The sequence below is a fragment of the Dyadobacter sp. HNCC25DJ183 genome (assembly GCF_056895175.1).
In genome coordinates, this window is record NZ_JBXHAP010000001.1 from 115,344 (window position 1) to 173,014 (window position 57,671).

General features: G+C 45.6%; 44 protein-coding genes and 1 tRNA gene (2 of these 45 cut by a window edge). 9 read left to right on the forward strand and 36 right to left on the reverse strand.

What is annotated here, in order from left to right; genetic code table 11:
• From AC1XTG_RS00450 to AC1XTG_RS00505, 12 genes are all read right to left on the reverse strand, one after another.
• Positions 1-430 carry the 5' portion of a glycosyltransferase family 2 protein gene (locus AC1XTG_RS00450; protein WP_484840590.1) on the reverse strand. 536 nt of this gene lie to the left of the window's left edge, so 430 of the gene's 966 nt are visible here — the first part of the coding sequence; it begins with the start codon at positions 428-430; its stop codon lies beyond the left edge, outside the window.
• A 20-nt stretch (positions 431-450) separates the two neighbouring features.
• Complete coding sequence (locus tag AC1XTG_RS00455; RefSeq protein ID WP_484840591.1) at positions 451-1,398, reverse strand: glycosyltransferase family 2 protein; 948 nt, start codon at positions 1,396-1,398, stop codon at positions 451-453.
• A 427-nt stretch (positions 1,399-1,825) separates the two neighbouring features.
• Positions 1,826-2,695 (reverse strand): hydroxypyruvate isomerase family protein, encoded by an 870-nt coding sequence (locus AC1XTG_RS00460; protein WP_484840592.1) that lies wholly within the window; start codon positions 2,693-2,695, stop codon positions 1,826-1,828.
• Between the two features lie 19 nt (positions 2,696-2,714).
• Complete coding sequence (locus tag AC1XTG_RS00465; protein ID WP_056288191.1) at positions 2,715-3,611, reverse strand: hydroxypyruvate isomerase family protein; 897 nt, start codon at positions 3,609-3,611, stop codon at positions 2,715-2,717.
• Between the two features lie 140 nt (positions 3,612-3,751).
• The gene (locus AC1XTG_RS00470; protein ID WP_056288188.1) at positions 3,752-6,448 is read right to left on the reverse strand and encodes a c-type cytochrome; all 2,697 of its coding nucleotides are present in this window, start codon (positions 6,446-6,448) and stop codon (positions 3,752-3,754) included.
• A gap of 424 nt (positions 6,449-6,872) precedes the next feature.
• Complete coding sequence (locus AC1XTG_RS00475; protein ID WP_484840593.1) at positions 6,873-8,381, reverse strand: RagB/SusD family nutrient uptake outer membrane protein; 1,509 nt, start codon at positions 8,379-8,381, stop codon at positions 6,873-6,875.
• 37 nt (positions 8,382-8,418) lie between these two features.
• Positions 8,419-11,661 carry a SusC/RagA family TonB-linked outer membrane protein gene (locus AC1XTG_RS00480; protein WP_484840594.1) on the reverse strand — a complete coding sequence of 1,081 codons (3,243 nt, stop codon included), beginning with the start codon at positions 11,659-11,661 and terminating at the stop codon, positions 8,419-8,421.
• A gap of 541 nt (positions 11,662-12,202) precedes the next feature.
• Positions 12,203-12,850, reverse strand: coding sequence for a class I SAM-dependent methyltransferase (locus tag AC1XTG_RS00485; RefSeq protein ID WP_484840595.1), 648 nt, complete (start codon positions 12,848-12,850; stop codon positions 12,203-12,205).
• Between the two features lie 252 nt (positions 12,851-13,102).
• Positions 13,103-14,524, reverse strand: coding sequence for a DUF1501 domain-containing protein (locus AC1XTG_RS00490; RefSeq protein WP_056288655.1), 1,422 nt, complete (start codon positions 14,522-14,524; stop codon positions 13,103-13,105).
• Between the two features lie 173 nt (positions 14,525-14,697).
• The gene (locus AC1XTG_RS00495) at positions 14,698-16,995 is read right to left on the reverse strand and encodes a DUF1549 domain-containing protein (RefSeq protein ID WP_484841098.1); all 2,298 of its coding nucleotides are present in this window, start codon (positions 16,993-16,995) and stop codon (positions 14,698-14,700) included.
• 317 nt (positions 16,996-17,312) lie between these two features.
• The gene (locus AC1XTG_RS00500) at positions 17,313-18,821 is read right to left on the reverse strand and encodes a RagB/SusD family nutrient uptake outer membrane protein (protein ID WP_484840596.1); all 1,509 of its coding nucleotides are present in this window, start codon (positions 18,819-18,821) and stop codon (positions 17,313-17,315) included.
• Positions 18,822-18,832: 11 nt separating this feature from the next.
• Positions 18,833-21,994 (reverse strand): SusC/RagA family TonB-linked outer membrane protein, encoded by a 3,162-nt coding sequence (locus AC1XTG_RS00505; protein ID WP_157474829.1) that lies wholly within the window; start codon positions 21,992-21,994, stop codon positions 18,833-18,835.
• A gap of 461 nt (positions 21,995-22,455) precedes the next feature.
• On the opposite strand from AC1XTG_RS00505, the gene AC1XTG_RS00510 reads away from it, so the two are divergent.
• Complete coding sequence (locus tag AC1XTG_RS00510) at positions 22,456-24,363, forward strand: T9SS type B sorting domain-containing protein (RefSeq protein WP_484840597.1); 1,908 nt, start codon at positions 22,456-22,458, stop codon at positions 24,361-24,363.
• Positions 24,364-24,378: 15 nt separating this feature from the next.
• Here AC1XTG_RS00510 and AC1XTG_RS00515 read toward each other — a convergent pair whose 3' ends face one another.
• Together AC1XTG_RS00515 and AC1XTG_RS00520 are read right to left on the reverse strand one after the other, a co-directional pair.
• A complete protein-coding gene (locus AC1XTG_RS00515; RefSeq protein WP_484840598.1) occupies positions 24,379-24,762 on the reverse strand; it encodes a helix-turn-helix transcriptional regulator in 384 nt (127 codons plus the stop codon).
• Positions 24,763-24,993: 231 nt separating this feature from the next.
• Entirely contained in the window at positions 24,994-25,809 is an 816-nt protein-coding gene (locus AC1XTG_RS00520) for a 2,3,4,5-tetrahydropyridine-2,6-dicarboxylate N-succinyltransferase (RefSeq protein ID WP_056288164.1), read from the reverse strand.
• A gap of 401 nt (positions 25,810-26,210) precedes the next feature.
• Here AC1XTG_RS00520 and gap point away from each other — a divergent pair, with 401 nt between their 5' ends.
• Positions 26,211-27,224, forward strand: a complete 1,014-nt coding sequence (gap, locus tag AC1XTG_RS00525; protein ID WP_056288161.1) for a type I glyceraldehyde-3-phosphate dehydrogenase — start codon at positions 26,211-26,213, stop codon at positions 27,222-27,224.
• A 52-nt stretch (positions 27,225-27,276) separates the two neighbouring features.
• Here gap and trmB read toward each other — a convergent pair whose 3' ends face one another.
• The 7 genes from trmB to AC1XTG_RS00560 all read right to left on the reverse strand — a co-directional run bounded on the left by trmB (position 27,277) and on the right by AC1XTG_RS00560 (position 36,497).
• The gene (gene trmB, locus AC1XTG_RS00530) at positions 27,277-27,939 is read right to left on the reverse strand and encodes a tRNA (guanosine(46)-N7)-methyltransferase TrmB (protein WP_484840599.1); all 663 of its coding nucleotides are present in this window, start codon (positions 27,937-27,939) and stop codon (positions 27,277-27,279) included.
• Positions 27,940-27,949: 10 nt separating this feature from the next.
• The gene (locus AC1XTG_RS00535; RefSeq protein WP_484840600.1) at positions 27,950-29,245 is read right to left on the reverse strand and encodes a bifunctional folylpolyglutamate synthase/dihydrofolate synthase; all 1,296 of its coding nucleotides are present in this window, start codon (positions 29,243-29,245) and stop codon (positions 27,950-27,952) included.
• A gap of 6 nt (positions 29,246-29,251) precedes the next feature.
• Entirely contained in the window at positions 29,252-30,178 is a 927-nt protein-coding gene (locus tag AC1XTG_RS00540; protein ID WP_484840601.1) for a hypothetical protein, read from the reverse strand.
• An 86-nt stretch (positions 30,179-30,264) separates the two neighbouring features.
• Positions 30,265-31,332, reverse strand: a complete 1,068-nt coding sequence (locus AC1XTG_RS00545; RefSeq protein WP_484840602.1) for an HU domain-containing protein — start codon at positions 31,330-31,332, stop codon at positions 30,265-30,267.
• A gap of 30 nt (positions 31,333-31,362) precedes the next feature.
• Positions 31,363-33,033, reverse strand: a complete 1,671-nt coding sequence (locus tag AC1XTG_RS00550; protein ID WP_056288143.1) for a TonB-dependent receptor — start codon at positions 33,031-33,033, stop codon at positions 31,363-31,365.
• Positions 33,034-33,066: 33 nt separating this feature from the next.
• The gene (locus AC1XTG_RS00555) at positions 33,067-36,132 is read right to left on the reverse strand and encodes a tetratricopeptide repeat protein (RefSeq protein WP_484840603.1); all 3,066 of its coding nucleotides are present in this window, start codon (positions 36,130-36,132) and stop codon (positions 33,067-33,069) included.
• Between the two features lie 113 nt (positions 36,133-36,245).
• Entirely contained in the window at positions 36,246-36,497 is a 252-nt protein-coding gene (locus AC1XTG_RS00560) for a hypothetical protein (protein WP_484840604.1), read from the reverse strand.
• Here AC1XTG_RS00560 and AC1XTG_RS00565 point away from each other — a divergent pair, their 5' ends adjacent.
• Complete coding sequence (locus tag AC1XTG_RS00565) at positions 36,498-37,556, forward strand: tetratricopeptide repeat protein (protein WP_484840605.1); 1,059 nt, start codon at positions 36,498-36,500, stop codon at positions 37,554-37,556.
• A 2-nt stretch (positions 37,557-37,558) separates the two neighbouring features.
• On the opposite strand, the gene menD is transcribed toward AC1XTG_RS00565, so the two are convergent.
• The 6 genes from menD to AC1XTG_RS00595 all read right to left on the reverse strand — a co-directional run bounded on the left by menD (position 37,559) and on the right by AC1XTG_RS00595 (position 44,784).
• Entirely contained in the window at positions 37,559-39,268 is a 1,710-nt protein-coding gene (gene menD, locus AC1XTG_RS00570) for a 2-succinyl-5-enolpyruvyl-6-hydroxy-3-cyclohexene-1-carboxylic-acid synthase (RefSeq protein WP_484840606.1), read from the reverse strand.
• Between the two features lie 67 nt (positions 39,269-39,335).
• Complete coding sequence (locus tag AC1XTG_RS00575) at positions 39,336-40,199, reverse strand: sigma-70 family RNA polymerase sigma factor (RefSeq protein WP_015810559.1); 864 nt, start codon at positions 40,197-40,199, stop codon at positions 39,336-39,338.
• A gap of 66 nt (positions 40,200-40,265) precedes the next feature.
• Positions 40,266-42,407, reverse strand: coding sequence for a polyribonucleotide nucleotidyltransferase (gene pnp, locus AC1XTG_RS00580; protein ID WP_056288126.1), 2,142 nt, complete (start codon positions 42,405-42,407; stop codon positions 40,266-40,268).
• Positions 42,408-42,517: 110 nt separating this feature from the next.
• Complete coding sequence (gene rpsO, locus AC1XTG_RS00585; protein WP_031527901.1) at positions 42,518-42,793, reverse strand: 30S ribosomal protein S15; 276 nt, start codon at positions 42,791-42,793, stop codon at positions 42,518-42,520.
• Positions 42,794-42,898: 105 nt separating this feature from the next.
• Positions 42,899-44,392: an LptF/LptG family permease gene (locus AC1XTG_RS00590; protein WP_484840607.1), complete on the reverse strand. Its 1,494-nt coding sequence runs from the start codon at positions 44,390-44,392 to the stop codon at positions 42,899-42,901.
• Positions 44,392-44,784: an START-like domain-containing protein gene (locus AC1XTG_RS00595; RefSeq protein ID WP_031527903.1), complete on the reverse strand. Its 393-nt coding sequence runs from the start codon at positions 44,782-44,784 to the stop codon at positions 44,392-44,394. The genes AC1XTG_RS00590 and AC1XTG_RS00595 overlap by 1 nt, the downstream gene beginning before the upstream one ends.
• Before the next feature lie 199 nt (positions 44,785-44,983).
• Here AC1XTG_RS00595 and AC1XTG_RS00600 point away from each other — a divergent pair.
• From AC1XTG_RS00600 to AC1XTG_RS00615, 4 genes are all read left to right on the forward strand, one after another.
• Positions 44,984-45,057: transfer RNA gene (locus AC1XTG_RS00600), tRNA-Met, on the forward strand.
• A gap of 131 nt (positions 45,058-45,188) precedes the next feature.
• Positions 45,189-46,967: an ABC transporter ATP-binding protein gene (locus AC1XTG_RS00605; protein WP_484840608.1), complete on the forward strand. Its 1,779-nt coding sequence runs from the start codon at positions 45,189-45,191 to the stop codon at positions 46,965-46,967.
• 88 nt (positions 46,968-47,055) lie between these two features.
• Positions 47,056-47,757, forward strand: coding sequence for a 2OG-Fe(II) oxygenase (locus tag AC1XTG_RS00610; RefSeq protein WP_484840609.1), 702 nt, complete (start codon positions 47,056-47,058; stop codon positions 47,755-47,757).
• Between the two features lie 146 nt (positions 47,758-47,903).
• Entirely contained in the window at positions 47,904-48,017 is a 114-nt protein-coding gene (locus AC1XTG_RS00615) for an Ada metal-binding domain-containing protein (RefSeq protein WP_484840610.1), read from the forward strand.
• A 2-nt stretch (positions 48,018-48,019) separates the two neighbouring features.
• On the opposite strand, the gene AC1XTG_RS00620 is transcribed toward AC1XTG_RS00615, so the two are convergent.
• From AC1XTG_RS00620 to AC1XTG_RS00630, 3 genes are all read right to left on the reverse strand, one after another.
• Positions 48,020-48,925 (reverse strand): DNA-3-methyladenine glycosylase family protein, encoded by a 906-nt coding sequence (locus AC1XTG_RS00620; RefSeq protein ID WP_484840611.1) that lies wholly within the window; start codon positions 48,923-48,925, stop codon positions 48,020-48,022.
• 54 nt (positions 48,926-48,979) lie between these two features.
• Positions 48,980-49,999: a DNA polymerase III subunit delta gene (holA, locus tag AC1XTG_RS00625; protein ID WP_484840612.1), complete on the reverse strand. Its 1,020-nt coding sequence runs from the start codon at positions 49,997-49,999 to the stop codon at positions 48,980-48,982.
• Between the two features lie 61 nt (positions 50,000-50,060).
• Positions 50,061-50,666 carry an acyl carrier protein phosphodiesterase gene (locus tag AC1XTG_RS00630; RefSeq protein ID WP_484840613.1) on the reverse strand — a complete coding sequence of 202 codons (606 nt, stop codon included), beginning with the start codon at positions 50,664-50,666 and terminating at the stop codon, positions 50,061-50,063.
• Positions 50,667-50,762: 96 nt separating this feature from the next.
• On the opposite strand from AC1XTG_RS00630, the gene AC1XTG_RS00635 reads away from it, so the two are divergent.
• Positions 50,763-51,278, forward strand: a complete 516-nt coding sequence (locus AC1XTG_RS00635) for an FKBP-type peptidyl-prolyl cis-trans isomerase (RefSeq protein ID WP_484840614.1) — start codon at positions 50,763-50,765, stop codon at positions 51,276-51,278.
• Positions 51,279-51,376: 98 nt separating this feature from the next.
• On the opposite strand, the gene AC1XTG_RS00640 is transcribed toward AC1XTG_RS00635, so the two are convergent.
• Positions 51,377-51,853 carry a deoxycytidylate deaminase gene (locus tag AC1XTG_RS00640; protein ID WP_484840615.1) on the reverse strand — a complete coding sequence of 159 codons (477 nt, stop codon included), beginning with the start codon at positions 51,851-51,853 and terminating at the stop codon, positions 51,377-51,379.
• Between the two features lie 66 nt (positions 51,854-51,919).
• Between AC1XTG_RS00640 and AC1XTG_RS00645 the strand changes: the two genes are divergently transcribed.
• A complete protein-coding gene (locus AC1XTG_RS00645; protein ID WP_484840616.1) occupies positions 51,920-53,005 on the forward strand; it encodes a DUF922 domain-containing protein in 1,086 nt (361 codons plus the stop codon).
• Positions 53,006-53,022: 17 nt separating this feature from the next.
• Here the strand turns inward: AC1XTG_RS00645 and AC1XTG_RS00650 are convergent, their stop codons facing one another.
• The 5 genes from AC1XTG_RS00650 to AC1XTG_RS00670 form a co-directional block, all read right to left on the reverse strand.
• Positions 53,023-54,084: a hypothetical protein gene (locus tag AC1XTG_RS00650; RefSeq protein ID WP_484840617.1), complete on the reverse strand. Its 1,062-nt coding sequence runs from the start codon at positions 54,082-54,084 to the stop codon at positions 53,023-53,025.
• A gap of 19 nt (positions 54,085-54,103) precedes the next feature.
• The gene (locus AC1XTG_RS00655) at positions 54,104-54,844 is read right to left on the reverse strand and encodes a hypothetical protein (protein ID WP_484840618.1); all 741 of its coding nucleotides are present in this window, start codon (positions 54,842-54,844) and stop codon (positions 54,104-54,106) included.
• Positions 54,822-55,376 carry an RNA polymerase sigma factor gene (locus tag AC1XTG_RS00660; protein WP_484840619.1) on the reverse strand — a complete coding sequence of 185 codons (555 nt, stop codon included), beginning with the start codon at positions 55,374-55,376 and terminating at the stop codon, positions 54,822-54,824. Before AC1XTG_RS00660 ends, AC1XTG_RS00655 begins: the two co-directional genes overlap by 23 nt.
• A 144-nt stretch (positions 55,377-55,520) precedes the next feature.
• Complete coding sequence (locus AC1XTG_RS00665; protein ID WP_484840620.1) at positions 55,521-57,299, reverse strand: ComEC/Rec2 family competence protein; 1,779 nt, start codon at positions 57,297-57,299, stop codon at positions 55,521-55,523.
• Positions 57,300-57,301: 2 nt separating this feature from the next.
• Positions 57,302-57,671, reverse strand: partial view of a M43 family zinc metalloprotease gene (locus AC1XTG_RS00670; RefSeq protein ID WP_484840621.1) — the final stretch only. 917 nt of this gene lie beyond the right edge of the window; only the last 370 of its 1,287 coding nucleotides appear in the window; its start codon lies beyond the right edge, outside the window; its stop codon occupies positions 57,302-57,304.

Sequence of the window (57,671 nt, forward strand, 5' to 3'; positions counted from 1 at the left end):
GATCTCCGTTATACAGATTAATCACATCTGACATTTTCCTGTTAAGAGATGCTCCGCTTTCATCTATGAAACTGGAATCATGGTATACAAGTTGGTGACTTCCAATCTCTTCAACCAGTCGTCGCAACTTCTCCGGATGCCAGATATCATCCTGATCTGACAATGCGATGTATGAACCATTGCAAAGTTGAAGAGCCTTTTCGAAATTCTTGCTGTAACCTACATTGACCTCATTTTTGTACAGGTGAAGGAATGGATATCGTTGCTGATACTCAAGCAGAATATTCCATGACGCATCCGTGCTATTATCATCTACCGCGATGATTTCCTTGTTTTCATAGCTTTGATGGATCAATGAATTCAGTTGTTCTCTCAAAAACTTTTCCCCGTTGTACACACAAAGTGCAATTGAGATCAGCGGTTCATCCATGTGATGCCTGTTTTGAAATCCTAGATGATGCATGTAACACGGATAAGCCCCTTAGCCTTTAAACCCCAACTTTTCTTGATTATGAAGAACAATTTGCTGATACTGCTTTTTTTAAGAATATACAACAGGCTTGATCTGTTCTTCCAAATCGTATAAGCATAGGAAAAGTGGAAAAATGAGTTGTTTCTACAGAGGCTTTTTCGATGTAAAAATTTTACGAAACTTTGCGAAGACGATTCGATCAGTGAGCAGGCTTCAAGCCAGTTACTCTCTATCTGAATCTTGTCTTTGATGATCCGGGGACCTGCACGTCTCATTGGCGAGGCAAGTAAGTTTGTGCAGTTGTGATCATGTATCCGATATTGAACAAGACTTTCGCTGACGAAATCGATTGATCCAACGCAGCATGCAACGTAGGCAAGCCACTGGTCATAATGGAATTCGCTCGAGAAGGGTAGTGCGTAATTCAAAAGCGACCGCCGCATCAATATCGTGTGGCCGGAAACACAATTCATGAAAAGAAACGTTTCCGGCGTTGAACCCTTGTAGAAGTTAAATTTGCCTGACATTCTGCGGTCCATTGCTTTACCACTGCTGTCAATTAAATCTGAATCGCAATAGATAAGTGTATGATTTTGAATGGCTTGTAGTTGAACTCTCAGTTTTTCTTTACTCCAGATATCGTCCTGGTCGCATATCGCGATGAACTGGCCGGCGCAAAGCTTCAGAGCTTTTTCAAAGTTCTTGTTATAGCCTAATCTTGATTCGTTGGAATGTATCCGGATGAATGGATACTCAGCAGCGTAAGTCAGGAGAATGTCAAAAGTAAGATCTGTGGAACAATCGTCAACGACAACGATTTCTAGATTATTGTATGATTGCGTGACGAGTGAGTCTAATTGTTTCTTCAAAAATCGCTGCCCGTTATAAGTACAGAGAGCAACAGAAATAAGAGGTGTGTTATTCATAATATGAAAATTGTGCAGGAGCAATTTTCATATTATCATCAGTATCAGCAGCAATTGATTAGCGTGGGGTACTTGTAGATACTTAAGTGGTTATACTAGTAGAGTTAGGAGACAGTAAAATAGCTATTTAACATAATATAAATTATACAACTTTCGTTTACTGAAATTGCGGCGACTATACATTCAATACTTTTATAACATTCATACAGCTTCTGCGTGACAGTCTCTTAAAACTGCTACCTGGGCAGCTCCATTACCTATTCAGAAGCGCCTGAGATTTGATTAATCCTGCCCGATATTCAGGAGCGAAAGCTCTGATCAATTCTCAGGCGCTGTAAGCTTGCTTTATTCACCGCTAACTGACTGCATTTCAAATGTATTACAGTCGGTTATTGGCTTGTTTGAAATTCTTCCCGGAATTTGAAAATCAAGCGATGTCGCAGATCTCAACACATTGTTTCAGGGATGCCAGCGGCTCGCGCTTTGGTATAAACTCCTGAGCCACAAAGCCTTTGTAGCCAGTATCTACAATTGCCTTCATAATGGCAGGATAATAAAGTTCCTGACCTTCGTCAATCTCGTTCCGTCCGGGAACTCCGCCTGTGTGGTAGTGACCAATGTATTTGTGATACTTGTTAATCGTAGCGATTACGTCGCCTTCCATAATAGACATATGATAAATGTCATAAAGCAACTTGAACCGCTCGGAACCAACCATTTCACAAAGACCAGCTCCCCAGGCTGTGTGGTCGCACATATAATCCCTGTGGTTCACCTTGCTGTTGAGCAACTCCATGATCATCGTGATGCCATACTTTTCAGCCGACGGCATTAACCTTCTTAGTCCGATGGCGCAGTTCCTCATTCCGTCAATGTCCGACATTCCGCGACGGTTTCCTGAAAAGCAGATGACGGTTGAATATCCTGCTTCCTTTAATTTTGGAAAAAGATCCTCATAACTCTTCACCAGCTCGTCGTGCAATGCCAGATCGTTAAATCCTTTTTCGATTCCCATTCCTGCGCCGTTCGGCAGTGCGCAGGTAAGTCCGTACTTTTTCAGGGTTGGCCAGTCTTCGGGACCTAATAGCTCAATGGAAGTAATTCCGATCTTTTTGCATTCCTGCGCAAACGTGTCCAGTGGAATTTTACCATAACACCATTTACAAACAGAATGATTGATTTTACCTTTCAGCTTTGGACCGAGTACTTTTTCGGTAGCTGCAAAAACATCAGATATGGAAAGTACACCGGCAGTACTGGCGGCGATATTTTTTAATGCGTTGCGTCGGCTCGACATAATTGTAAGTTTTGAAGTATCAGGCAATGTCACAGATTGTAACTCCTTGTTTTAGCGAAGCGATATCATTGTTGCGGCTCGGAACAAACTCCTGTCCCACAAATCCTTTGTAACCGGTTTCAACAATTGCTTTCATGATCGTCGGATAATAAAGCTCCTGCGTTTCATCAATTTCATGTCTACCCGGAACACCGCCCGTGTGGTAATGCGCAATATACTTGTGATACTTTCGGATGGTCGCGATTACGTCGCCTTCCTGAATTTGCATGTGGTAAATGTCGTAAAGCAGCTTGAATTTTTCCGAGCCAACCATATCGCAGAGGCCTGCCCCCCACTCTGTCCGGTCGCACATGTAGTCCCGGTGGTTTACCTTGCTATTCAACAGCTCCATCACCAGTGTCACATTATGTTTTTCGCAGAGCGGTATCAACCTTTTAATTCCGACTGCACAGTTCCGCATTCCATCCACATCCGACATGCCACGCCGGTTTCCAGAAAAGCAAATGATCTTGTCATACCCTGCCGCCTGAACTTTCGGAATTACATCCTCAAACCCTTTCACCAGTTCGTCATGGTTGGCGGGATCATTGAAACCCTTATCGATACTCCGGGTCAGGCCCTCGCCCCAGGGAAGCGCGCAGGTCAGTCCGTGTTTTTTGATAACCGGCCATTCTTCTGGTCCGAGCAGTTCGATGGAGGTAATGCCAATTTTCTTGCATTCCTGTGCGAATGTTTCAAGCGGAATTTTACTGTAACACCATTTGCAAACCGAGTGGTTGATCTTTCCATTCAGCTGAGGGCCAAGTGCATTTTGTGAATCTGCAAATGCTTTTGATAATGAGGCTGTAAATGGCACGATCCCCGCTCCCATTGCGAGGTTTTTTAAGACCTTCCTTCTACCTGAAATTCTTGTCATTATGAAGCTTAAATAATTGAATTTGCCTAAAAAAAGTAGTGATGCCGCCGGTATTGTCAGCCTTTAAAGCCGGACAATACAACACGCGACACCACTATCTTAAGCTTAATAAATTATATTCTACTCAAAAAAACGTTGATCTACTTTCCACCTTTTGCTGCCCCTGATTCAGTGTAAATCGGGTTGTTTTTGTTACCTCCCGACATCAGATATGCAACCAGATCGCGCAGCTCATTCGGGTTCAAACCATTGATCAAACCTGGCAGCATTACGGAAACAGTTGACAATTTAGAGGAAGCGACTTCCTTTTTGCTCAGTTTTCGTACTGTTTTGGAGTCAAACGGGTTTTGTGCGATGTAATAAAAATTGGCATCTTCATTGATCTGCCGTCCCACTATCGACTCGCCGTTTTTCATTGTATAAGCAATCGAGCCGAACTGATCAGAAATGGTTTTATTCGGATCAATGATCGATTCGAGCATGTCTTTCACTGAAAAACGGGTTCCTAATTGTGTTAAGTCCGGGCCCACATCAGAACCTTCACCCTGGATAACGTGGCAACGATTACATAGCACAGCAGAGAAAATCATTTTTCCTTTCTCAAAATCACGGTTAGCAAGACTATCCTGAACCAATGCAACTGCTTCTTCGACTTTCCATCCACGGCCTGGACCTTTCGGAGTGTACAGTTTTACAAGATCGTTTCCGGTACCTGTAAGCAGCTCGGCACCAGATAGTTTGTTGTACTTAGCTACTTGATCCTGCGGTACATTCTTTAAAGCAAGCTGACGCGCTTTGTCAATAAATCCAATATAACTACGACCGCCCTGGTAGCTGAATGCCTTTTTGAACCAGGTGAAATATTGCTCTCTCAAAGCAGGAGTCCAGCCAGTTTTAGCACTACTCAGCATAATTGCGTAGAATGTCTGCTGCTGTGGCGGCATTTTTTCAAGCAAACTTGCCAAGTCAAGACCGTACTGCGGATTTCTCAGGATCAGGTCAGCTGACGCTGTCACCATTTCGTTGTCCTTATCATCAAACTTCTCGTTTTTCTCGATCAGCGCCAGTGTCTTTTCAACCACTTTCGGTGCTTCGAGTGTCACAAGGATCTTGCTCAAAAAGCGATTTTGAAGCGCATTGGTTGATGGATATTTCGGGTTCAAATAAGCAATTACCGCTTGCTTTGTAGTTGCATCCGGCTGACCGGTACGGTACAGCGTTACTTCCACAGCGCGCAGCAATGCTTGCTTTTGCAGATCGTCGAGCTTCGCATAGTCGATCTTCGTCAAACCTTTGAGGATCGGCCCTCCTACTTTGGTCGAGTCACCTTCCCGTGCCAGTGCAATGGACGCGTAAATTAATGTCTGAGGATCTTTCTCTGCATAAACTTTATTCTCCCACTCTGCAACAGGCTGATGTTCAATAGCTAACCGCGCAGCGAATCTCAGGAAGCGATCAGGGCTTTTCAGGTAAGGCCAGGCAGTAGCGACTGCTTTCGGGTCTTTTTTCGCGTGGAATTTTTCCAACTCCGTGCGTTGCTTGTGCTCCGCTGTCAGTGTTGGTTTAACTGTGTTTGAACCTGCCGGGATGTTTTTGTAGTCACCATAGTAAACGCGATACAGATCTGATTCCAGACGACGGCCGCCGGTAAGAAAGTACAATGCGCCATCAGGGCCGATAGCTCCATCCGTCAAGGGAAGCGGCGCGCCTGACAAAAACTCTTCGTGATCAGCCGAGTATGTGGATCCGTTGGGTTTCAAATGCAGGCCATGCACGATCCCGAAACTCCAGTCGAATGCCAGCAGCGTGTTTTTGTATTTAGCAGGAAAGCGGGCGTCACTCAGGTAGATCAGGTTGGTTGGCGATCCTTGTCCGATATTCATGATCGGTGAAAGGAAGTCAGCAAATGAAGGCGATGTGTTGGCTGATCCCGTTCTCCAACCGTAGTCGCCGCCACTTGTAGCATGACAAACGCGTGTCGGGCGGTACCAGGGAGTTCCGAAATCCCATTCCATATCTGAGTCATAAATGAACAGGTCGCCCGCTTCGTTGAATGCGATATCGTAAGAGTTACGGTATCCTGCACTTACCAGTTCCCAGTTTTTTCCTTCCGGATCAGTATGTGCGATCCAGCCGCCCGGCGCGTGCCTGTCAGCTGCATGTCCGCGTGGATCTTTGATGAATGGAAAAAGGTTATCATTCTTCCAGTTGGGCATCAAGCGATAGCTGTCCATTTTCGGCAGGTCGGTGAAGTTACCTGCTACTACATAAAGCGATTGTTTGTCCGGTGAAAGCACAATGCTGTGCGGCCCGTGTTCACCTTCGCCCTTCAAGGCTTTCAGCAATGTGATCTTGTCATATTGATCATTGTTGTCTGTATCCTGTAAACGATACAATCCGCTACCCTTTGGAAATCTCGGGTTTTCGCGGTTATTGATCATGACATACAAGCTGTTGAAAGCATATAGCAAACCGTGCGCGTAGCCCATTGCCACTTTCGCAGTATCGCCTTCTACTTTCAGAGTCTCTACTGTTGGTTTTTCAGTAGAACCAATCGGAGGCAGTACCAGCCGGAACAGTCCGCCATATTGATCTGAGGTGATCATGCGACCTTTGTTATCAAAGGTCATTGAAACCCACGAGCCATTTTGTTCCTCGGAAGGACTATACAAATGTTCCGCTTTAAAACCTTCGGGTAATTTGATCTTGTCAACTTTCGAGCCTGGCGGACGGTGTTTAGCGGTTCGGTTACTTAGCATCACTCCACAGAAAACACATACAGCAACCAATACCGTAAGTGTCATTGGGAGTTTTAACCATTGTTTTTTCGTGTACATTTTACAGCTCAGCGTTAATAATTATAATTTGAAGAAAAGGTGATTCTCAGAAATTAGCTTGTCTGCATTGTTACTATGCCTCCATGCAGGAGTTAATCTTTCATTATTAGGATCTTAGTCTAACTGACTAAAACATAAATTATTCTGATTATAACAATATTAAAGCTAATGTTTCACGAGACCATCCTGTTGTGTCGGGGGAAGCGATTAGGGAATTTTCAATTTTGAATGAGTGAATGAGTGAATGAGTGAATTTGGTTTTGCATGGCTTGGATTAAGTAGCCGGGGTCTTTTTGAATGAAAAAAGTACAGCTGGCCGGAGCTGCTGCACTTTTTTCGCTGAATAACTAAGAATTTAAAGAACAAACTACTCCCACTTCACTCCACTCCTCCAATGCATATTCTCTCATTCAGTCATTCAACATCAAAAGTAAGGCGTCAACGCGGACTCCACGGCTGGAAGGCCATAGTAATCGTCGAGTACCGTAAATGCATTTGGCGGCGGAACTGCGCCTTTGGGGAAGTAGTAGGCTGCTGGATTTGCTTTTACTTTCGCTCCGTAAGCACCGATAATTTCCTTCACGCGTCCTGTTCTGGTCAGGTCAAACCAGCGTTTGTTTTCGAAAGCCAGTTCTACGCGCCTTTCTTTAAATATAGCTTCGCGCATTGTCGCTTGTGACGTAGCTGTCGTGTTGGCAAGACCTGCGCGCTTGCGTACCTGGTTGAGGTAAGTTGCCGCTTCGGCCGGTTTGCCTTGCTCATTCAGCGATTCGGCGAGGAACAGCAGCACTTCCGAATACCGGTACACAGGCCAGTTTTGACCCGTATTGTTATGAAGTGAATGCGTTTTTGCATACTTCTTAATATAGGGATAAACCTTGTTTTCAACCTGGCTCGAACTCAGCGTCACATATCCGATTGATGCTTCCTTGCGCAAGTCGCCCGGCTCGTAAGCAGCGATCAGGTCGGGCGTGGGAATGTTGTTACTCTCCTGAGAAGTTCCCTGCGGATTAGAAGTACCGGTAATCGGCGCGATTTCAGTGGCTGTAATTGGTGACGGAAGAAAACGGTAAATCTGATTTCCATTATAGCCAGCGGATCCTTCCATGTACTGGATTTCAAAAACCGACTCCTGGTTATTCTTGTTTCCCGTTGTAGTCGAGAATGCATTCGCATAGTCCGGCATCAATGCATAGCCGTCATTTGCAATTACATCCTTCATCAGCGGTTCCACTTTCGCCCACGATTTCTGGGTCAAATAAAGGTTTGCCAGCAGTGTTTTGGCAGCGCCGGAAGTAGCACGGCCAGCTTCTTGCTTGGCTTTGTTTGGCAAAAGAGTACTGGCTTCAATAGCATCTTTTTCAATCTGCGCATACACTTCTTCGGCAGTTGAAAGTGGTAATGCGGCATCCTCCCTGCTTGTTACCGGTTCAAGATGCAATGGCACTTTTCCGAACAACCGGATCAGATCGAAGTAAGCAAATGCACGCAGGAACAGCGCCTGACCTTTGAGGTTCTTTTTGGCTGTTGCATCAAAATCCACGCCATCTATCAGAACAAGAATCTGGTTAGCGCGTGAAATGATCTGGTAATTCAGCCTGTATTGAACGAGCACATTGTCATTCGCAGTAACGCCGCCAGCTGTTGGGATTGCAAAGTCAGCCACGTTCTCAGTCGCGTCTACTGCGCCGTAAAGTACATTCCTTGCATAATAAGTGTTGTCCGAATGCATTTCTTCTAACACCCAGGCACGCTCGTTATACATTTGCCGGAAAGGCACATAAGCCGAATTGACAGCCTGCTCAAAGTCGTTTTGCGTCTTGAAGAAGACGCCGGAACTTAATGCAGTTTCAGGTATTACACTTAGGAAGTTATCGCCGCAGCTGCTCAGGATACTCGCCAGAAACAAGGCTGCTATATATCTTATTTTCATTTCTTTTCAGATTAAAATGGATCTGTAACTGATCTTACTAAAAGTTAAGGTTCACTCCCAGTGTCCAGGTACGTGGTACAGGATAGTTTGAGAAGTCGACACCCTGGCTCAGGTTACCGCCGTCACTTTGTCCGTCTGGCTGTGCGCTCGTTTCCGGGTTAGGTCCACCCCAATATTTCGTGAAAACATACACCTGCTGAATCGAAGCGTACAAGCGGGCTGATTTGAAGAATTTGTTTACAGCGCCGATATTGTAGCCTACTGTCACGTTCTTGATCGTGAAGTAAGATGCGTTAGCCAGGAAGTGAGAACTGTTCCAGTCACGCTCAATCCCGGTGAAGTTTCCACCATTGTTAGTCGCGCCAAACCTGCCATCTCCTTTTGAAATCACAGTTGTAGCTATACCCACTCCTTTTTCGTTGGTTACATTCTTCACACGGAAGCGGTCTTTTACACCGGCAACCATGTTGAAAACGCCGTCGAGGTTGGCAGTACTGTACATGTGACGTACCCAAAGCTGGTTACCCTGCGATCCTGAACCAACAACGGAAAGATCCCAGTTTTTGTAGCTCAGGTTGTTGGTAATACCATAAGTGAACTTTGGAAAAGGACTTCCGATGATGGTACGGTCGTCGGCATCGCCACCGTAAGTGATTACACCGTCGCCATTCACATCACGTAATTTGATCGTTCCGATTGCGGAGCGGCCAGGTATCACGGGTGAGTTTGCAAGATCTTCGGCACTCTCGTAAAAGCCTTCTTTCACCATTCCATAAAACTGGCCGAATGGTTGACCGACTTGCGTAATGTGGAAAGTACCATACACGCGGTCGATACCCGGGGCAAGTTCAAGGACTTTGTTGCGGTTAAATGAAATGTTTGCATTGGTAGTCCATTTCAACCGACCGTCGAGGTTGCGGGAAGTGATCGAAAATTCATGTCCCCAAAATTTGATCTCACCAATGTTATCATTGTAGTTGGTAAAGCCTGACTCCTGAGGAACCTGAACCGCATAAAGCAGATTGGTAGTACGCTTGGTGTAAAAATCATAAATGAACTGGATCCTGTCGTTGAACAAACCCAGATCAAGACCCGTATCAAATTGCTTTGTAGTTTCCCAGCCCAGGTTTGGGTTTGCAAGGGAAGTAACGTTCGCGCCAGGGCCCACTTTATCTCCAAACACAGCATTATTCGGACTGATGAGCGCGTACTGCGTGTAGTTACCAATGTTGTTGTTCCCGATCACACCATAACTCGCACGCAGTTTGGCAAATGAAACGCGGCTGATGGACTGCATAAAGTTTTCGTCAGATACAACCCAGCCCGCAGATACAGACGGGAATGTTCCCCAGCGGTTTTCAGAACCGAAACGTGAAGATCCGTCAGCGCGGACAGCCGCAGTAAACAGGTACTTGCCTTTGTAGTTGTACGTCAGACGTGAAATGTAAGATAGCAGTGACCATTCATTTACACCATTGAAGGTATTGGAGCCCGAGATACCATTGACATTGAAGGTCCCGCCCCTGTCGATGTTCAATGCACCCTGGATTGTGGGCAGCCTGTCTTCGGTATAAGTATTGGTAGTAATCCGGTCAAATTCCTGGCGGAACTTCTGTTGTGTAAAACCACCCAGGAGTTCAAAATTGTGCTTCTCTCCAAAGCTGTGGTTGTAAGTGGCAAGGTTCTCGTTCAGCCAGGAGAAATTCTGATAGTTCTGGCGAATGGAAGAAGCAGTTGTCGGGATAGGTACGTTGATGGCGCTCGTAGCCGTCGACGGGTTGAAGAAGAAGAACTTGTTGCTCTCCATTTCAATGTTCAACGTCGATTTAAGCGTCAGTCCTCTGATCGGCTGATATTGAAGGAAACTGTTTCCGAGCAGTTTCGTGATTTTCGTTTCATTGGTCAGCTCTTCTGCTGCGCGCACCCAGTTTGGATAAGCGTAAATGTTCCCGGTGTTATCAGGGAAACGGTTGAATTTCGTCAAATCTCCGTTCGCGTCCCGGATCGGCATTACCGGCCAGGTATGCAGTGCATTGAAGAGGATACCTGTACCGCGGTCACCATCTGTTCTTGGTGTATTATCGTAAACATACTGCGGCGCGATATTGAAGCCGATCTTCACCTTGCTGGAAATGTCGTATTCGGTATTCATCCGCAGGGAAAAACGCTTGTAATTGTTATTGATAACAACCCCTTCCTGGTTGAAAATACCCGCAACGAGTGAGGTACGCATATTTTCCTTGTTCGAGCTCACGGTAAGGTTGTAGCTCTGGATCGGTGCTGTACGCAGCAATGCATCGTACCAGTCATTATTCTGATTGGCAAATTGCTCGGGTTTGTCAAATGGAGCCGGAACTGTTCTGTTCTCATCTTCAAAGAGTTCTTTCTTGAATTGTGCAAATTCCTGCGCGGTCAGCATTTCAATGCGCCCTTTTTGCGGTACCTTCTGGAAACCGTAAAATGCATTGAATCCTACACTGGTCTGTCCGGGTTTGCCTCTTTTTGTCGTGATCAGCACCACGCCGTTTGCTGCCCTGGAACCGTAAAGGGAGGTCGAGGCAGCATCTTTCAGTATTGTAATATCGTCAATCTCGTCCGGGTTCATTTGTGCGATTGTTCCGGTGATCGGGAAGCCGTCGACAACATATAGCGGATCACTACCTGCTGTTACAGAAACCTGCCCGCGTATACGGACGGACATCCCCTGCCCCGGCTTACCCGTAGTCTGGTTGATCTGCACACCGGCAAGTCTTCCCTGCAATTTCTGGGTTACCTGCGAAACCGGAATATCTTTCAGCTCTTCGCTTTTGACAGTTTGCACAGCACCGGTGATCTCTTTTTTCAGCTGGCTACCGTAGCCTACAACCACTACTTCCGAAAGTGCTTTCGAGTCGGAGAGCAGTTTAATGTCAACTGTATTGTTGCTGCCGACAGCGACTTCCTGAGACACAAAACCAACGGAAGAAAAGACCAGAGTTCCGCCCTGATCTGGTACGTTAATCGAATAAGCACCTTCCGCATCGGAAACTGTCCCAATGGTAGTTCCTTTGAGAAGGATACTTACACCGGGCACACTTGCACCACTTTCATCGGTTACTTTGCCCTTGATATTCTTGTCGATCGCAACTCTACCGCTTTCGGTATATGCATTCGGGATCGCGTAGTTGTTACCGGCGTACGCATTCAGTCCACAAGCTGCGCCAATGAGCACCTGGCTCAATGAGAGTTTAATGAACGAATTCAATCCGGAACAATAGGGAAATTGTCGAAATTGATTCATAGGATTTAGCATTAATGTTTTTTGTCGAGGTTTTCCCCCTGAGGGGACTTTTGGAGTTGAGAATTACTTTACTGGCTGACTTTTGGCATACGATCCGGGTTTAAGTGAATAATGATCATGGGTTAGGAATAGTCAGTAACTAATTGAAATACTTGTATTTAATCTTATTTAAATCATATTGAATTTCGGGTGTACCAATTGCCTCATAATGAGTCAAGTACACAAAAGATGAAGAGAGTTGGTAGTTTTAAATAGGAATACTCTAAGAACAAACTGGCTTGCGTAGTATGAAAAGCCAATCTTTAATTCTCAAAGTAATATTTCTGCAATAGTAGAATGATTACCAGTATCGACTGTCCTGCTCTGTCTGGTTTTAAGGAATATTTAATTTTCCTTGTTTTTGCAGGATGAAATGGTGAAGGACTTACTGTATTTAGATGTTAGCAAAGAAGGAGAAAGTACTCCCTACGCAGTGTAGGGAGTGACGTATATTGCTACTTTAACTTTGAATTGCAGGGAATGTTCGGGTTTGATTGAGTGCTCAGGCAAGCCCGAGTTTCTTTTTGCAAACCTTTGTAAATAAGCGAAGAGCAAAATAAAAGCCCGCCGTTTTGCCGTTAATCATGTCCGACTTTGCCTTTAGTAATTCCGGATGAACCATATCGTACAACTTTTGCTGGCGCAAAGTGATATCGACGGACTTGTCTTTTGTAAATACGAGTATGTTTTGTTTATACCACCAAAAAATGTCCGGATTGTTCCAGAAGTACGGCCTCAGAATATCGTGACAAGTATACCCGTGTTGTTCAAACTTCTGTATCCAATAAGTTGGCCATTGCTCGTTGATGTGATTTTGCCCACCCTGGCCGGGAATGGCAGCCGAGAAAACAACATTGTCACTTAATGAAACTATGTTTTCGATAAACCGGTCTGCGCTTGCAGGTGAAAGGTGTTCTGCGACCTCCAAGCTTATTGCAAGATCAAACCTGTCTTTAACATCCAGAATCCGCTCTTGTAGATCCGTTTCTTTGAATTCATCTTCCTTAAGATACTTTTTGAGGAGGGTTTTATCAACCCAAGGTCCATCCATTCCAAGAACCCGGCCAACGCCCTGTTCCTTGAAGCAGTAAAGGAAAGTCCCCAATCCGCACCCGAAATCCACCACACTTTTTGGCTGGAATATTTGCACCAGTATCGGTGTGATCTCCTTTGGTGACTTCAAATTGTAAAGTTCTTCTGAATGAAAAAACGTGGTTTGGGTCATATACAACTCCGTTGACATTGATGATTGAGCATTGTCGCTCCTGCCAAAAAAATGATCTTAACCATTGAATATCTAATTATTTCTCAACTAGTTATTAAGCGGCTTTGCGCGGTGATTATAAGGCTTATGCAAGATCAGATCGAGTCAATTTACCAAAACAAAACGAAGAATGACCTATCAACTCAGCAATTCCATTACAGCCTTCCCTTTTCCGTCTGGCGTTGTATAGAATGGGCGCTTTTCAACTTCATACTGAGTGTCTTCCGCAATGCCGAGTGCGTGGTAGATCGTCTGGTGCACGCCATCAATTTTGATTGGGTTTTCGATGGTTTTGCAGGGACGTTCGTCTGCGGTTTTTCCATAAACAAACCCTTTTTTGATACCCCCTCCGAACATCAGCATGGAACAACCATCGGTGAAATGCCGGTGCATTCCGTAAAATTTTAGGTCGGAAAGAATGTCGGGCTGGGCCACTTGTTCCAGTACCTTGGCATCAGGCCTGCCTTCTACCATCATATCCCGGCTGAATTCACTTGCCAAAACGACCATCGTACGATCCAGCAGGCCTTTTTCATCCAGGTCTTTGATGAGCTGCGCCACAGGTCCGTCGATCTGTTTTTTCATTTCTTCCAGGCGGGTATGTCCGTTTTCATGAGTATCCCAGCCTTTAAACGGCTCATATTCCGTGGTGACACTAATGAAGCGGGCACCTTGTTCCGTGAGCCGGCGCGCGAGCAGACAACCAAGTCCGAATTTGCCTGTATTATAAATGTCGTAGCTCTTTTTAGGTTCGGTACTCAGGTCAAATGCTTTCGACTCGGGTGAATTCAGCAATGCATAAGCCTGCTCCATAGACCGTTTGAGGGATTCACGCTGATAGTCGCTGCCAAACTCTCCGACGGGACTATTGTTGATCAGTTCATTGTAAAGCTGGTTTCTACGCTCAAATCTTTTTGCATCCATTCCAACCGGCGGACGAACACTTTCAAGTCCCTGGCTCGGATCAGGAATAAAGAACGGACCAAATTCATTTCCCAAGAATCCGGCAGTATGGAAAGCTTTCAGCTCTTCGGCTTCACCCACCGTGAATCGCTGACCGATATCCACGAATGCAGGAATAACAGGATTTTTCGGTCCGAGCTCTTTGGCGATCCAGGAACCAATATGCGGCGCAGCGACTGTTTGCGGCGGCTCATAGCAGGTATGCCAGTGGTACTGGTGGCGCGAATGCAGAATGTGCCCCATGTCGGCTGCCACATAAGACCGGATCAGCGTGCCTTTGTCCATTACATTTCCGATCGATTGTAGACCTTCGGAAAAGTGAATTCCGTCCAGCTTGGTAGGCAGCGATTTGAAAGTACTCAGTACGCGGTTGCCCTCCATATCCTTCTCGAAAGGCGTGTACAATTTGGGATCAAAGGTCTCGGTATGGGCCATTCCTCCCGCCATCCATAAAAGGATTACAGTGTCGGCCGAAGAGTTAGACTTGCTTTTACAGGAAGAAAGCAGGTTTGAAACGGGAGCTCCCGCGGCGAGCGCAGCCAGTGTTGCGGCACTGGCATGCTGCAAAAACTCCCTCCTATTCCATTTGCTCTGCATTGTTATAATATTTTAAACTAATAATAATGAACAACTTAGGTAAATTAACATTTAACACTTTTATCAAGTAGCGTCTGTATGATAATATTAATTGTTAAAAAAGATTTATACATCTTGCTCTTATCATTAGTATTTTACTTTTAATACTTCATGTAAGTTATGTAAGTATCAATCTAATATATTAATTGAAACTCTGGTACTAAGGCGATAGCCCAAACCAGGTCCTGAATTCCTTCTTCACTTGGCGCAGGTCCGAGGATCTTTTTCGCTGCTGCGATCTCCTTTGGCAATGGCGTTCGTCCAAGCGCTTTCCGGTACAATGCAGTTACCAGCGAATCCGAAGTCTGGTATTTCGCCTTCCATTCCTTCGATCCCGATTTCAGTGTTTCAGTAAACTTATTTCCATTGGTCAGTTCCAATGCCTGCAACAGGTTGGCCTGTGAGGTACGGCTTGTACTGACGGTCTCCCGGTTTGGCCGGCCAAGTGAAGTTAGGAATGGATCGTTTTTCACAAAGGCAGCACGGGCAAATGGCAGTCGCTGCCTGATATCTTCCGGCAACCGCTTGTACATGATCGCCGAATCGGAGTACATTGGTTTGAATGCAATACTGATCGCATCCGAGAACTGTTCGGCAGAGAGGCGCCTTCTCACCATTCCGGTAAATTTGAAATCATTCGCCATAATGTCTCCCGCTTCTTTCACCGAGGTAGAAGGAAGCTGATACGTTTTGGAAGTGACAATGGTATAGATCAGCTTTTTCATGTCGTATCCATTTGCCACGAAATCAGAAGCGAGCCAGTCCAGCAGGTCTTCACTCCAGGGAACATTGTCCATTACATCTACCGGCTCCACAATGCCGCGGCCCATCAACTGTGCCCAAACCCGGTTAACTACCGTTCTGTATAGCCGGCCGTCTTTGGGTTGCACCAGATAATCTGCGAGCTGGCGCAGTCGCTTCTCAGTCGGTGCATCCACGCTGATCTCACCCAGTTCAGGGAAAAGCATTTTGGTACCAGCTATTTTTCCGGTCGGCTTATCGCAGTGGTTAATTTCAAGGAGCGTATCGGCAAAGATGTTTGCGAATGCATAGGCGTCGGCTAACTTCCAGTCACTTACGAAACTATCGTGGCAAGAGGCACATTTGAGGTTAAGTCCCAGAAATACCTGCGATACATTTTGTGCAGCCTGCATTTCGGTGCGCTGGCTCGAATTGATAGTGCCCCTCCATTTGATCCCTTTAATAAATCCTTCCGATTCCTTGTTCGGACTGATCAGTTCTTTCACAAACCAGTTATATGGCTTATTGCTTTGCAAAGAGCTGTAAAGCCATTTGGTAATATCAAACCGGCCGCCGGTAATGTAGCCGGTACCTGAATAATCGTTTCGGAGCGCATCGTTCCAGAACGACATCCAATGCTGGGCGTAATCATCATTGCGGTTCAAAAGCTCTCTCGCAAGTACTTCACGCTTGTCCGGCCGGGTATCTGCAACGAATGCGTCAACTTTTTCTGGCGGCGGTAACAGTCCGATAATGTCGAGGTAAACGCGACGGATATACAGCCGATCATCAACAGCTGACTTCCACGTTACATTATTCTTTTTGAAATAAGCATTGACAAACAGGTCAACGGGTTTATTCAACTCCGCGGTAGCAGCCGGAACTGCCGGTGTTCTTGGTTCAAGGGTTGCAACGCGGTAAATGCTCTTTTGCTGTCCATCCGGCCATAACGCCCCTTTTTCAATCCAGAATTTCAGGACATTCACTTCACGTTCCGTCAGCCTTTTGCCTTTGGTCGGCATTGCTTCCTTGTCGCCTTTGGGTAGAGTAATGCGACGGATGATCTCACTTTTGTCAGGATGATTGGGAACAACCACAGGGCCGCCTTCGCCTCCTTTCATGATGGCTTCTTTACTATCGAGCCGCAGGTCGCCTTTTGTTTTGGTTTCGCTGTGGCAGCTGTAACAGTTATGCGCAAGAATGGTACGTACTTCTACATTCAGGTTTTGCACCTGCTCGGGACTCAATGCGCCTGTATTGGTAAGTACAAAATCAGCTTCATCAGTACCCGCAGGTTCCTTCGGTTCGGACGAGGATGGTAACACGCTGGACAGGTAATCGTCGCCGTGGGTAAGCATTGCTCCGTAGTGTCCGGCGAACGATACGCCGAAAACTGTAACGAAAAGCAGGGAGCGGAAAAGGGAGCGGTTTCTTGATCTTAATGCAAAGGTAGCTGCAACCGCAAGTGTCATGGTTGCTATCCCAGACCATTTATGGATTTCGAAGCTGGTACCGCTCGCATCTTCCGAATCGGCCAGCAATAATCCGAAAACAACAGCGAGCAATGCACTTCCTGCGCCGACCCAGGTCACGATAGCAGTAGCGTCGCGCAATGCAGCCGACTTACGCCGCCAGTCCATTAACTCAAGTAAAAGGGCAACCAGCAGTAATCCGATTGGGAAATGGACCATCAAAGGGTGCAACCGGCCTAAAAACTGCCACAGCCAGAATGTTTCGTTTGCTTGAAGTAACACAATCTAAAAAATTAGGGGTTCAGGAATAATCGGGAGTTGACGTAGAATACACACAATACTAGAACGTTGGCTGCTATTTTCTATCCTGTTCTGTCTTGTGAAGCTTTTATGCTATATAGTTATTGAATGAAATCCGGGGTGTGTAAGTATCGCAACTTAGCAGGGACATTATTAGTAAGTTAACGAATATAGCTCATATAAGTTATAGTTTTTACCGGGGAAACACAATTGCCAGTGTTTCCCCGATGCATTGTTTAGTATCCCGGGTTCTGAGTCAGTTTTGCATTGATCAGGATCTGCGGTGCAGGGATCGGCAGCACGTACTCATTTTCAGTATACACATAGTCAGTCGAGTTGAACGGAACATTCCCCCTGTCGATGGTAGGCTTCGCTCTTTCGCGTGCGCCGTGAGCATTCATGAATGCAGCCCATTGTGCAGGTGTCATGGTTCTTTTCAGGTCAAACCAGCGCTGATTCTCGAATGCGAGTTCCAGTCTGCGTTCTTTCAGTACAGCTGTCCTGAATGTGTTCTTGTCCAAACCTGTCAATGCGGCCAGACCAGCACGTTTGCGAACCTGGTTCAAGAAATCATAAGCTTCCACTGTGGGGCCGCTTTGTTCATTGATCGCTTCAGCGAGCATCAGCAGCACGTCGGCGTAGCGGAGTACCGGCCAGTTGGTGTTGGTCCGTCCAATAATGGTATGCGGATAATTGTATTTCGCTACGTAAGGAACAGGATAGACTTTGCCGTCGAGCGTAAAACTCGTTTTAAGAGAGATATCTTTTCTCAGGTCGCCCGTTTCGTAGGCTTCTATGATATCGTTGGTTGGAGAATTTCGGCCTCCGTTTCCACCAGCTGCATAACCCGTCACCGCGCCTTTGGATACCCTTGGAGCAAACACATACTGGAAGCTGCTCCATTCACCGAGGTCATTATCTCCCTGGTACTGGATCTCGAAAATGGATTCAACCCCGTTCTTCTTGGCAGGTGCCGGATCGAAGTTATCTGCATAGTTTGCATTCAATGCATATCCCATCGTGGTCACTTCTTTCAAAGTGGTAACGGCGTCGGCATATCTTTTCAGGGTGAGATATGATTTACCCAAAAGACTCAATGCGGCTCCTTTGGTCACACGTCCCTTGTCTGCCGCATTCGCATACTTGGCAGGCAATGAAGCAGCCGCTTCTTTGAGGTCTTTCTCAATCTGCGCCCATACTTCCGCCTGAGGTGATCTTACCAGGTCAAATGCAGGATCAGGGGTAGCCAATGTAGATGTGACGATCACCACATCTCCGAAGTACTGCACCAGGTTGAAATACAGATAACCTCTCAGAAACTTCAACTGGCCCTCGATTTCCTTCCGCGGACCTTCGTCTATAGTCGCGTCCGCCATTTTTTCAAGTGTCAGGTTGAGATTGTAGAGGGTCGCGTAGTAGCTGTTCCAAAGCGCTGCTATTTCCCCATTGCCAGAGTTGACTGTGCCGTACTCGAATGCTTCCCAGCCGCCCGCGCCACCTCTGTCCGAGGGATTCAGGTCGATTGTCGTATTATCGGTATAAAACTCACCAAAGAGATAGCCGGTGTTTGTCAAACTCTGAACTTGCCCGTAAACGCCATTCAATGCCTGTTTTACCTGCGCTTCATTCTTATAGAATACATCCACGCCCACTTTCGTCGGGTCGGTCTGGTTCAGGAAGTCTTCACTGCAGGACGATTGCAGGAGCCCGAGTGCTATGATTCCGATTATGATTTTACTTTTCATTACAAATGTTGTTAGAAGTTCACTTTTATACCGGCAGAGTAAGTTCTTGGTACAGGATACGATTCGTCATCGTTATTGAGCTCAGTCCCGCCGCGCACACCGGCATCAGGGTTATTTCCAGGATATTTCGTGATCAGGAACAAGTTGGCTGCATTGATGAAAATGCGCGCGTCGGACAATACGCCCTTCACTCTCGGGATCGTGTAGCCGATTGTTACGTTTTTGATCCAGGTGTGGGTACCGTCGTACACGTAACGTTCGCTGCTCTCGCGTGACCATTTGAAGTAGTCGGTACCGCCTTGTGAATGCTTGTCAGCAGGATTTGAGCCAGGGTTTTGCGGCGATCTCCACCGGTCTTTTGCTTTGTCAAGTACATTGAACACACCATCCATATTCATGGTAGATGCCTCAATGTTTCTGTAAATGTCAAAATCGTAAGCGCCCATTAACAATACACTGAAATCAAAACCTTTGTAGTCTCCATTGACAGTCCACGCCCAGTTGAACTTGGGATTCGGGTTCCCGATAATGGTCATATCCTTGGTATCGTAGGAAACAATTCCGTCAGGGCCGCCGTCGGGTGCACCGTGCAAATCAGCGAATATCATCGCGCCTGGCACAGCACCTTCCTGCAATGGCGCCTTGTTGATCTCATCCTGCGTATTGAAGATACCCAGCTTGCGGTAACCGAAGATCATACCGATCGGTTGTCCAACCTGCTGGATATTGTAGCCGCCATATTGGCTACCCTGCAGAATGAAGTCGTTCTGGCCTCTGATCGCAAGTACTTTGTTGCGGTTAACGGTCACGTTCGCATTGGTACGAAGGTTAACTCGTCCCAGTTTGATCCGGTAATTGGCAGCAAACTCAAAACCCTGGTTTTGAACTTTACCCAAATTTTTGAGAGTAGATGTAAAGCCCGATACCGCCGGAATGCTGTAACCAAGCAGCATGTCATCGGTGATCTTCTTATAGTATTCTAATGTAAATACCAGTTTGTTGTTAAATGTGGCAAGATCCAAACCTACATTCAGCTGGTTGGATTTTTCCCACGAAAGCTCCGAGTTAGCAAAGCGCGTCACTGTTTTACCGGAAGCAAGGGAGTTGCCGAGTACGTAGTTGTTGATTCCAAGGAATGCCAGACTCGCGTAGTTACCATCATCGCCTGCATTTTGTCCGACACCGAAGTTGTTGTTGGCGCTCACTGCATAGCTGTTGTTACCTGTCATACCCCAGCTGGCGCGAAGTTTAAGGTCGGTTAGCCAGGCTGCTTTCGGGATAAAACGCTCTTCTGAAATTCTCCAACCCACAGAGGCCGCAGGGAAGTTACCAAACTGGTGTCCCTCGCTGAACCGGGAGCTACCTTCACGACGGATTGAAGCTGAAAGCAGGTACTTGTCTTTGAACGAATAGTTGGCACGCGCCATGTAAGCAAGCATTGTCCAGGTTCTTTCCATAGAATTGGAAGAGCGGATCGTCGCATTGCCCAGGAATGGAGCCAGGTCATCCGGGAAGGTGTTGCCACTTCCGTATAATCCTTTCACTGTTTCCTGCTGTGCAGTATAACCCAGCAATGCGTCAAAATGGTGATTTTCGCCAATGTTGAGATCGTAGGTCAGCAACTGGTCAGCAGCGTAGTTACGCAGTTCTTCCGAATCGTCACGTTCTGTGGCAATCCGCGGAGGCGCGCCGTTGCTGCCTGTCGATACTGGCAGACCAATCGTGGAAGGGACGAATTCCTTGTACCTGTTATAATTGATCTTTGCATTCAATGAAGACCTGAACTTCAAACCCGGCAGGATATTCAGCTCTATGTACCCGTTGGAAAGTACATCTGCAATATTCCTGTCACGGTTGATATTCTTTAACATATATAATGGATTGGGGAAACCGAATACATCGCCCACTCCATTATAGAAAGGGATCAGGTCTCCTTTTTCATCGTAAGCAGGGTAGCGCGGGTCGGCGATCAGGGTAAGACCAACTTGTGCATTACGTCCGTCGGTACTTGCCAGGCTGGACCTGGAATAGCTACCCGCGATGTTCACGCCCATTGTGATGAACTTGTTTACTTTACCCATCAGGTTGGTACGTATTGAAGCACGGTCGTAATCGGTGTATTTCAATGCACCTGCTTCTTTATAATAACCCGCTGAAATAACGGACTTGATCGGGCCTGAGCCGGACGAAAGCGTTACGTTCACATCTGTATAGGGGGCATTGTTATGCAGGATCAGGTCAAACCAGTTGGTTGAGTATTTAGTCTGGTCCGGATAGCGAAAGTCCATAGGGATCTCCTCAATTGTCGGGTTACGCTTATTGGCGAGCAAAAATCTTCCTTCAAAAACCTCCTTTTTGAACTGCGCAAAATCCTGTCCGTTCAAAACCTTTGTTTTGCGCGACTCAGGTACATTCTGCACACCATAATCGACAGATATATTAAGTGAAGTTTTCCCTTCCTTGGCCGATTTGGTGGTAATCAAAACCACCCCGTTGGAACCACGTGCACCGTAAATGGCAGTTGAGGCTGCATCTTTTAACACCGATATGGTTTCAATATCATTCGGGTTCAGGTTTTGTCCTGCTGAGATACCTACCGGGAACCCGTCGATTACGTACAATGGATCGCTACCGGCTCCAAGTGAGCTGATACCGCGGACCTTTACCTCGAACTGCTGACCCGGTGTACCGCTCTTTTGCTTGATAATCACCCCCGGTGCCTGTCCCTGGATCATCCTGGTCACATTGGATTTGGGAACTTCACCGATGTCCTGGATATTGATCACGGAAAGCGCAGAAGTAATGTCGCGCTTGCGCTGGGTACCGTAGCCGACCACGACCACTTCTTCCAATGCTTTGGTATCAACTGCCAGCTGCACATCAATCGCACTTTGATTTCCCACCGTAACATCTTTCGTCAGGTAGCCTACGAAAGAGAAAACCAACACGCTGTTGCCCGTTTCAGGTACATTGAGCGAGTAGCGGCCGTCAGCGTCGGATACAGTTCCTGAGCTCGAACCTTTGATAATCACACTTACGCCGGGCAGCGAGAGACCTTTGTCGTCAGTTACTTTACCCGTGATCGTTCTGTCGACGGTCGCGTGGATCGCCGGGTTTAGACCGGCAGGTGCATTGGTTTCGGCATTTGTCACACCGGTAAACAGGATTCCCATGAACACTTGCGGTAACAGTACTCTCGGAAGCACTTTCAGGCAGGTGTCACGATTCAATAGTCGAGGTAGATGCATAGTTTAGGATTGGGTTGGTTGAACTGTTGGGTTTGTTTTAACACGAATGCATTTGTAAATGCTTTTAAGCATAGGAAACAGGTTTAGTGGATAATGAAAAAAGAAAAACCTGTTAATGCCTCCGGATAAGCGGGAGCAAAAACAGCGGGTGATGATGAAGATGATTTGTACTTAATAAATGCAATTTTTGATTCGAATTGTACTTTAATCCTACAATAGTATCTCGGTTTGGACCGGTCACTGTCCTGTTCTGTCCGGTAAAGACCAAAAAGTGTATGAAAGGAACAATTAATATAATATGACCTGGAAATACCGCTGAATCTGGTGCAGTATATTGCTGGTAGTGACTAACTTTAAGGAAAGGTAACCGTTGGAAATTCAGGCGTATGGGACGAACTCTACCAGTATTTTGGTTGATATTAACACTGCTACTTGGACTAACACCGTTAGTCAGAGCCAATCACATCGTCGGCGGGGAGTTGCAGATGCTTCGGGTGGGAAATACCAATACCTACCAGATTCGGCTGATCCAGTTTTGGGACAGCAATAATCTTGTTATCCCGACCGTGAATACAGGCGGTAACCGGGATGAATCAGCCGACATTTACTTCTACGAGAAACGGACGAACCAGCTGATGGGAAGTCTTAAAGTGCGGCTTCAATCCACCAATGCAATTGCCTACCAGAATAAAGCCTGCGCAAGCAGCCGCTCGCTTAACACAAGCGTTGGCATTTACAGCGGACAAATAACCCTTGATCCAAACCAGTACAGCGACGATGAAGGTTATTATATCGCTTGGGAACGCTGTTGCAGAAATGGCGATATCAATAATATAGTGGGGCCGGGAGATAATGGGATGGTGTTTTATCTTGAATTTCCGCCGTTGCAAATTACTAACTCCGCTCCCGCATTCGTCGAACCGAACGGGCAATACATCTGTGCCAATGCGCCATTCAGTATGAACATGAGTGCAACTGACAAGGAAGGCGACGAGCTTCGGTATTCGCTGGTAGTCCCCTGGCGCGGCTCTACGACGGGAAGTGCGCCTTTCGGAAATGCTGCGGCGAAGAGCCCTTACCCGCCTGTTACCTGGGTGGACGGGATTTCGCTTTCCAATGTTATTCCCGGTTCACAGCCACTGCACATTGACAATGCGGGTAAGCTGACAGTAAACGCCAACCGTACCGGGCTGTACGTTTTTGCAATTCAGTGTGAAGAGTACCGCGATGGCAAAAGGATCGGTCTGGTAAGAAGGGATTTTCAGCTATTGGTGATCGACTGCAACAATGATCTGCCGACACCGCCTGTGATTACCATGGGATCGGCTCCGGTGGAAGAAGTCTTGTTTTGTCCTGACGGGCCTATTGAGCTGAATACCGAAAGCTCGGCGGACTGGTCGTATCAATGGCAGCTGAACGGGCTCAACATCCCCGGCGCTACCGGGCCGAGCATGATGGTAAGAGACTCAGGGAACTACACCGTTGTGAAAAGCTACACACGCATTTGTTCAAGGGACACCAGCTCGCTCGCAGTCAGGGTTCGTTATGCTCCGCCTATTGAGGCCAAACTCACGGCCGATGCGCCAACCTTCTGTAAAGGCTCTTCCATCTCGATGTATGCAAACGGAGGGAATGTGGCCGCGGATCAGGTGCTCGTGTGGAGAAAAGAAAATGCGCCTCTGGCCGGCGCAAATGCAACCATTGAGATTTCAGATCCAGGTACCTATTCTGTTGAGATAACAAACGGGATTGAAGGTTGCCGAGGACGGGATACGATGATGGTAACTCAGGAAGAGATCAAAGTGACGATGCCGGCTTCTAAAATGATGACGAAAGGGTCACAGTCTAACCTGCGCCCCGTAATTTCGCCACCGCAGCCTGATGCTACTTTTGAGTGGGGGCCATCCTACGAAATGCGCTCAGCAAACAACGCCGAGACAGCCGTTGTTTCACCGCTTGTAGATACAACTTATACCGTTACAGTAACCAGCGCTTCCGGCTGTACTTACCAGGCCAGTACATACATTAATGTAATCGAACAAATGTACATTCCGACGGCATTCTCGCCCGATGGAGACGGTAATAATGATACTTTCGAGATTAAGAATGCGCGTGACCAGATCGTTGAAGTCCGCATTTACAACAGATGGGGCGAGGTGATCCACCTGTCAAAAGGCTACGAAAAACCCTGGAATGGTCAGTACAAGGGTGCCGCCGCTCCTTCCGGCAGCTATCCTTATGTAATCAAGACTTTCGATCAGGAGGTAGAAGGTACCGTACTTCTGCTGAAATGACAGTAAACCTCTGACTTACTTCTCTTGGAACTCCTTGAATGTCCCGTCCGTGTAAAAAATTATAATCCGATCCACGCGTTTTTCAGATAGAGCAGCTATTGTTTTCGGCTCTTCTACCATTCTCTCCTGAGGCTGCGCTGAAACAGCAGTCTCTTTCTTTATCCTTGGTGCAGGTTGTTCAGGTGCTGATTGTGGCAGCTCATTTTCATCGAGAATCCACTCTAATCCTAAGTCAGGATATCGTTTAACAATCTTCTGTACCATTTCCAGACTCGGTTTATTGCGTCCGGCCAGTATATGCGACATGCTGGAACGCTGTACCCCAATTTCATCTGCGAATATGGAGGGTGAGAGTGCCTTGTCGGCAAGTATTTGTTTAATCTTATCGCTTAATGTCATTTGTAAAATCGGCTAAAAGCTTAACTGTTACAAATGTAATTTACAAGCCGCAACTCTACAACTAAACTAAATAATACAAATGTAAATTATCGGTATTAATATTGTAAATCCTGTGATTCGCAAATATAGACTGAGCAATAGTGATAGTAACGCGAACATCTTTGAAGTGTGAACACAAAAAAATACGGCACCGTGGCGGCACCGTATTTCATATTCGTCTGGTAAGTTCAGTTAGATAGCTACCTGATTTTCTCTTAATGCGTCGTTCAGAGACGTTTTCAAGTCTGTGCTGGCCTTTCTCTTTCCAATGATCAATGCACATGGAACGTGATAGGTACCTGCTGCAAACTCTTTCGGCAATGTTCCGGGAATTACAACAGAGTCTTCGGGAACAAATCCTTTATATTCAACTGGTTCGCTGCCAGTAACGTCGATGATCTTCGAGCTGCCGGTAATTGTCACACCAGCACCCAGTACAGCTCTCTTACCCACGTGCGCGCCTTCTACCACAATACAACGTGAGCCAATGAATGCCCCATCTTCAATAATTACTGGTGAAGCTTGTACCGGCTCCAACACCCCTCCTATTCCGACGCCACCGCTGAGGTGAACGTTTTTTCCGATCTGCGCGCAGCTTCCCACAGTCGCCCAGGTGTCGACCATTGTTCCTTCATCTATATATGCGCCAATGTTGACGTAAGAAGGCATTAGTACAACTCCCCTGGAAATGTATGCTCCGTAGCGGGCAACAGCTGGCGGAACCACGCGCACTCCGAGTTGCTCGTATCCGGTCTTTAACTTCATCTTGTCATGGTATTCGAAAATTCCCAATTCTGTTGTCTGCATTTGTTGAATTGGGAAATAAAGAATGATTGCTTTTTTTAGCGCTTGGTTAACCGTCCATGAACCGTCAGGCTGTGGCTCTGCTACGCGAAGCCTTCCCTTGTCAACTTCTTCTATAAGGTCCTTAATAAAACCCTTTGCGCTCTCCTCTTTCAAAAGTTCTCTGTTCTGCCAGTAATTCTCAATAGTCTCAGCAACTGTCATGTTAAAGTAATAGATTAATATAATATAATAAACAATTTGATAATCACTCAGTTATGAGAAAAAGCGTAATTCTATTTTTGCCGCCCCGCACTATATTTAAAAGTTCTAACTTAACTAGATAAATAGCCAATTCTCATCAAGGCCTACATTGAAAGGCTTAACGAAAGTAATCATTTTAAAACAAGAACAAAACTGATTGGATGCTACTATAATTAGTAAATAAGAACTCAAAAATACTAAAATAAATAGTTAGTGTGATCCAAATTTACTAATATAAGTAGTATAAACAGTTATGAGATAGCGCAGTGTTAGTGCTTATTTAACCTCAATTTTCGGCCATTATCCTTTAAATACACGCCATTTTTCGTATTTTTGCCCATAATTAACCAATCAAATAAGATATGTCTACAGTTAAAGTCGCAATCAATGGTTTTGGCCGAATCGGTCGCCTCGTATACCGCCAGATCTACAATATGGAGGGTATCGAAATTGTCGCCATAAATGACCTTACCAGCCCAAAGGTTCTAGCACATCTACTTAAATACGATACAGCACAAGGACGGTTTGACGCAGAAGTTAAATCAACAGATAACTCAGTAGTTGTTAACGGCGAAAATATCGTGATCTACGCACAACGTGACCCGGCTCAAATTCCCTGGGGATCGCATGATGTAGACGTGGTTCTTGAATGTACCGGCTTCTTCACAAGCCAGGAGTCAGCAAGCGCTCACATCAAGGCTGGCGCGAAAAAAGTAGTTATCTCAGCTCCTGCTACAGGTGATCTGAAAACTATTGTTTTCAATGTAAACCACGATATTCTTGACGGTTCTGAAACCATCATCAGCGGTGCTTCTTGTACTACCAACTGTCTTGCTCCTATGGCGCAGGTTTTGGAAGAGAAATTCGGTATCGTTAATGGCTTAATGACAACAATCCACGCTTATACCAACGACCAGAATACGCAGGATGCACCACATCCAAAAGGAGATTTGAGAAGAGCGAGAGCTGCTGCTCAGAACATCGTTCCAAACAGCACAGGTGCGGCAAAAGCGATCGGTCTTGTATTGCCTTCATTGAAAGGCAAACTGGATGGTTCAGCACAACGCGTTCCTACACTGACAGGTTCTTTAACTGAATTGACAGTGGTTCTTGGAAAAGAAACAAGTGTTGAAGAAGTGAATGCAGCTATGAAAGCGGCAGCAAACGAAAGCTACGGCTACACAGAAGATGAAATCGTGAGCAGCGATATCATCGGTATCAACTACGGTTCACTTTTCGATGCGACTCAAACAAGAGTTCAAAAAGTGGGCGATACGCAGCTGGTAAGAACAGTAGCATGGTACGACAATGAAATGTCATACGTTTCTCAGCTGGTAAGAACAGTTAAATACTTCGCTGGATTGATCAACAAATAGTCTGATCAAATAACAAGCTTAGAGGCCCGCTGGAACATTCCGGCGGGCCTTTTTAATATAATACTTCGGCTTTAATGTATTTGATAGTGTAACCTTTGCCTGTAAAGATCGTCTCGTAATGCGTCTTTACTCCATGATGATCATCCAGCAAAGTAGATTGGTACAAGTCGTCGGTATGTTCCAGGATTTTATACCTGGGAGAATTCTTCAATGTTTCCAGACTATACTCATAAAGGAATGTACTGTCTGTTTTCAGGGAAAACAATCCACCCGGCCTGATAAATCCGGCATACTTTTCCAGGAAATTTGGGTTGGTCAATCTCTTATGCTCGTCCCTCTCGCGAACCTGCGGGTCTGGATGGATCAACCAGATCTCACTTAATTCGTTTTCTTCAAAGAATTCATGCGAATACTGGATCCCGCCACGAAGAAAAGCCACATTTGCCAGATTAAACTCGGTGGCCATTGCACTTCCTCTCGCAATGCGGTCACCTTTGATGTCCATTCCTATGAAGTTTTTGTCCGGGAATTTCCTTCCAAGCCCTACCGTATACTCGCCTTTCCCGCAAGCCAGCTCCACAACGATCGGGTTTTCATTCTTAAAGTAGCGTTTGTTCCAATTACCTTTTATTTCCTGGTAAAGCAGTTTCCCTGACTCTATTACATTATCGGCCTGCGCACTAAAATTGTAATGATATAATTTCCTTCTTGTCATTTAATTTAAACTATAATTGATCCAGATCGGCTACCACAAAAGTGCTGCCTCCCACATAAATAATATCTTCTTTTGAGGAAGCGTCCTGAGCGGCCTTCAAAGCCTGGTTAACATCACTGTAACATGCGCCGCCCAACCCGAAGCCAGCGGCCGTTTCTCTTAATTCCGCTGCATTCAAGGCACGCAAATTCGATGGTGCGCAGAAGTAGTATGTAGCGGTTTTAGGAAAAAGGGACAGCATTGCAGAAATATCTTTGTCCTTTACAAAGCCGACAACAAAGCGCATTTGCGCATGTGGAAGAGATTCAAACTGCCGGATTGTATTTTCAAGTCCGCCGATGTTGTGAGCGGTATCGCAGAAAACCGCCGGTTCCGTTCCAAGTTGCTGCCAGCGTCCTTTAAGTCCTGTGAGGTTTACCACTGAGCTTAATGCAGACGCAATTGCTTCCTGACTAACGGAAAAACCGTTGTCGTTCAGAACTTTCAATGTAGTCAGAACTCCTGCCAGGTTCTTGACCTGATAAGAGCCGGTAAGGTCTAAACGCAAGCTGTCTGATTGATCTTCGCCACGATGCTTCACGCTTACAGCCAGTTTTCCATCGACAAGTCCAGCGCCTTTGACAACAAATTCCTTTTCTCCAAAACAGACAGGAGCTTGCAGTGCTTCGGCTTGTTTTAGAAACACATTACTGACACCCTCTTCCTGGTACTCACTGATCACCACAGGCACATTGTTCTTGATAATACCCGCCTTTTCACCGGCAATCTCCACAAGCGTATTCCCAAGGAATTGCGTATGATCAAGACTCACATTTGTAATCACAGAGACGACAGGCGTAATAATGTTCGTAGAATCCAGCCTCCCGCCCATTCCCACCTCAATCACAGCAACATCTACATGTTGCTGTGCAAAATAGGAAAATGCCATTGCAACAGTAACTTCAAAAAAAGAAGGACTTAATCTATCAATGTTAGATTTGATGTCACTAGTAAAATCAACAACAAATTGCTCACTGACACAAGCGCCATTAATTCTGATTCGCTCTCGGAAGTCCTTCAAATGAGGAGAAGTATATAAACCGACCTTGTACCCGGCTTGTTGCAGTACTGCTGCCAGCATGTGGGAAGTACTCCCTTTCCCATTGGTACCGCCTACATGAATAGTTGGATACTTAGTCTGAGGGTCACCCAATGATTTACAGAGCTCCTGAGTAGTACGAAGGCCCGGCTTAAAAGCACGGGCCCCAATGTTCTGAAAAACCGGTAGTTTGCTGTAAAGGAAGTCCAGCGTCTCCTGATAGTCCATTACTTATTATCTAGAACGAATTTTAAACGTGATCGTACCGACTGATTCATCAGGTACATTAGACGATTTTGGAATAAATGTTAGATCTCTAACTGCGCTTTTGTACTTGTTAACTACCGAATAGTCGGTTACTGTCGTACTCGCTGTCACGATATTTTTAACCCTGCCGTTTTTGTCAACAGTAATCTTGAAGGTAATATCGCCGGTAGCATCCGAATTATCGTCTACAACAGGTCTTCTTGCCCAGCCCCAGCCTGAGAGGTTAAGGCCCACCGCCGTGCCGCCTCCGCCGCCTTCACCTTTATAGGTCTTGGCAAACAGGCTTCCGCTCTTTGAACCTTTATCACCAATTCCATCGGCATCGTCTCCATTATTATTTCCTCCAACCCCGCTCTGCGTTCCATTGGTACCATTACTTCCGGATTTGCTTCCTGATGATTTTGAAAACAATGCATCTCTGTTGATTGCTTTTTCAGGAGCAGGCTTGGCAGCAGGCGCAGATGAATTTTCGCTTCCAGTTGATTTCTTAACGTCAGTCTTTTCAGGCGCCTCCACTGGGCTCTCGACCTTAGATGCAATTACAGGCTTTTCTGCGACCGTTTTTGTTGGCTTCGGTGATTCTATTTTAGGAGGTTTCGGTGGCGTCGGCTTCGGAGTAGCGACAGATTTTACCTTCTTCACCTCGTCGGCATCTGCGCGCATGTTCTGCGCTACCTTGCTGTCGTTCGGCTTGTTGAAAGTTTGTATATCGCCTTTCCCAACCTTGTCGGTGCCGTAGTTAACTTCTACAAACAACTCCATCGGCTCTACCTTGGGCATGGAACTGTTCAGCCGGATAAAGAAGAATAAGCCTAGCATGGCTGCGGTTATTCCAAAGGACCAGGCCCATGAAACCGCAATTCTCTGACGATCCTCAGCTTGTAATGTAATCATTGACGCTAATAGTTATTTCCTCGAAAACGTAAATTTAGGAAAATTCGTATGCAACAAAAAAGGAAGCCAGAAGCTTCCTTTTTCAATTATTTGTTTGTTTTAGGCTTAAAGACCCAGCCTTCCTGACCTATAACCGATTTCAGGCGCACAGATGCGCGGTAGGCCTCCTTTTCGCTTTCGAAGCTGTCGATCGCAACCTTTACTTTGGTGCTGTATCTGTTACCGGGTATAATCAATGCATTTTCAAATCCCTTCTCCTTCAAATCAGCTAGCAGCACATTTGCTTGTCTTGGACCTTTGAATGCGCCTGCGATCACATAGAATTTAGGTGATGCAATATGAACAGCCTCAACAGGTGCAGGTGAAGGCACAGCAATGGCTGACGAATCAACCTTGGTTACTGCATTATCTTCCAATTCCAGCTTGCCTGAATCTTCTTTAACAACTACTGTCTCATTGTTCTCAACAGGTGCCGGCTCTTCAACAGTCGTTTGCTGCTCCTGTGGTACCTCGCTCCTGGAAAACATCTCCTTGAACGGGTTTAATGTACTTTGAATGTCCGAATTCTGTGAGTTAACGAAGAAGAAGCTGAGTCCGCAAAGCAATGTAACCACTGCGGCCGCAGCCCAACGTCTCCAATTAATTGACCTAACCTTTTCGTCTTCGAACTCGATTACTTCAACTTCATGTGCTGTGGCAAAGGCCTGCGCAGCTGTTTTCGTTGCAACCTGCTTGTTAAAGTGCTTTACTTTAACCTTCTCGAAGCCGTACCACTCATCTTTAAAGTACTTCTCCGTTTTTGGCTCAAATACAAGCTTTCCTTCCACATTCCTTCCGAACTCTCCAACTCCTGCTATAACAGCCTGTCCACGAGCGTCGAGCTCCTGCCGTAATTGGTCGGTGTAACCTTTAACGTAATCAACTGCCTCGGTGTGGGTGCACTTTTCCTGCCGCGAAATGTAGTTGGCAAGTAAACCGTCGTCCAGTTTAAGATATTCATTGAAAGCAAGCTTCTTGGCCGGAGGCGAAAAGAAGCCCGAATTACTGTCGTAAGCAGCCGGGATGTGGTGAGACAAAAGCGCACCGAAACCAGGGATGATTACAAATTCGTATTCGCTGATAAGTTTTCTTAATACGGTTTCAACTGCGATCATGAAGCTCTTATTGGAGTTAACCCGACGAAGTTAAAAAGAAAATGACAATCCTCCAATAAAGTTCAGGCCCTGCTGAGGGTAGTACTGATAACGCTGGTACTGCTTGCCCAACACATTGTTCAGCGCCACAAAAGCAGAGAAGTTCTTGGTTAACAGGTAGTCAATCTTGAAATTCAGATCAGCAATAACCGGCAATTTTGTTACAACACCGCTTTGAAAATTTTTCGCTTTTAAACCCCTCAAAACGTAAAAATCGGAGGTAACGAACAGCTTTTTACTTATTGTAAGCGCATTGAACCAGTTTATGGTAAGATCAGGCCGATGCCACGCATCCTCCACTTTCGACGACATTGCATAGTCGAAGAAGTTAGCTTTTAACGAGGTTTTAAATACATCATTGAAATTGTAACCCGCCTGCGCCGATATCGTCAGCACCTTCGTTTTTCCCGGATCATAAATGATCGAGAACCTGGAAGTATCCGCCAGGGAGTTGTTAAAGTTGTAGAAGTTGCGATAGCTGGTATACGCTACTTTACCTTCATAGTTAAAGCCACCGCTCACTTCGCCTTTTACGCCGGCGCTTATCTCAGATGTTTTCTCTGTATTCACAATAAGCACATTCGGACCAAGCCACTGATTTTCTGCCAGCATACTTCTTAAAGTATTTCTGACAATGTCGCCATTCCAGCCAGCAAAGATATGCAAACCCGTAAATGGGGTCACGTCCAGGTTCACAGCGGGAAAGGCTTTTGTTTTGTTGATATTCAGCTCCTCGTCTGTTTCATTAACAACGTTAAGTCCGGCCGAAACGGAATAGATATCCGTCACATACTTGAATGTAGGCTGTACCCTGAACAGGTTCCTGTTATAGGTAAGCTGATCAACCCGCTGCGAAACGAATGCGTCTGCTTCAAGCAAAGCGTAGAAACTCTCACTGATCGGCACGGATGCATTCAGTTTTGTTCCCCAGTCCAGCTCGGACGCGCTGTATCGGTCGCGCAATGTATTCAGACTCGTTTTAACCGAATAATCGACAAGAACAGAAGCATCGGTATTTTCAAAACCGAGGTTTACACCAAACTGGTTAACAGTTTGCCTGATCGTGTCACGGTCTACAACAATCCCTTCCGGTTGCGGCTGATAACCGTAGAAATAATAATTCTTGCGATCATATTCCAAACCGGCATCCATTTTATATTTACTCCGGATATACTTTCCACCGATCTTGATGTTTGTGGATGCATTACCGGAATTCTTACCATCTACCGGTCCGTTTGCTGCTGACAGATGCTTCAACTGTGTCGTAAATGCAAGATCCTCCGCTGGCCGGCCACCTACAAAAGCTTCCCCGAGAAAACGGCCGTAGTTACCTGCGCCCAGCTTCACGTAGTTATTCAGTACGTCTTTTTCATCCTTCTCCTTCTGATCGGACGTAGCGGCAACGGCGGGAGTAAGTTTAGGGGAAGAAATGTTTATCTGCGGATCAATGATCTCGTAAGACACTTTCTTCTTTCCCGTTTCACCTTTTACGGGTTGTACTTTATCAAACACCCGGTTGGCCGGAGCAAATTCAATGCTTTTCTCTTTTACAATCTCATAGGTCTGACTTTCAATCTCACCGCGTTGGGCAAGTGCCTGAGAGAACGTGAAAGCCGAAGCTATACCTGCGATAACAATTCGCGATGCTTGCGTTTTAATCATTTGTACCAATATTTTTTGTTCGACCGGAGTGGACTATTTCAGTTTCTCAATTTGGGTTAGCTTTTCTTTAGCCAGCTCTACTGCTTCTTTATCATCTGAATTTTCAATGATAGAATTCAGTGTCGCTTTTGCCTGACCAACTTCATTCAAACCGGCGTATACATCTGCCAGCAGGATGAATGACCGTGCACGCCAGTAATCGTAGCCTTCAAAGGATTTACCCATCTCAATAATGGCAGTCTCAGCCTCCTTATACTTCTTCTCCTTGAAAAGGATCATTGCTCCCCAGTAGCTTGCCTCTGCGCCAAATTCATCCTTAGAGGATTTGGAAATTTTCCGGAACTCCTCTGCTGCTTTCGTCAGATCACCTTTCTCATAAGGAACTTTACCCAGGTACAGCTGCGCCTTACCAAGCCCACCAGGAACTACATTTCCTACGTTAATCACCTCTTTGGCATAATAAAGTGTTGAATCGTAGCTTTTCAGGGTATAGTAGGTATCCATCAAACCAATCCAGGCCTGTGTCTGCTCTTTCTTATTTTCCGAGTTCCGCAACAGGATCCTGAAATTGGTAACTGCATTGTTGTAATTACCCCGCCCAATCTCCAACTCAGCCGAACGTTGCGCGGAAGCAGCCACGAAAGTTGATTTATTATCCTGAACAACTTGTCTGTATCCCTGCAATGCCTCATTTACCTGGCCAAGCTTGTCATAAGATGAAGCGATAAAGTAGTTCGCGTCAAACTTGTGCTTGCTTGCCGGGTAGCTCGACAAAAATCCTTTCAGGGCCTGAATCGCATTGTCGTACTTCTCTGCATAGTACAGGTTACGCACGTTATCGAACTCAACTTCTTCGAGCTTCTCATTGCCGGGATTGTTTTTCCTCACCACTCCAAGTACCTGTGTAAACTCCTCAGGTCTGCCCACGGCCGTGTAACTTTCCTGAATACCTTCCAGCGCGCTGCTTGCAGAAGGCGACTCGGGATGTTCAGTCAGGATCTTACGGAAATCGACAATTGCCTGTTCGTATACCTGCAGGTTATAGTAAGACTGAGCCCGGCGCAGCAATGCAGCAGGGATCATCAAACTTTTAGGCTGCTCGTTGATCATCCGTGTGAAGCCTTTCACAGCCGCTGAGTAACTCTGATTTTGGAAATCAATATCAGCCATTTGGAAGTACGCATCATCCAGGTAACGTGATGAAGGATATTGGCTGATCAGCAGTTCAAATTGCTTGCGCGCCTCGGCTTCGCGGTTCATATATACATAAGCCCGTCCCTTCTGGAACATCGCATAGTCTTTGTCGACCTTTCCTTTTGAAGCAACCTGCTCATAAGTCCGTATCGCCTCATTGTAGTTCTTCGCGGCCAGGTAGCAATCCGCTAATCTTGAATGCGCATCTTCGATCATCTGCACGTCCATTCCTTCAATATTGGAAGTGAACTCCTTGAAATAGGGTAGCGCCTGGCTGTATTTTTTCTGATTGTAATAAATGTATCCTAATGCATACAAGCTCTTCCGCGCGTATATACCAGCTTTGGGATTTTTTGAAATCTGAGTGTAGAGCGAAGCTGCTTCATCCACTCTTTTCAGTGCATATACTGACTCCGCTTTGTAAAACAATGCAGAATTAGAGATCTCCGGGTCGATAGGTACTTTCAGGGATTTGTCAAACATGGCAATCGCCTGATCGAACTTCTCCTGATTGAAATCGGTCACTCCCTGATTAAAAGTAAGCCTCTGATAAGTGCCATTGATTTTAGCATTGCGGGAAGACAGCCCTTCAATGTATTTGATAGCACCCTGACTATTGCTTGCATTCGCATAACCTTCTGCGATCAACTCAGTAGTTTCTTCCTTGTGTTTGCTATTCGGGAACTTAGCAAGAAAATTGGTAAACTCTTTAACCGCTTCTGCATTGTTGCCTGTTTCAAGCTGCACTTTCGCGTGGTTATAAGAAGCCTCTTCTTTTACGATCTCATTGTGATCTAACCCTGCTGCATTCCCGAAGGCTGTTAAAGCATTACTTAAAGCATTAGTCTTTAAGTAACTGATTCCCAGTAAATATGAGGAGTATTGCGAAACAGAATCTTTACCAGAACTTACGGGCTTTAAGGTAGTTATTGTAGCCTCATAATTATTGGTTCTGAACTGCGAGTGTCCGTAATGCAGAGCAACCGCCGGTGGCATAGTACCAGCTTTCATTCTTTTGTACCGGTCGTATGCTTTTACAGCCGCAGCATAGTCGCCTTTTTCATAGTAAACTTCTGCAACGTAAAGAGCAACATCGTCCAACTTGGTATTTCCTCTTTGTTGAGCAAGGATCTTTTCTCCATACTGTGTGAGCTGGTCGAACTCTTTTAGTTGATAAAGAGAAGAGATAATCCAGTTGGGCGCCTCGTTTTTGTAGTAAGGATGTGTTTCTACACGGCGGAAATCTTCCAGAGCAACATCAAAGTTGTTTTTCTGATAGTTAATTACCCCGGCATAAAATGATGCATCTCCTGCATTTGCAAAAGATGCATCCATTTTTACCTGATTAAAAAGCGGCAATGCAAGATCCGGCTGTTGCGTGTTATAGTACGACATAGCAAGCTGGTACATGCTTTCCGTCTTCATTCCACCGCCAGTTGGTGCTTCGACCGCCTTTTCAAGGTAAGTTATTGCCTTGTCATAATTCCCTGAATTGAAATAGTAGCGTCCCAGATCTCCGTAAACCTGCTGTGCCTTGGGATGTTCTGCGTGATTTTTTACAAACCGGTCTACCTGAATTTCTGCTTCCGGATAGTTCAGATAAAGTCCCGTGACTGCGACATAATATTCCGCAGTTACTTTGTTGTAATCACTGGTGCTCAGCAATTTGTTCTGTGAGCTCAGGAATTGGCCAAACTCCTGGCGTGCAGCCACATAGTTAGACTTTTCGTAATATTCCAGACCATTCCGGAAGTGAGCTTCCGGCTCTGTTATAGTTAATGTATTCTGCGCTGACACATAGGTCGTGCCTGCACATAAAAGCAATCCGAACGCCGAAGCGCTGCGTTTTAATACCATAGAAGCTGAGTTGGTGGAGTTTTGAATGAATTTAATGCGATGGACCATATCTTTATATAAGATTATCTGAGCGCACAAATACCGCCTGAAATTGTTTGCTATCTAACGAAAAGCACATTAAAAGCGTATACGTGAACAGGTTTTGACGGGGTTACAGTACGCTAAAACACTACATTATTGCGCCTCAGAGAAGCGAAGAAGTCCTCCTGCATGGCATCGAATTTGGACCTGACTGATTCCATGAAAACCTGATCCAAACCCGCTTCCAGTTCGTCTGCACGTTCCACTTCGTATTCATCAATCTTGTAAGTTTGCTCAAAAAGACCAGACTCAATTTTAATAATGTATTTGTTGTTCCACTGATAAAGCCCAATTTTGAACTCCGGATTTGGAATTCCCTTTATATATCTCATATGTCGTTAAAAAAGCTAGAAAACCCATTTGCTAAGCTTCAATATTCATTAGCACTAATAATTTTAGCTGTATTCTTTCTGCATTGTACGAGTCAGAACAAGAAAGATGCTGCTGATTTTTTCCTGAAAGCAAATCAGGCTTTGACTCAAAAGAACTATGCCGAGGCAATCAGGCTATATGATGAAGCAATCTCCAAAAATGCAGATTTTTCAGACGCATACCTCAATAAAGGAATAACTTTATTGAAAATGGGCAAGGCGGAAGAAGCCTATGAGATTTTGGCAGAAGCTACCCGCATTGATCCTACACTCGTACAGGCAAATCTCGTAAAGAGTGAAGCTGCCCTCCAACTGGGCCGGCTAACCGATGCTGTGGAGCATTTGAAGGCAATTGAAAAAGAGTACAAGGATTCTGCCCGCTTCTTTTTGATTAAAGGAGACGTGCTCGCAGCACAGGGAAATGATGTTGCCGCAATCTCCGATTATGATAAAACGATTTCTCTGGAAAAGGATAACGTAGAAGCATATGTGAATCGGGGCGCGCTTTATTATCGCATGAGGTCCTACCCTGCTGCCAAAGCTGACTTCGAGAATGCGCTTGCTCTTGACGCTGCGCATCCTCAGGCACTCAATAACCTTGGACTGATACTTTCCCGCGAGAAAAACTGGAACGCAGCCCTGGCTTGTTTTGACAAGGTGCTGGACCGGCAACCTGATGATGCGTTTGCGTTAAATAACAAAGGATATGTATTGTTGAATACAGGTTTGGCTGACAAAGGAAAGGCATTGATCGAGCGATCGCTTGAAAAGTTACCGGCTAACGGGTATGCACTACGCAACCTGGGTATTTATTATTCTCAAAAAAACGAATTCGGAGAAGCATTGAAATATTATTCCAAAGCCATTGAAATAGCAGAGCCCGTAGAAATGCTCTACGGGCTCACCGGCAATGCGTATTTTGGATTGAAGCAGTTGCCCGAAGCTTGCAGGATCTGGAAGCAGGGAATTGTACTGAAAGACGCTCTCGCTACTGAACTCGCTGCTCAGTATTGTCAGTAACCCTAAACCTGCATTGACTTCAAAGCTTTCCAGGTCTGGCGATTTTCTTCCGGATTTGTAAAGATTTCCAATAAACTGATCGTGTTCGATGCAAGGAAATCTGTCATTGTCGAATGCATCAATGCAATGTCCCGCAATTCAAAATACGTAATATTAGAATCTTCGCACGTCCGCTTTGCTGTAAATGAATGTCTGGTCTCAAAATACTCGCCAAGTTCAGGCAGTCCGGCAGGGCCGTCGATCATTCTAAAAATATTACCTCCTGCATTATTGATTACTACTATCTTCAAGTTGTCGGGCAAATGTCGTATCAGTAAACCATTTCTATCATAGAGGAAACTCACGTCTCCGACAATCAGGAGCGTAGGTTGATTGTTTACGAGTGCCGCACCAACTGCTGTGCTCACACAACCGTCAATTCCGCTGGTCCCTCTGTTGCAATAAAGTCCAAGGCTGCTCTCATGACTCAGTGCATTGGCATATCTAATTGCCATGCTATTGCCTACATGCAGCTGATAACACCCATTTATCGACGAATAAAGAAATTCTAACGATGTTAGATCATTTAACGAACTTAAATTACTTATAAAATGCTGCTTATAGCGTCTCGCTTCATGCTCTTTTTGCTGCCACAAAGCACCATAGCCACTATCATTCTGAAAATCCGATTTTTCCACAAATAGCTGATAGTCAACCTTCTCGAATAAAGATGTGAAGAAATAAAGAGGTTCAACAGGTATTTGTCGGGTCAAGGATTGCATTGGATCGGCTAAAAAGGAGTCTTGCCCTATGTGCCAGTGCTGCGAAGGTGCATTTTTTCGCAGGAAGAGCTTTAATTCTTTTGATACAAGCGATAATCCAAATGTAATCAGCAAATCGGGAGCTAGATTTTCATCTTCTGCACTCCTCAAAAATAGATCGTGATGACGAACGAAGAGCTCGCTTCCAGGCAAATTGCTTATACAATCTCCTACAACCGGCACATTCCATTCTTCTGCTATTTGCGCAAGTACCCTACCCAATTCCGGGTCAGGATTATGCTGTCCTCCTACAATCAATATGCGTTTGGCTGAGTCCAGCTCATCCAGTAACATATTCCACTTGTCAGCCGGAATGGTTCTATCAGAAACTTCTCTGTTTATAATGCGCACATTTTCTGATTGCACGAATTCTTCTTCCGGAGAAGGGTAGAACGGCTCACGGATAGGAATATTAATATGCACTGGCCCGTTTGGCTTGGTATCGCTCAATCCAACTGCTTCATTCACGATCCGGTTAATGGCCCACACCGCATCCTTGTGTCCATAGTCAGAAGGAAGTTCGAAAGATCGTTTTACATGCTTACCATATATTTCATTCTGATAAATGGTTTGACCGTCGTACTGGTGCAACCAATCCTTGGGTCGGTCTGCTGTAAGGATCAGCAAGGGAATCTGCTGAAAAAAGGCCTCTGCAACACCAGGAGCGAAGTTATAAGCTGCACTCCCGGAGGTACAGATTAATACGACCACAGAGGTTGTTTGCTGCGCTATGCCCAGTCCTATAAAAGCTGCGGAACGTTCGTCCATGCACACATGCATCTGAAATCCGCCGTGCCTCGCAAAAGCAAGTGTGAGCGCAGCGCTTCGCGATCCTGGTGAAACTACCGCGTGCCTGCTTCCGTGCGCATAGCAAATTGCCGGAATGTCAATCAAAGGTTGTAAAATGGCCATATGTAAAAGAAAATAGCCTCTTGCGGAGGCTATTTAAATAAATATTCACTAGGAATGGATCGAAAGCTTAACCAAGATAAGTTTTAAGTGCTTTGCTTCTTGATACATGGCGCAATCTTCTGATCGCTTTTTCTTTGATCTGGCGCACGCGCTCACGGGTAAGGTTAAACTTCTCCCCTATCTCTTCCAAAGTCATCGCATGCTCTCCATTTAAACCGAAATACAATGCAATAACGTCTGCTTCACGCTGTGTCAATGTGCAGAGTGCTCTCTGAACTTCCTTCCGCAAAGACTCATTTACAAGTCCCGAGTCAGGTTTGTCTTCGAGATCGTTTTCCAAAACATCCAGAAGGCTGTTTTCTTCACCCTGAACAAACGGTGCGTCCATTGATACGTGACGACCCGAAATTTTCATGGTATCTACGACCTCCGAAGATGATATTTCAAGAACTTCCGCAAGTTCTTCTGGCGAAGGCTCGCGCTCGAAACGCTGTTCCAGTTCAGAGAACGTTTTTGAAATCTTGTTCAGCGAGCCAACCCGGTTCAAAGGCAGACGAACAATACGGGACTGCTCGGCAAGCGCCTGAAGAATCGACTGACGGATCCACCAAACTGCGTATGAGATAAATTTAAAACCACGAGTCTCATCAAAACGCTGTGCAGCTTTGATAAGTCCTAAATTACCTTCGTTTATCAAGTCACCCAGAGATAGACCCTGGTTTTGGTATTGTTTTGCCACGGAAACAACGAACCTGAGGTTTGCTTTGGTCAATCTTTCCAAAGCCAGCTGGTCCCCGTCCCTGATCTTTTGCGCTAAGGTCACCTCCTCATCCGGCGTTAACAAATCTACCTTTCCGATCTCCTGCAAATATTTGTCTAACGACTGACTTTCACGGTTGGTGATTTGCTTACTGATCTTTAGCTGTCTCATCTATGTCTTTTATTAAGTATGTAATGTAACGACGTCAATACTGTCTCCAATTAAGGAAACACTATTTTATGCATTTTTGTTCTCTGGCTTTGGTAGCAACACTTTACGCGAAAGTCTGTATTTCCCCGTTTTCTTATCGATCTCTACCAATTTAACCTGGATCTCTTCTCCAACTTCCAGAACACCTTCCATTTGTTCAAGTCTTTCCCACTTGATCTCGGAAATGTGCAACAAACCGTCTTTACCAGGCAGGAACTCAACAAATGCGCCGAAAGGCATAATGGACTTCACTTTACCAGTATATACTTCTCCGATTTCCGGCACAAGGATAATTCCTTTAATACGTGCTACGGCCTTATCCATTGAAGTCTTGTCAGCTGAGAATATACTTACAAACCCTGCTCCATCCTTTTCTTCAATAGACACAGTAGCTCCGGATTCTTTCTGGATATCCTGAACAACCTTACCACCAGGCCCGATTACAGCGCCGATCATCTCACGATCAATTTTAATGACAACTGCGCGAGGTGTATGCGGTTTAAGGTCTGGACGACTTTCACGGATAGTCTTGTTCATTTCACCCAAAATGTGCAATCTGCCCGCTTTGGCTTGCATTAAAGCTTCTGTCAATACTTCAAATGAAAGACCATTTACCTTCATATCCATTTGACAAGCTGTGATACCAGCCTCTGTTCCTGTCACTTTAAAATCCATATCCCCCAGGTGATCTTCATCCCCAAGAATGTCAGAAAGAACAGCGTATTTACCGGTTGCTTCATCGGAGATAAGTCCCATTGCAATCCCTGATACAGGTGCCTTGATTTTCAAACCTGAATCCATTAACGCCAGTGAGCCTGCGCAAACGGTAGCCATAGACGAAGATCCGTTTGATTCAAGGATATCTGATACGATACGGATCGTGTAAGGATTGTCTTCAAGCTGTGGCAACACCTTTTTCAATGCACGTAATGCAAGATTTCCATGACCCACCTCGCGGCGACCAGGTCCACGGTTTGGTTTTACCTCACCTGTTGAAAATCCAGGGAAGTTGTAGTGCAGCATGAATTTGCTGTACCCATATTTCAAAGTGGTATCAACGATTTGCTCGTCATTCTTCGTACCCAAAGTAACGGTAGTCAGAGACTGTGTTTCACCTCTTGTGAACAGTGCAGAACCGTGTGCGTTCGGAAGAAAATCAACTTCTGACGCGATCGGTCTAACTTCGTCTAGACGGCGACCGTCCAGACGGATCCTTTCGTCCAGAACAAGGCGGCGTGATGCTTCCCAAACCAGGTCATTGAAGTAACGTTTCGCCAAACCTTCTTTGAACTCAGGCGATTCTTCTTCTGTGATTGTAGTTTTAAATTCTTCCCAAACTGCTTTAAATCCGTCTTTACGAACTTGCTTGTTGGTAGAACCTTGCTGCGTAACAGCATATATTTTGTCGTAAGCAAAAGAGCGAACACGCGCTTCCAGTTCTGCGTCAGCATCGTCACCTACGTATTCTCTCTTCTCCGTTTTACCGACAGCAGCTTCAAATTCTTTCAATGCAAGGCATTGTTCTTTGATAACAGCGTGGGCAACTTTCAATGCTTCGATAATTTCTTCCTCAGAAACTTCGCTCATTTCGCCCTCCACCATAGCGATATCGTTGTAAGTCGCGCCAACCATCAGGTCAAGTGTTGCTTTTTCAAGCTCAACTGATCCCGGGTTAACTACATACTGTCCGTCGATTTTAGCTACGCGTACCTCAGAAACTGGTCCGTTAAATGGAATATCAGAAGCCGCCAGTGCAGCAGATGCCGCCAATGCAGCAAGTGCGTCAGGCAATGCAGTTGGATCAGCAGAAATCAAAAGAATGTTAACCTGTACTTCTGCGTGATAGTCCTCCGGAAACAATGGACGAAGAACCCTGTCAACCAGGCGGCTGATCAGTACTTCGTGGTCAGATAGTTTTCCCTCGCGCCTCTGAAAGCTTCCCGGAATACGACCGGCAGAAGCGAATTTCTCCTGGTAATCAACCGATAATGGTAAAAAGTCCAAGCCTTCTCTAATATCTTTATTAGCCACAACTGTCGCCAGCAACATGGTGTTACCTAGTCTGACAACTACCGAACCGTCGGCTTGTTTTGCTAATTTTCCTGTTTCAATAGTGATTTCCCTGCCATCAGGTAAGGGTATAGTCTTGTTAACTATATTAAAAAGCATAGAATAGTGATTTTTGTAGCTTTGGAATGCCGTCCTGACCTTCCGATGATTTTTCTAATTCCGCAAAAAATCAGGGAACTTACATGTGATTGAAGTTCCCTGATTTTAAATTACTTACGTATGTTCAATTCGGCAATAATCGCACGGTAGCGGTTAATGTCCTTTTTGTAAAGATAGTCTAACAATCTTCTGCGCTTTCCTACCATTTTAAGCAAACCAAGACGCGTATCATTGTCTTTCTTGTGCGTCTTTAAGTGCTCATTCAAATAGTTGATGCGGTACGTAAATAAAGCAATTTGTGATTCAGCTGAGCCAGTGTCTCCGCTCTCTTTTTTAAAACCTTTCGATTCGAAGATCTCGCTCTTCTTTTCCGCGGTTAAATACATGATTGTAACAACAGATTAAATTGTATGAGAAGTATTTTACAGCACCTTGCCGTAAATAAGGTTGCAAAAGTACGATTTTACAGCGATTTAAAAAATATAATTTTACTATGATTGGATAAGCTGGCTTTTCCCAAATCTACTTGTCAGCCACGCTTTAATTCTCTTATACTGCATTTGATAAACATCCTTTTCAAATAACCGCGAGTCGCTTCTTGCCTTACTGATGAAATACAAACCCGCCAGCAGCAGCACAGTATTGGCCAGCCAGGCGCCCAGAGGCACTGCGAGCAACCCTTCTTTCACCCATTTGTCACCCTGATTAGTCAATACATATAAAAGTATAAAGAACAGGATTGATACTAATACCGGTACGCCAAATCCTCCCTTTTTGATGATAGCGCCCAACGGCGCACCGATTAAAAACATAATCAGGCAGGAAATTGCATTGGTATACTTGTGGTGTTTTTCCAATTCATAGCGGTTCGCATCTTTGAGCTTGGTTTGCAAATAATCGTACTGGGATTTGGTATAGCTTAGCATGCTGCCTGCGGCACCTTTTGCATTTTCCAGGATATCTTTTTTCAAACTGTCCGAAACCGGTTTTGCCAGTAAGGAATCAACCCACGCTCCTTTTTTCAAAGTCTTATCGGTCCCTTCGCGGTAATTGTAGGAATAATACTGCTGACTTCCGGGCACCAGGTTTTTACGCGTTTCTACATAAGAAGTACGCAGCGAATCTGCCGTTTTCGTCAGATCCGTTATATTTTTCATGAACTCGTGGTACTTGAACTGGCCTTCGTCCGTCCGCTTCATTCCAAACGACGCCAGACTTTCGGTAAGCCGGTAATGCTTGAATGAGTTGCGGCTGAAATTAGAGAAACCCCGCGTCATAGCTCCGCCCGAAGAAATGTACACCGGTCGCGAAGTCGACGAATTTGCTTCGTCCGTATACCTTGTTCCGTTGTAAAGCTCGATTACCAGGTATCGGTTATCATTAATGGAATACATTCTTCCTGAATCCGCAAGTATCACTTCGGTGTTGCCAAATTCGTAGGAACGGTTGCTGTGCTTGTAAATTACCATTCCTTTAAGCCTGCCGTTTTCCTCCTTCTTATCCACCTTAATACTATATCCCGGCAGATCATTATAGAAGATACCATCCTTGATTTTCAATGTAGCCTTGGTAGTCTTGATATCATATAAAAGACTATACCCCTTCAAATTGGCCCAGGGTGACACTCTGTCGTTGAAAAAGAAGGAAAATACGCTGATCCCGAACGTAACTATAAACAGCGGCAGCATTGCTCTTGTGACCGAAATACCTGCGCTCTTGATCGCGGTGAGCTCAAAAAATTCACCCAGGTTACCAAATGCCATCAACGAAGACAGCAATGTAGCCAGCGGCAGCGCCGTAGGAACCGTTATGAGACTAAAAAAGAAGAAAAGCTGCGCGTAATCCGTGATACCAAGGTCTTTTGACACAAAATCGTCAATGTAAAAAATCATGATCCGCATAAGGAACACGAATACAACAACCGACATTGTAATAATAAACGGCCCCCAAAAAGACATTAAAACAAGCTTATCCAGCTTTTTCATCAACTACCAACTATTTCTCTAAGATTATCAATAAAGCCTTCCCACAACGACGCAAGCTCGTCCTGGTCGCGGTTCGATGAATAGTCGATTACCCGCAGGAAAGTTGTCTGGGTTAACTCACTCACCTCTAATTTTAGTTCCAAATGGTTGTTGTCGAGATTATCGTCACTCGTGTTTTCAAAGTCAAAACGAACTGCTTTGTTAATACGGAGACCGGTTTGACGCGCAATATGGCTGTCGCCGTCCCATTGAAAATCGAAGCGGTGATCAGGGAGTACCGTCACTTTCTCGGCAAACCACTGTTCCAGTCCGGACGGGGTTGATATATATGGAAAAAGCACTTTGGGAGAGGAACGCAATTCAAACTCGGTAATAAATTTATATTTTTCCATATGAACTTCTATTAAAACGATACCCTTAACAGTTCCTGCCTTACTCGCTGATTTAAAAGTTGTAATATAGCATAAATCAGTTATAAAAGCCTGCAAACTTAAAATTGAATGAACCCGCCAGCAGATTTTCTCAATCAATTTTAGAAAAAACGAGTTGTGCCGTAAAAATATTTAACATACTTTTGCACCACAATAACCCGGCGGGGTAGCTCAGATGGTTAGAGCGTAGGATTCATAACCCTAAGGTCGGCAGTTCGATTCTGCTCCCCGCTACCCGATTTCAGACATCCCATTCCAGGATGTCTTTTTTATTGTTTCTGCATTTTAAGGCTTCGCAGAGAATTAAATTTTCCCGCTTTCAGTTTATCAGTCTAGGTAAATCACCTATTTCACCCTGCTACTGTATGAAATTACTATTACAATATCTCAGCCGCTACAAATGGCTGATATTGCTGGCTCTCCTGATGGCCGCAATCAACCAGGTTTTTTCGCTTCTTAACCCTTACATATTAGGTAACCTGCTCATCGACCCTTATGCGAACAAGGCTGCGCACTTCCGCAACAACGGGCTCAAAGATGAATTTTTCAAAGGCGTACTCACCGGCCTGCTGCTGATTATCGGTACTGCCATGGTCTCCCGCATTGCCAAAGCTTTCCAGGATTACCTGGTGAATGTGGTGATCCAGAAATTTGGCGCTAACCTGTATACGGACGGACTTCGCCATGCATTGCGGCTGCCTTTCCAGGATTTTGAAGACCAGCGAAGCGGGGAAACATTGTCAGTCCTGCAAAAAGTGCGGGCAGATTGTGAGAAGTTCATCATGAACTTTGTCAATGTACTCTTTACGACGCTGATCGGTATCGTGTTCGTTGTGATTGTCGCATTTAAGCTCAGTCCGATGCTGCCGCTGATCTACCTGGTAGGCTCCGTGGTACTCGCAATTCTGACAAGCATCCTCAGCCGCAGGATCAAAGCAATACAAAAGAACATTGTCTCCGAAACAACCGCCCTTGCCGGTTCCACAACCGAGTCATTAAGAAATATAGAACTTGTAAAAAGCCTCGGACTGACGCAACAGGAGATCAGCAGGCTGAATACTACTACTTTCAAGATCCTGAAACTGGAACTGAAAAAGGTAAAAAGCATTCGTTCAATCAGCTTTATACAAGGAACGTTCGTTAACTTTCTGCAGCAATGCATCATGTTCGCGCTGCTGTTCTTTGTCTTCCGCGACCAGATTACCGTGGGACAGATGATGATGATGCAGTTTTACTCCTTCTTCATTTTTGGCCCATTGCAAGAGTTAGGTAACGTAATCCTTTCGTATCGCGAGGCCGAAGCTTCGCTGAACAACCTGCAAACGCTTCTGGCCCGGCCCATTGAAAAGAAACCTTTGCTGCCGGAAAAGATCGGGGAAATTGAAGTTCTTGAATTCCAACAAGTCAAATTCCAGCACCAGTCAGCTACGCGGCCCGCATTGGAAAACATCTCATTCAGAGTGGAAAGAGGCGAAACGATTGCATTTGTTGGTCCGTCTGGCTCAGGTAAAACCACTTTGGTTAAGTTGCTGGTTGGACTATACCCCCCCATTGAAGGGAATGTTTATTATAACAACTTCAATGGAAACAGCATTGATTTTGATGAAATAAGGAACAAAATCGGCTTTGTAACGCAGGATACGCAGCTTTTCTCAGGTACTATCAAAGAAAACCTGCTCTTCGTCAACCCCGATGCGACGGATGAGATGATTAATGATGTGCTGCTCAAAGCTGCCTGCTATAACCTGCTTTCACGGGCTGAGAACGGTATTTACACCGTCATTGGTGAAGGTGGATTGAAGCTTTCAGGTGGCGAGCGGCAGCGACTGTCCATTGCGCGCGCATTGCTCCGTAACCCCAACCTCATCATTTTTGACGAAGCAACCTCGGCACTCGACTCGCTTACGGAAGAGGAGATATCCAATACAATCCGGACGATTACCGATCAGCGGCAACATATTACTGTGATGATCGCCCACCGCTTGTCAACTGTCATGCATGCAGATCGCATTTACGTACTTGAAAAAGGCCGGATTATCGAGGTGGGTACGCACAACTCGCTGCTGGACGAAAAAGGGCTGTACTATGCCATGTGGCGCCAGCAGATTGGCGAGCGGAAAGACGAGCAGGTGGTTTCAGTGTAGGTAAGGTTAAATCCCGCAAGTTTCAGGTTTTCCCTACTCTTTTCGCAGGATACATTTGTCAAACTTGATCCTGACAAATTATCCTGCAATGAGAGCAATACAGAACACGGAATGGCAAATTTTAACAAACAGCCTCAATAATAATGGCTACGCGCTGGTGAGGCAAGTCATTGATGCTGATGAATGTAGCCGGCTGATCAGCCAGTATGGAAACGCGGACCTATACCGCAAAACGGTCGTAATGGAACGTTACCGGTTCGGTTTAGGTGAATACAAATACTTCAACTATCCCCTGCCCGCATTGATTAGCGCACTGCGGGAAAACTATTATTCAAACCTTGTTCCAGTAGCGAACAACTGGATGCACCAGCTTGGAATTTCGCAGCATTACCCAAATGATTATGCGGAGTTCCTGGAACAATGCAGTGCTCACGGACAGGTAAAACCTACCGCATTGATCCTCAAATATGGCGAAGGCGGCCACAACACATTGCACCAGGATTTATACGGTGATGTATTCTTCCCCATTCAAATGGTCCTGTTTCTGAATCAGGCGGGACAGGATTATACCGGCGGAGAATTTGTACTTACGCAGCAAATCCCGAGAGCGCAATCAAAAGCAATCGTATTGCAACCCAATTTGGGAGATATACTCATTTTCACGACCAACTTCCGGCCGATAAACGGAACCAGGGGTTACTTCCGGGCCAATATGAAGCACGGCGTAAGCCAGGTGCATACGGGCAGCCGCTACACACTTGGAATTATTTTTCATGATGCATTGAGCTAGCTATGGTGTCGCACTCAGAAATCGGCCCGCTTTCTTTTAAGACCAGCCGGTTTCTTTTCGGGCTTATACAAAGAGACGAAATCAGATTCGCTGGAAATAGTAAGCTGCGTATCTATGGTTTGTTGAACTGCCACTCCGGCAGAAGAATGAAACAGCAAAACAGGATATTTTTCAGCTCCGAAGAAGAAGTCCGTGAAAACGGCTACCGGCCCTGCGCACATTGCATGCGCCAAGCGTACCTGCAATGGAAAAGGGTTTGATCTTATTGTTTAAAGGTCAGACTCCGCCATAGATAAAAAACGAGGTAGCTCTCCCAACCTTTGTACAGCGAGAAAAGCACAGCTATACGATCTGTTTCCTTCCTGTCACGGATAATGTCATGATTGGCCAATGCATTCAGCAGTCCGATATCGCCATGTGGAATACTTTCCGGTTCGCGCAGTGACTTCATCAATGCATAATTGGCGGTCCACACACCTATACCTTTATGAGCAGTAAGCGCCTTCATTTTCGAACTAAAATCGGGCAAAGCTTCCAGCATTTCGCGGCTCAGCGCCCCGGAGGCAAATGCTTTTGAGATACCGATCGTATAATCCGCTTTCTGGGTAGAGAATTGCATGGCCTTCAACTCCTCCATACTCACCGCCGCCAGAACTTCGGGATCCGGGAACACAAAATAGCTGCGACCTTCGTACGATATCCGCTTGCCAAACCGCTCCACAAGCGCGCGCTTTACCTTATATGCAAAAGATAGATTGATCTGTTGGCCGATAATCGACCAGCAAATTGTCTCATATAAGTTGGCAATGCTCACCAGTCGCAAACCTTTGAATGCTTCTGCCATGTAAGACAGCCGCGTATCTTTTTTCAACAGATCATAAAAAGGCTGGATTTGGGTATCCATATCAAACCATTCGCGGATATACCCGATTAAAAATGCTTCGCCCTCCTGATCCATTTCACCTTTCAGCAGCTCAACTTCCAGGAAGTTTCCATTTTCAACTATCCTGACGAGCACAAGCTGTACATTGATTTCCAGAGCTTTGTAAATGCTGTTATCGCGAATTTCATGCAGGCAGTCGTCGTAGTTGCGGTTTAAAAACCACATACATTCCTCGAAACTGAAAAGCGCAGGTGTGGGTATGAGTATGCTGTTTCCTTCTTCCATGATCGAAGATATGTCAATTGGAATATCGTTGAAAGCTGTTTCTTGCTATTTATCTCAATGCAGGATTTTGAAAACCAGCTCCCTCAGCAACTCGCCTTCCGATACCGTGACCCCGTCAAGTCCCTTCATCCTGCCGTCGCATTCACGGAGATAATGGATGATATTGGCCACTTTAGGCAGCGGATAATTCCGGCAGGCAAGCAGATAATCTTTAACAAAATACGGATTGACCCCCAACTCCGCCGCCAAGCCTTTTTCACTCTTATCGGGCGACTTGTGCGCCAGCAGCAGCTTGGAGTAAAAATTATATAAAATGATCAGAATGGGCGCCAGAGGGTTATCCTTTGTATTTGCCGAAAAGTGGTGGGCGATCTGGTTGGCCTTCATCACGTCACGCGACATCAGCGCTTTCTGAAACTCGAATACATTATATTCTTTACTGATACCCACAAAGCGCTCCACCGCACCCGCATCTATCCCCTCACCTACTTTCAGGTTAACCATCACCTTTCTGATCTCATTAGTCAGGCGCTTCAGATCGTTACCTATATTATCCACCAGCATCAACACCGCCTTCGGGCTGATCTTGACACCCTCCTGCTGGCAGAATGAAGAAACCCAATCAGGCAGCTTGTTATCGTACATTTTTTTTGATTGCACCACCGCGCCTTTCGCATGAATAGCCTTGATGTAGGCGCGGCGCTCATCGGCATTTGCTTGAAAGCAAAATACCAGCACGGTACTGGAAAGCGGATTTTGCGCGTAATCTTCCAGTCGCGCCAGCTGATCTTTCTGTTCGATCCCGCCCAGCTTGTTTGCGTCTTTAACCAAAACCAATTGCCGCTCCGACATAAATGGAAAGCGGCGCGCATAGCTCAGCACCCCGGCAACATCCGTATCCTTTCCGTAAAGCACAAACTGATTAAACCCTTTCTCTGACTCTGGAACAATCCGCTTTTCCAGCTCCTCAGCAATGGAATCAATATAATAAGGTTCATCGCCGTGCAGAAAATAGATCGGCAGGTATCTTTTATTTCGAATGTCTTTAAGAATGCTTTCAGGAGTATGCGCCATTTCCGATACCCGGTAACCCGGGCTATGTCAATTATGTGGATGCTTAATATTTAAAAGGAAGTCAGCGGGTTGCATTGTCTGTAATGAACGTCGCCGCACTAGCTTGGAGGTCGGGAAAGAACTTCAGGAATTTCTCGTAATAAAATGCCTCGTTCGCTTCCAGCTCCTTTGCTGCAAATTTAATGGGATGCAGGTAATCTGCGCGGCGGGAGAGCCTGTGAAATGTAGTGTTAATGCCTTCGAGCGTCGCGTAGCCGGTCAGCCAGTCCTGCCGGATCATTGACCGCACCATCGGAATCATACTTTCAGGGATCAGGTATTCGTTTTTTTCAATCTCCGAATATTTTCCGTGTACATACACTTGCAGCGATTCATAATGGTAATCCTCAAAATGCTTTGCAAGAAAATAATCGAAGTAAATATCCATGACAATCCCGGCGAGTTTCCCCTGCGTCAAGGCGGCGAGCTGTTTGGCGTCATGCACCTCGGAATGGGTATCTGTAAACGAATCAATGAAGCGGTGCAGCTTCAAACCAACTACGTACTCCGGGTTCCAATTTGCCGTTTTTTCGGGTGTCAGGCGCCCTTTTACAAAATCGCCCACATAATTTCCCATCATGATTCCTTCACTTTCACCTGACAGCAAAATATGGGCTAAAAAGTTCATAGCAATTACATTTTAACAAAAATCCCGTACGTTTGCCATCATTCCTATTATGGAACAATTCTTTTACAACAACATTCATTTTAATCAAACGAGCAAATGAAAGTCGAAAAAAATAACGTTGTCGCGTTGACATATAGCTTACAAATTCCTGACTCCGATGGAGAAATGGATGTTGTTGAGGTAGTTAGCGAAGACGATCCAATGTACTTAATCCAGGGCATCAGCGGGCTGCCCGAAGGATTCGAATCGCAGATCGAAGGTTTGTCAGCAGGTGACACTTTCGAGTTTACTGTTGAGCCCGAAGAAGGTTACGGCGAATACGACGAAGAAGCTATCGTAGAGCTTCCTAAGGCCGTTTTCCAAATGGAAGATGTAGATCAGGACGAGCTGCTTCAGATAGGTAACATTATCCCGATGACCAACGAAGACGGTGAGAGAATGCACGGCCAGGTGGTAGAGATCAAGGAAGATATCGTTCTCATGAACTTCAATCACCCATTGGCAGGTAAACAAATGCATTTCTCCGGCCAGATCCTTTCAGTACGCCCTGCAACTCCCGAGGAAATCAGCCACGGCCACGTGCACGGAGCAGGTGGTGTGCATCATCATTGATTCTTAAGGAGAATGGAGGAAAGGGAGAATGGAGGAAGGAAATATATCAGCTAGTCTTAGTTAATCTTTCCCTTTCTTCCCTCGTCCCTTTCTTCCCTTTACTCCGTCTTATACTGCTCCACTTCCACGCCGAATCTTTTCAGAAACTCTACGCCTTCTTCTATCGCTATTCCCTTGTATGCTGCGTAGGAATGCAGAAATATAACCTTCCGGATCTTCATTGTGTAAATCACCCTCGCACAGGCTATGCAGGGCGCCAGGGTTACGAAAAGTGTCGATCCCTCAATATTTGAACCGTTTTTGACTGCGAACAGGATCGCATTCTGTTCTGCGTGAAGGGCCAGCGAGCAGCTTCCTTTTGCGTCTCGCGGACAACCTACTCCCGGAAATTCTTCATCACAGTTGTGCGTTCCCGCCGGCGGTCCGTTGTATCCTATTGAAATAATCCTTGTGTCTTTTGTAAGCACCGCACCTACCTGGGCTTTGATGCAGTGGGAGCGCTTGGCAAGATTTTTTGCCAACTCCATGAAAATGTCATCAAATTCCGGCCGCAAATTCGTTGTAGGTAATGTCATTCGTTTTACTGTATTTTTTTACAAACTTAGATAAATGGCAGTTGGATTCAATATGGATTTAGGACTATGATCAGAGGGGTTTTGCAATATCTGTTATTATTCATTTTACCGCTTGCAGCTCATGCACAGCAGGATCGGGTTGTGTTGGCTTTATCTAAGGAGCCCGCGGCGCTGTTTAAATCTTACCAGTTTTTCATTCAGGAAGTAGAAGACAAACGCACAAACCCTGGGGCGGCGCTGGGCAAAGTGATTGCATTTGGAAAGGAAATCCCCGCTGCACTCCCGGGCAATGCGGAAAAAGAGCTGTTCAATTACTGGTCGTTTGCTGCGCCGAAAAAGGAACAGGCTTACCTCCCGCTTTACATTACTGTCAAGGATTTGTCGCTAAACGAAAAACGTGTCGGGCCCAATAAGGTGACCGGCGAGGTGAAGCTGAGTCTCAAATTCAGGTGGTACCGGGATATGCAGCCTGTGGAGCTGACAGGCTACCAAACCTCTGCAACTTACACGCGCCCCGAAACGAAATACGATTACGAAAAGCTGGTTAAACAGCTGCTGGATCAATCTCTCGTGCATTTTCAGAAATGGATGTCCAACAATGCCGGAAAAAATCCTGCGCTTGCCCGCAATTTGTTGCTGGTGTTCAAGGAGATCAATACTGCCGCAGACGATGACACCGTATTCTATTCTCCAAAAAGGCCGCTGATTTGGGACGATTTCAAAGTAAGAAGTGCGAAACCCGGCAGCCGTTATGCAGCGGCTGTTTTTACAAGCTTCGGCTACGAAGGTCGCTCCTATCCGAAAGGCAATGATCTGGTCGTTGAAATCGGTTTGAAAACGTTCATGGTAAAAAGCATGTCCTGGGGCCGGCCTGAATCGCGGAATGCAGGTACACTGCGCCACGAGCAGATCCACTTTGACATTACGCGACTGGTTGTAGAGAAATTCAAAGAGCGTCTCAGAAAAGCGGAGCTCACCATTGAAGATTACGACAGCGAGATCCAGTACCAGTTCCTGGAAGCATTCAGAGAAATGAACCGTGACCAGGAACAATACGACGGTGAAACGGGCCACGGGCTGAATGCTGGCGTTCAGGCTGCCTGGGACAAGAAAGTAGCAGCGCAAATCGCCGAACTGTATTCGGTACAGTGATCCCGGGAGTCGAAAATCTAGCGCCCGAGCCGAAGCCCGAAGGATACATAGCCAAGGTTTCCTTTCTTGTTGTTTGTAAATCCGGCACCTGCTCTGTCTGACCCCTCGACCAGCCTGGTTGTAAGCGGCACGTAGTCAGGATAGTAGACAACAAAAACTCCTATCCATTTGTATCCTATCTCCGCCACATAGCTGGGAGCGAATGTATGTTTCCTGGCAGTCACTTCATATCCGCCACCGCGTATAACAGGACCTTCACCGGCAGCTGTCGGCCCTGACGGATTATTAATGAGTATGGAGGAAGAATAAATGGAGGGACTTGCATTCGGGAAAAGCCGGTTATAGTTTAACCTGATCCCCAGATCCAGATAGAAAGTAGATAATCCATTCGCATTTTTGAGCGATATCTTGGGAGAGAGCTGGATATAAGTCTGAAAAGCATTAAAGTCAGATTGTAGAGGCGTGATCTTCTCAGCCTGCAACACCGCCTCTCCCCGTTCCTTCATCTCCGCAATATTTTCCGGTGGCACTGATTTTATGGAATTCCAGTGAAGGTACCTCTGAATATTGAGCCCCAAGCCGACCCCATATCGAAGTGCAAATGCGTAACGGTCACGGTCCAGCAATTTTGCATCATGCGCAACAGACAGGCTCGTTGTTAACAGATTTTCCATGACAATATCACTGGATAATCGTGCAGTCGGTTGGTTAAGCACTGACGTTGGCGGCTGGAAAAACGTATAACGGTTGGCATGGTAACCTGTTCCAACATGAAGGTTCAGGAAAGTATTTTTCCAATATTTCGAGCCCTCCGGTAATGCTGCATTCTTGCTTTCGAATGTGCTATTATCCAGCACAATGTGTTGCAATTGCGAAGTATCTCTCATGCTTTGCTTTTGGTTCAAATCTTTTAGAATCAGATTTAAATCCAGTTGTTCGAGCTTTTTCAAATCCTGCGGCGACTTCCCGTAAAAGATTACTTTACTACTATTGCCGACGCGCAAAATGATGGTGTCAGGCAATGCATTAGCGGGGGACAAATTCAACATTGTCCCAAGGAGAAAAATAATCGTGTTCATAATTAGAAAATGAAGCTTGTTAATTGCGAGGCGAGGGGTATTCTTTAAAACTGTGGTGAACAAATGACCACAAGCCATTCTTAGGATAGTGCCGGCTGAATTGCAGGCGCTTCTTGCGCATCATACGATCTATTTTAACTTGTTCAAATATCTGTGTTAATGTAGAAACGTGTTCTGTCTTATCTGCTGGCAGGGAAATATCGGCAATTAATACTCTTTCCCTAACTGGTCCCAATGGATCTGCAGATGTGCCCTTATCACTTAAACCAACATTTTGTGGACGTAAATTTTCCATATCAGCTAACCGCGATGTTACGCTAGCAGTATCAATGTGAACAGCCTTTGCAACAGGTGCATTTGTAATTAAGCTGTCTTTCAATGCGTAGGAATAATCCCTATTACCGCCGATTTGTTTTGAAACGTCAGAATGTGAAGCAGGCTGCACAGGTAATCTCTTGTCGGCTTCAAACTGCCTGACAAATTCCTTTGCAGGCTTTGTGGCAGCATTGTCCGGCACTTTTGCAATTTTCGTAACGGAACCGGCAGGTAGGTCAATATTTTGCCTTGCTGAAATCCAAAACGCCAATCCAAGAACAAAAAGGACACTCGCTGCGACAGGGAACCTCCATAACCGAACCCTGCTGCGTTGTTCTTTTCTTTTTGATTTTGCCCATATCTTTTCGGGGTCAAAATCATCTGTACCTGAGAGGTCGTGCAGGGCGGTTTCCTTTATTTTATCAAACAAGTTTTCGTTTTGCATAAGCCGGATCTAATTCAATTAACTTCTGTTGCAAAATGCTTTTTGCTTTACTCAACTGAGACTTGGAAGTGCCGATGCTAATACCCAGTAAACCCGCTATCTCTGCATGTGAATAGCCTTCGATTTCATACAAATTGAAAACAGTCCGGTATCCGGTTGGCAGTTTTTCAATCAAATGAAAAATTTGTTCGGCAGTTAACTTCTCGACTGTACTATCATCAACTTCATTTACATTATTCTCATCATTGTCATACGTCTCAAACCGCTTTTCTTTCCGCAAAACTTGCAGACATTCGTTAACAACAATCCTTTTAATCCACGATTCAAATGGAGGTACAGCTATAAAATTGCAAGATCCTATTTTCTTGAAAATGATGTAAAACGATTCGGATACCGCATCCTCTGTTTTCGCCTGATCTACAAGATACCTTTTGGCTAGCCTGAACAAAATCCGTCCGTAAAAGTCAAAGAGCATCCGCTGTGCCACAGCATCCTTCTTTTGCGCTTTGTAAATAATGGATGGTGTGATCAAAATCGCTTATTGAATAAAATCGCAGCTATAATGAACTCACAGCCACTTCGGTTGCCTGATACCGGAAAATATTTGAAATAAATTTAATGAAGCATGAAACCTGGCAAGGTTTGCAGACGTGTGAATACGTAAATGCGAGGCAGTCTATTTCGATTTCACAAAAACAACCTCGCTCACTTCCCGGCTTACAGCGTAATTTTTGACATAAAAATCGAATGCACGTTGGTCGGATTTGAACGCGTCGTCGCTGGCAACATACAGCACATTGCCGTGCCTGTAACTTCCTGCTGAGTGTTTTGGAATGACGTAAGATATCCGCTCCCCGGATAAGTGCAGCTGAATGCTTTGCGAAACCGAAAAACTGGTAAGCAGAAACACCAGTGCGAAGCTGTATTTCAGCGAGCGATACGCGCGGTTCTCGTAAGCGTACCAGATCAAAAAGAGAATGCAATAGAGCATTACAACTTCAATGGCGCCCAGGTTAACCTGTTCCACCAGATACCCGGGAAAGTGCTTCGGAATACCGGCTGCTACATTGGTAAGGTAAGCCGAAAACTCCACCACCTGGTTCGCCAGCCATTGCAGCCAAAACATACCAGTGGCACTTACCAGCAGCAAAACCAACGCCGCCGGAAGCAACACGTTTGTGAATGCGATGACAAATGGATTTACCAGCCAGAAGTACGTCGGGAACTGATGAAAATAGTAGAGGCTCAGTGGAAATGTGGCAAGCTGCGCAGCAAAAGCAAGTGCGGTTACCTGCCAAGCAAAGCTGAGTACCCTGTTCCTGGGCGTGACAATGCGGTAAATCGGTTCATAAAACAGAAAAATCCCGCTCATTGCAAGGTAAGAAAGCTGAAAACCGACGTCAAACAAAGCGGCATTATCGAACAGCAGGATCAGCAATGCAGAAATCGCCAGGGTGTTCATGGAATGCTGCTTGCGGCCCGAAACTTCCGCGAGCACAAAAACAATGCACATGATAGTTGCCCGCTGAACAGAAGGCGAAAAGCCGGTTACCATCGCATAAAAACAAAGAAGCAGGATCATTATCCCGACATAAAGCAGCTTCCCGATCGGCCAGCGTTTTAGCCAGCCCAGCATTGCACTGATCGCCAGAAAGATGATCGCCACGTGCATTCCCGATACCGACAAAATGTGAACAGTTCCGGATGCAACATAATCGTCGGTCTGCCCGGCTTGCAGATCGTCACGCCTTCCCAGCAACATTGCCTTAACCAGACCGTAAGACGCATTATCAACAATATTCTCCCGAAATTTTAGGTCCGCCCACTCAGAAGTAGCCGCCAGCCAGTACCTTGGCGACCAGTGATTGATCGGTTTTTTAACACTCTGAAATGTGCCTTCCCAAAGCTGCCCGGTCCATAATATCCCTTTGTTCCTAAGGTATTTACGATAGTCAAATTGTTCAGGGTTGAGTGCAGGCGCAGGAAGTTCAAGCCGCCCATTCACGACAAGTACATCGCCCGGCTGAGGAATTTCGGCGGCATTAGCGGGCAGGTTCAGCAAGACTTTGGTATGTATACCACTCCATTGGCCGTGAGCTAGAATGCGGGTTACATTGGCTTCCAGTCTTACCATCTTGTCGCGCTTTTCAGGCAAACTGGTTACTGTGGCTTCATAGGCGCGATAGTCAGCTTGCTCCAGATAGGCGATTTGTTGATCCTTCTTCTGCTCAGCAGTAATCCGGCAAAATGCACCTGATACAATCAGGAAAAGCCAGAATGAGGCAGTAAAGAGCTTTGAAGATTTGAATTGGTAGCAGAGCAAACAGCTTGCTGCTGTAATGAGTAGAATACCAGGAAGAAGCCAGTCAGCTGTAAGATCTGCAAGAAAGTCCCCGCACAATATTCCCGCCATAAAAAGCAAAACTATGCCGACAAATGGAGCTCTTGACAGCATAGTTAGCGAACATAAAACCGTTTGGTCAATGTCCTGGAAGCGGTTTGTACCTTATAAAAGTAGATTCCGCTGGGTAGATTTTTTACGTTGAGAGAAGTTCGGTTTAAAGCTTCACCGATCACTTTTTGCCCTTTTTGATTATAAACGCTTGCGGTAAATACTTCAAAGTTAGGTGTGTAAACGTCTGAAAAAAGTACTTCCTGCACCGGGTTCGGGTACAGATTCACTATTAGCTCTTCTGTGGTAATTTTAGATAACTCCACCAGCTTGGCTCGTCGCTTGCTCAGCTCCATCACGGCGTGCATTCGCTCCTTTTGATCATTGGTGAACATACTCATGCAAATATCCGGCGAGTAGTCCATATAATTCTCG

Excerpts from the sequence above, each read along its gene's own strand:
- AC1XTG_RS00455 (WP_484840591.1), bottom strand. The coding sequence starts at position 1,398 with ATGAATAACACACCTCTTATTTCTGTTGCTCTCTGTACTTATAACGGG.
- AC1XTG_RS00460 (WP_484840592.1), bottom strand. The coding sequence starts at position 2,695 with ATGTCGAGCCGACGCAACGCATTAAAAAATATCGCCGCCAGTACTGCC.
- AC1XTG_RS00465 (WP_056288191.1), bottom strand. The coding sequence starts at position 3,611 with ATGACAAGAATTTCAGGTAGAAGGAAGGTCTTAAAAAACCTCGCAATG.
- AC1XTG_RS00470 (WP_056288188.1), bottom strand. The coding sequence starts at position 6,448 with ATGTACACGAAAAAACAATGGTTAAAACTCCCAATGACACTTACGGTA.
- AC1XTG_RS00475 (WP_484840593.1), bottom strand. The coding sequence starts at position 8,381 with ATGAAAATAAGATATATAGCAGCCTTGTTTCTGGCGAGTATCCTGAGC.
- AC1XTG_RS00480 (WP_484840594.1), bottom strand. The coding sequence starts at position 11,661 with ATGAATCAATTTCGACAATTTCCCTATTGTTCCGGATTGAATTCGTTC.
- AC1XTG_RS00490 (WP_056288655.1), bottom strand. The coding sequence starts at position 14,524 with ATGCAGAGCAAATGGAATAGGAGGGAGTTTTTGCAGCATGCCAGTGCC.
- AC1XTG_RS00495 (WP_484841098.1), bottom strand. The coding sequence starts at position 16,995 with ATGGTCCATTTCCCAATCGGATTACTGCTGGTTGCCCTTTTACTTGAG.
- AC1XTG_RS00500 (WP_484840596.1), bottom strand. The coding sequence starts at position 18,821 with ATGAAAAGTAAAATCATAATCGGAATCATAGCACTCGGGCTCCTGCAA.
- AC1XTG_RS00505 (WP_157474829.1), bottom strand. The coding sequence starts at position 21,994 with ATGGGAATCCTGTTTACCGGTGTGACAAATGCCGAAACCAATGCACCT.
- AC1XTG_RS00510 (WP_484840597.1), top strand. The coding sequence starts at position 22,456 with ATGGGACGAACTCTACCAGTATTTTGGTTGATATTAACACTGCTACTT.
- AC1XTG_RS00515 (WP_484840598.1), bottom strand. The coding sequence starts at position 24,762 with ATGACATTAAGCGATAAGATTAAACAAATACTTGCCGACAAGGCACTC.
- AC1XTG_RS00520 (WP_056288164.1), bottom strand. The coding sequence starts at position 25,809 with ATGACAGTTGCTGAGACTATTGAGAATTACTGGCAGAACAGAGAACTT.
- gap (WP_056288161.1), top strand. The coding sequence starts at position 26,211 with ATGTCTACAGTTAAAGTCGCAATCAATGGTTTTGGCCGAATCGGTCGC.
- trmB (WP_484840599.1), bottom strand. The coding sequence starts at position 27,939 with ATGACAAGAAGGAAATTATATCATTACAATTTTAGTGCGCAGGCCGAT.
- AC1XTG_RS00535 (WP_484840600.1), bottom strand. The coding sequence starts at position 29,245 with ATGGACTATCAGGAGACGCTGGACTTCCTTTACAGCAAACTACCGGTT.
- AC1XTG_RS00540 (WP_484840601.1), bottom strand. The coding sequence starts at position 30,178 with ATGATTACATTACAAGCTGAGGATCGTCAGAGAATTGCGGTTTCATGG.
- AC1XTG_RS00545 (WP_484840602.1), bottom strand. The coding sequence starts at position 31,332 with ATGATCGCAGTTGAAACCGTATTAAGAAAACTTATCAGCGAATACGAA.
- AC1XTG_RS00550 (WP_056288143.1), bottom strand. The coding sequence starts at position 33,033 with ATGATTAAAACGCAAGCATCGCGAATTGTTATCGCAGGTATAGCTTCG.
- AC1XTG_RS00555 (WP_484840603.1), bottom strand. The coding sequence starts at position 36,132 with ATGGTCCATCGCATTAAATTCATTCAAAACTCCACCAACTCAGCTTCT.
- AC1XTG_RS00560 (WP_484840604.1), bottom strand. The coding sequence starts at position 36,497 with ATGAGATATATAAAGGGAATTCCAAATCCGGAGTTCAAAATTGGGCTT.
- AC1XTG_RS00565 (WP_484840605.1), top strand. The coding sequence starts at position 36,498 with ATGTCGTTAAAAAAGCTAGAAAACCCATTTGCTAAGCTTCAATATTCA.
- menD (WP_484840606.1), bottom strand. The coding sequence starts at position 39,268 with ATGGCCATTTTACAACCTTTGATTGACATTCCGGCAATTTGCTATGCG.
- AC1XTG_RS00575 (WP_015810559.1), bottom strand. The coding sequence starts at position 40,199 with ATGAGACAGCTAAAGATCAGTAAGCAAATCACCAACCGTGAAAGTCAG.
- pnp (WP_056288126.1), bottom strand. The coding sequence starts at position 42,407 with ATGCTTTTTAATATAGTTAACAAGACTATACCCTTACCTGATGGCAGG.
- rpsO (WP_031527901.1), bottom strand. The coding sequence starts at position 42,793 with ATGTATTTAACCGCGGAAAAGAAGAGCGAGATCTTCGAATCGAAAGGT.
- AC1XTG_RS00590 (WP_484840607.1), bottom strand. The coding sequence starts at position 44,392 with ATGAAAAAGCTGGATAAGCTTGTTTTAATGTCTTTTTGGGGGCCGTTT.
- AC1XTG_RS00595 (WP_031527903.1), bottom strand. The coding sequence starts at position 44,784 with ATGGAAAAATATAAATTTATTACCGAGTTTGAATTGCGTTCCTCTCCC.
- AC1XTG_RS00605 (WP_484840608.1), top strand. The coding sequence starts at position 45,189 with ATGAAATTACTATTACAATATCTCAGCCGCTACAAATGGCTGATATTG.
- AC1XTG_RS00610 (WP_484840609.1), top strand. The coding sequence starts at position 47,056 with ATGAGAGCAATACAGAACACGGAATGGCAAATTTTAACAAACAGCCTC.
- AC1XTG_RS00615 (WP_484840610.1), top strand. The coding sequence starts at position 47,904 with ATGAAACAGCAAAACAGGATATTTTTCAGCTCCGAAGAAGAAGTCCGT.
- AC1XTG_RS00620 (WP_484840611.1), bottom strand. The coding sequence starts at position 48,925 with ATGGAAGAAGGAAACAGCATACTCATACCCACACCTGCGCTTTTCAGT.
- holA (WP_484840612.1), bottom strand. The coding sequence starts at position 49,999 with ATGGCGCATACTCCTGAAAGCATTCTTAAAGACATTCGAAATAAAAGA.
- AC1XTG_RS00630 (WP_484840613.1), bottom strand. The coding sequence starts at position 50,666 with ATGAACTTTTTAGCCCATATTTTGCTGTCAGGTGAAAGTGAAGGAATC.
- AC1XTG_RS00635 (WP_484840614.1), top strand. The coding sequence starts at position 50,763 with ATGAAAGTCGAAAAAAATAACGTTGTCGCGTTGACATATAGCTTACAA.
- AC1XTG_RS00640 (WP_484840615.1), bottom strand. The coding sequence starts at position 51,853 with ATGACATTACCTACAACGAATTTGCGGCCGGAATTTGATGACATTTTC.
- AC1XTG_RS00645 (WP_484840616.1), top strand. The coding sequence starts at position 51,920 with ATGATCAGAGGGGTTTTGCAATATCTGTTATTATTCATTTTACCGCTT.
- AC1XTG_RS00650 (WP_484840617.1), bottom strand. The coding sequence starts at position 54,084 with ATGAACACGATTATTTTTCTCCTTGGGACAATGTTGAATTTGTCCCCC.
- AC1XTG_RS00655 (WP_484840618.1), bottom strand. The coding sequence starts at position 54,844 with ATGCAAAACGAAAACTTGTTTGATAAAATAAAGGAAACCGCCCTGCAC.
- AC1XTG_RS00665 (WP_484840620.1), bottom strand. The coding sequence starts at position 57,299 with ATGCTGTCAAGAGCTCCATTTGTCGGCATAGTTTTGCTTTTTATGGCG.